This is a genomic window from Streptomyces sp. NPDC020996, from assembly GCF_040641355.1.
GTDB lineage: Bacteria > Actinomycetota > Actinomycetes > Streptomycetales > Streptomycetaceae > Streptomyces.
Genome location: NZ_JBFADM010000005.1, coordinates 1 through 55544, shown reverse-complemented (window position 1 = coordinate 55544; position 55544 = coordinate 1). Strand labels below are relative to the sequence as shown.

Here is a 55544-nt window from a genome sequence, read left to right as displayed (position 1 = left end):
GCCGCCGTGCTTCACCGTCCGCCCGGCCGTCCCGCGCCACCGCCCGGCCGTCCCGAGCCACCGCCCGGCCGTCCCGCGCCACCGCCCGGCCGTCCCGCGCCACCGCCCATCAGGCCGCGCAGGCGTTCCAGCTCACGGCGGTCCCGCTTGGTGGGGCGGCCCGCGCCGCGGTCGCGGATGCCGGCGGGCGCGATCGCCTCGCGCGGCGGCGGGGGCGGCGAGTTGTCGACGTAGCACTGGACCGCCACGGGGGCGCCGACGCGCTTGCGGATCAGGCGCTTGACGACGACGACCCGCTCCCGGCCGTCGTGCCGCAGCCGTACCTCGTCGCCGACCCGCACGGAGTGCGAGGGCTTCACGTTCTGTCCGTTCACGCGCACGTGACCGCCCTTGCAGGCGGTGGCGCCCATCGAACGGGTCTTGATCAGGCGCACGGCCCAGATCCAGCTGTCGATGCGCACGGTCTCGCCGGGCGCCGGCCCGGCCGCCTCGGCCGCGGCGATCGCGTCGGCGACCTTGGGGTCGACGGCCTGCGCGCCGTCACTGGGGGCGGCCTGCACCTTGTCGGCGGCTTGCGCGTCGCCTGCGGGGCGCGTGTCGCCGGTGGCGCGCGCGTCGCTGCCCGCGGCCTGCGTGCCGCCCGCGGGCCGGCTGTCGGCCGCGGCCCGCGCGTCGCCCGTGTCGGGGCCCGCGGCCTGCGGGCCCCTCTCCTCGTCACCTTCCAGAGCCATGTTCCCGACCTTAGTCCTCCGCGCCGGGAGTCCCCGAAGGATTTCCGGTCCTGCCGGGCCGCGGCCCGGCCAGGAACACGGCACTGGTGAGGACGCCGAGGAGCACGACGGCGGCGTTCAGCGCGACCGCCGCCTTCAGGCCGCCGAGCACCGCCGCGGCGCCCGAGCCGGTCATCGCCGCCGTGGCGACGGCGCTCATGACCGGTGTGCCCATGGTGATGCCGATCTGCTGGGTCATCGTCGCCAGCCCGGTCGCCAAGCCCTGCTCGCGGTCGGCGAGCCCGGAGGTGGCGGTCACCATGAAGCCGACGATGACCAGCATGTTGCCGACCCCGCCGGCGAACGTACCCGCCAGCAGCAGCCACAGCCACGACCGGTCGGCGCCGAGACCGAGCAGCGCTGCCGTGGCGACGGCCTGCAGGAGACCGCCCGCGATCAGCGTCCGCCTGCTGCCGGTCCGCCCGATGAACCTCGGGGCCACCGAGCCGCCGACGACCGTGCCCAGGCCGAGCACACCGAAGCACAGCCCCGCGGACAGGGCCGAGAAGCCGAGCACCTCCTGGAGGTAGAGGGTCATCAGGAAGACGAGCGACGTCTCCGTCAGGAACGCGATCAGGCCGGCGACGTTGCCCCAGGCCACGGACCGCCGCCCGAGCACGCTCAACGGCACCAGCGGTGCGGCGACCCGGCGCTCGACGGCGAGGAACACCAGCAGCAGCACCGCCCCGGCCGCCAGGGACAGCAGCGCGCCGGGCGAGCCCCAGCCCTTCTCGCCGGCCCGGCTCAGACCGAACACCACCGCCAGCAGCCCGAGTGTGACGCTGACGGCGCCGGGCAGGTCCAGCTTCGGGCGCTCGGCCGGCCGGGACTCCCGCACCACCGCGGGCGCCACGACCAGGACGGCCACGGCGACCGGCACGTTGATGAGGAACGACCACCGCCAGGACAGCAGGTCCGTCAGCACCCCGCCGAGGATCGCTCCCGTGGTGAACCCGGCGGACATCAGCGCCCCGTTGAGGCCGAGCGCCTTCTCCCGCAGCGGGCCCTCCGGGAACGACGTGGTCAGCAGCGACAGGCCCGCCGGGGTCACCGCGGCCGTCGCCAGGCCCTGCAGGACCCTCGCCGTGATCAGTGTCTCCGGGCTGTGCGCCAGGCCGCCCAGCAGTGAGGCGGCGGCGAGGAGAGCCAGCCCGCCGAGGAACAGCCGGCGCCGCCCGAACAGGTCCGCCACCCGCCCGAACAGCAGCGTGAAGCCTGCCGCGCACAGGGCGAACGCGGTACCGATCCACTGCAGGTGCGCCAGCGAGAAGCCCAGGCCCTCACCGATCACCGGCAGGGCCACGTTCAGGATGGAGAAGTCCACGGCCAGCATGAACTGGGCCGCTAGCAGCAGCACCAGCACCAGCCGCAGGCGGGGGGTCAGGGCGGCCGGGGCGCGCCCGGCCGTCTCCCGGTCGATGACGGGCATGACGTCGTGTTCCTTCCTCTCACCGGCCTCGTGAACACGGCCCTCGTGAACACCGGCCTTCTGAACACCGGCCTTCGGGCCTTGTGGAAACCGGCCTCGTGAACGGTCGTGGAGGCAACGCTCGTCGGCGCCCGCCGGCCCAGCCAGAACCCTGTCCCGGGCAGCCGGCCCGAGGGTGGTCATGACATGACCACCCTCGGGCGTCCCGCTCGCACGGCCGGGCGGGCATGATGGCAGTGGTGTCCCCGAGCTGAGCGGAGGATGTGATGGACGCCTGGTCCGAGCTGGGTGACTTCCTCAAGTCCCGCCGGGCCGCGCTGCGCCCCGAGGACGTCGGCATCACCCCGCACCCCACCCGCCGCCGCGTCCCCGGCCTGCGCCGCGAGGAGCTGGCCATGCTCGCGGGCGTCAGCATCACCCACTACACGCGCCTGGAACAGGGCCGCGGGACGGGCGTCTCCGAGTCCGTGCTGGACGCCCTCGCGCGGACGCTGCGCCTCAGCGAGGACGAGACCGCGCACCTGAAGGACCTCGCCCGCCCCGGCACGGCGTCCCGGCCCGCCCCGCCCCGCGCGGAACACGTCAGCGCGTCGGCGCGGCAACTGATCGCGGCCATGACCGAGATACCGGCACTCGTCCTGGACCGCCGCGGCGACGTCCTCGCCTGGAACCGGCTGGGTCACGCGCTGCTGGCCGGGCATCTGCCGCCGGACGCCACCGCCGCGCCCGCCGCCCGCCCGAACCTGGTGCGGATGCTCTTCCTCGACGAGCGCTACCGGGAGCTGTACCCGGAGCGCGACGAGGAGGCCCGCCTCGCCGTCGCCTCGCTGCGACTGGCGGCCGGACGCCGGCCGGGCGACCGCGGCCTGGCCGAACTGATCGGCGAACTGTCCATGAAGTCGCCGGAGTTCGCGTCCCTGTGGGCCCGTCACCCAGTGCGCACCTGCACCTCGGGCGTCAAGCACCTGCGCCATCCGCTGGTCGGCGCGATGAGCCTCGCCTTCGAGAACCTGTGCGTGCCCGGCACCGCGGGGCAGCGGCTCATCGCCTACACCGCCGAGCCCGGTTCCCCGTCTGAGGCGGCACTGCGCCTGCTCGGCGGCGGCGTCACCGACGTACCGTTGGCGCATGGACAGCCTGGCCGAGCTTGACACCCGTGTCGCCGGGTGCGCCGCGTGTCCCCGGCTCGTGGAGTGGCGTCAGGAGGTCGGCCGGACCCGGCGTGCGGCCTTCCGGGACTGGACGTACTGGGCCCGGCCCGTGCCCGGCTTCGGACCCGCCGACGCCCCCCTGCTGATCGTCGGCCTCGCCCCGGCCGCCCACGGCGGCAACCGCACCGGCCGCATGTTCACCGGCGACCGCTCCGGCGACGTGCTCTACCAGGCGCTGTACGACGTGGGGCTCGCCTCGCAGCCGACCGCCGTGTCCGCCGACGACGGGCTGACGCTGCACGGCGTCCGCGTCACGGCGCCCGTGCACTGCGCCCCGCCCGGGAACAAGCCGACCCCGGCCGAGCGGGACACCTGCCGCCCCTGGCTGGTACGGGAACTACGGCTGCTGCGGCCGACACTGCGCGCGGTCGTCGTGCTCGGCGCCTTCGGCTGGCAGGCCGCGTTGCCCGCGTTCGCCGAGGCGGGCTGGGCGGTGCCCCGGCCGCGGCCGGCCTTCGCCCACGGTGCCCGCGTCCCGCTCGACGGCCTCGACCTCTTCGGCTGCTTCCACGTCAGCCAGCGCAACACCTTCACCGGCAGGCTCACGCCCGCGATGCTGCGGGAGGTGCTGCGCACGGCGGCGCGGGCGGCGGGGCTGCCGGTGACCGGCTGAGCCGCCGGCCCTCCGGACAACGGGCCTGCGTGTCGCCGGACTTGCCGTGCCAGGCGGGCGTACCTTCACGACAATGACCGGCATGAACCTTCCTGACGGACTCACCCCCCTGGCCGACGGGCTCCACCTGTGGACCCCCGGGCACACCGGCACCTGGGGCTACGCGAACTGCCTGCTCATCAGCTCCGGCCGACAGGCCGCCCTGGTCGACACCCCCTACGACCGGCCGATGACCGAGGCGCTGATCGCGGCGGCCGGGCGGGTGCTGCCGGACGGCGCGGCCGTGGAGACGATCGTCAACACGCACGTCAACGGCGACCACACCTTCGGCAACGGCTGCTTCCCCGGCGCCGAGATCATCGCCACCCGGGCCGCCGCCGAACACGTCTGCCGCGAACCGTCGCCGGCGCAGATGCACTTCCTCACCCACGGCACACCGGCCGACGAGCCCCTCGGCTGGTACGCCCGCGAGCACTTCGGCCGCTACCGGTACGAGGACGTCGAGGCGGTCCCGCCCACCCGCACCTTCAGCGGCCGGCACGAGCTGCGCGTGGGCGGCGTCGACGCCGAGCTGATCGAGGTCGGCCCGGCGCACTCGGCCGGCGACCTGGTCGTCCACCTGCCCGCGCAGCGCACCGTCTGCGCCGGGGACGTCCTCTTCCACGGCGACCACCCGGTCCACTGGAACGGCCCCCTCGCCGGGGTCGCCGCCGCCTGCGAGACGATCCTCGGCCTGGACCCCGAGACCGTGGTCCCCGGACACGGCCCGGTCATGACCCCGCAGGACGTACGCGACCAACTCGCCTATCTGCGCGGGCTCGAGGAACTCGTCCACGCCCGTCACAGGGCCGGCCTCACCGCGGCCGAGGCCGCCGCCGACATCATCGCCACCGGCTACCACGACCACCTCGGCCTGCCGGAACGGATCGTGATCCTGACCGCCGTCGAGTACCGGCACCTCGACGGCGACACCGGCGAACCGGACCTCGTCCAGCTCGCCGCGCGGGCCGCGGACTGGGCCTACCGCCACCGGGGCCCGGGAGGCCCGGGAGCGTCCCGCCCCTTCGTGCCGAACCCGGCGGAGGGTACGGCGACGGCAGCGGCCGGGGACTGACGTTCCGGCCGGCGGTGCGCTCAGGGACGCCAGACGTAGCGCACGTCCGGCTCGCGTTCCTCGTTGCCGCTGCCGTCCGTGTACTCGACGGCGACGAAGCCGTGCCGTTCGTAGAACCGGTGGGCGGGCTTGTTCACCTGGAAGGCCCACAGGCTGAGCCCGCCGGGACTGCGTTCCTTGGCGAGTGCGACGAACCGGTCCCCGAGACCCCGCCCGCGCCAGTCGGGGCGGAGGTAGAGCTGCGACAACTCGTCGTCGGCGAGCACCATCACACCGACGATCCCCGCTTCGGCGTCCGCCGCCACCCACGTCTCCCGCAGCGGCACGACCACCTCCCGGACGTGGTCGCGCACCTCGTCGTCGGAGCGCGGGCTGACGACCGTCGGCAGCGCGGCGCGGAAGGACCGCAGCCAGACGTCTGCGACGGCCGAGGCGTCGGCGGGCACGGCCCGGCGCAGAGTGACGGCGGACGATACGGAGGTCAAGAGCGGATCCCTTCGGCTGATGCCAGTTGCCAGTTGCCGGTAGCCGGTAGCCGGTGGCCAGTTGCCGGTTATAAGTGGTCAGTTGTCAGTTGTCAGTCGTCGAGGAGACGGTCGTCGGAGTGGGCGCCGTAGAACTCGCTCTGGCGCGCCATGAGGTCCCGCATGGAGGTGCCGCGCGGCACGCCGTACACCGTGCCGGGGAAGTCCAGCTCCTTCTGCACGGCCCACAGTTCGTCGTGCTGTCCGGGAGCGAAGAGCCGGGCCGTCGGCGCCCCGGCCGCGATCCATCCGATGGGGACGACGGTGCCGGGCGGCAGCACGGAGTTGACCTGGAGCACGCTGTTGATCCGCAACTCGCAGCCGGCGCCGGCCACCGCCCCCGGGAACACCGAGGCACCGGTGGCCACGAAGACCTCGTCCTCGATGGTCGCTCCGTTGACGTGTGCGTGCGGTCCGACGAGCACGGCATCGCCGATGACGGCGGGGTGCCCGGCCCGCCCGCGCACCAGGGCGTTCTCCATGACCACGACGTCCGAGCCGATGCGGACCTCCCCGTCCTCGGCGCTGAGCACGGCCCCGTGGAGCACTCTTGCCCGCTCACCGAGGACGACGGCGCCGCACAGGACGGCCGTCGGGGCGACGTACGCGGAGTCGGGGACGACAGGGCGCTGCCCACGGTGCTCGATCAACATACGGCTCTCCTGCGCTGCTCACGAGGGTTCGGACGGCGGACGTCCTGCCGATCGTCCGCCGTGCACGCCGGGCGCGCACCCGAATATCCGGCGGGGTGCCGGCGGGGCCCGCGGTCCGGCCACGACGGCCGACGGAAATCCATTCGACGTGCCGTACCCGCGGACGCTACCAATCCGACAGATCCGCGTAGCCGGGCGCCGCCCGAGCCGCGTTATCGCGCCGCTCCACCCAGCCGCGTCCCCGCGCCACCCCCGCCCTTCAGGAGCCGCACCCATGCCGTCCTCGCCGCCCTCCCTCGCCGACTCCGCGTTCCTCGACTCCACCGCCGACCGCCTCGCCGCCCTCCCCGCGGTCCGCGCCGTCGCCCTCGGCGGCTCCCGGGCCCAGGGCACACACCGCCCCGACAGCGACTGGGACCTGGCCGTCTACTACCGCGGCTCCTTCGACCCCGACGACCTCCGCGCCCTCGGCTGGGAGGGCGAGGTCTGCGACATCGGCGCCTGGGGCGGCGGAGTCTTCAACGGCGGCGCCTGGCTCACGATCGACGGGCGGCGCGTCGACGTGCACTACCGCGATCTCGACGTGGTGGAACACGAACTGACGCGGGCACGGGAAGGACGCTTCCGGGTGGAGCCGCTGCTGTTCCACCTCGCAGGCATTCCGACCTACCTCGTCGTCGCCGAACTCGCCGTCAACCAGGTGCTGCGCGGTGAACTGCCGCGCCCCGCGGTGTACCCGCCGGCGCTGCGCCGGACCGCCCCCGAACACTGGTACGGCATGGCCCGTGCGGCCCTGGACTACGCGAAGGCCGCTCACGTCCCCAGAGGAGCCGTCACTCAGGTCGCCGGCGCGGTCGCCCTGGCCGCGGCCCAGACGGCGCACGCGGTCCTCGCCGCGCGAGGGGAGTGGATCACCAACGAGAAGGGGCTGCTGGAACGGGCGGGCCTGCGCGAGGTCGACGCGCTCATGACCAACCTGACGCCGCGACAGGACGAACTCCTGCGGTCGGTGACCGAGGCCGAGGCGGTCCTGGACCGGGCCGTGACCGAATCCCGCAGGCCGTAGACCTGTAGGCCCGTAGGCCCGTAGGCCCGTAGGCCCGTAGGCCCGTAGGCCCGTAGGCCCGTAGACCCGTAGACCCGTAGACCCGTAGACCCGTAGAGCTGTAGGCCCGTAGAGCGGTAGAGCCGCAAAACCGTAGAACCGCAAAACCGTAGAACCGTAGAGCTGTAGAACCGCCCGTGGAGCCGCTGCCGCTGTGGGGAAAACGTCACATCACCGAAATGCCCGCGTTCCGTCTTTCCCGCGTATCCGATCTATCGTGGGCACCACACCTCTTCCGCCCGGCCACCGTCGCCCGAAGGCACACCCCGCCCTCGTCCGGACAGGAGCCCTGTGTCGCGCCCCGTCGCCGTTCCGCCCTGGCTCGCCCACGCCCTCCGTGCCCAGCGCGGCCCCGTCCCCTGGAACGCGGTCACACGGGGCGCCCTGTCCGCCGGGCCCCTCCTCGCCGGCGCCGTGCTCCTCGGCCGTACCTCGCTCGGCGTCGTCGCCGCCATCGCCGCCATGCTCGCCGGGATCAACGACCGGCCGGGCAGCCGCCGGGCGGCCGTGCACAGGATCGGGGGGCCGGCGCTCGCCGGGGCGGGCGGGCTGCTCGTCGGGACGTATGCCGGGAACCACGCCGGGGCCGTGGCGCTGACCTTCCTGCTCGCCGGTCTCGGGCTGCTGGCCGGCGGGGTGAGCGCCGTGGGTCCCGTCGCCTCCGGGGCCGGTACCCAACTGCTCGTCGCCTCCGCCGTCGGGGCCGGGATGCCGCTGCCCGACAGCGGACCGGCCAGGGCGCTGGCCTTCCTCGCCGGCGCCGGGTGGCTGCTCGGCCTGCGGCTGCTCCTGCCCACGCCCGGCTCGCTCGCGGGCGACTTCCGGTTCGACGGCGAGCGGGCCGCCGTGGCCGCCGTGTACGACGCCGTCGCCGACCTGCTCGACGCCGTCGGCGGTGACGACGCCCTCGTCCGGCGCGCCGCGCTCACCGCCGCCCTCGATCACGCGCAGGACGCGCTCTCCGGGCCCCGGCTGCGGCGGTACGCGTCCTCCTCCGCCGAGCGGCGGCTGCACGCGCAGTACGCCGCGGCGCTGCCGCTCGCCGAGGCGGCGACCGCGCTCGCGTGGGCCGGGGACGCCGTCGCCGGGCGGGCCTCCGAAGGGCCCCGGCGGCTCGCCGCCGCCGTACGCGGCAACGCCCCCACCGGGCCGCTGCCCGCGCCCCACCGGTCCGCGCCCGCCCTGCGCGCCCTCGACGACGCCCTGCTGCACGCCGCCGACGCCTTCGACCGGGGCCGGCCGAGCGACCTGCACACCCGGCGCCGCACCGCCGGGGAACTCCTGCGTGTGGCCTGCGGCGCCGGCGGCCGGGAGTACGGCCTGCGTGTCGCCCTGTGCTTCGGGGCCGGCGCCGCCGTCGCCCAGGCGCTGCACCACGCCCGCTGGCACGGGCAGCACCAGCACTGGTACTGGCTGCCCGCCACCGCCGTCTTCCTCGTCAAGCCCGATCTCGGGCCGCTCGTGTCGAGGGTGCTGTGCCGGGCGGCCGGGACCGTGCTGGGTGCCGTCGTCTTCGCCGGGTTCGCCGCCGTGCTGCCACGGCCGGAGGGGCTCATCGCGCTGGTCGCCGTCAGCGGGGCCCTCATTCCCGTCGCCACGCGTCACTTCGCCGCGCAGACCGCCGTCGTGACCGTCCTCGTCCTGGCCCTGGTGATGGTCGGCGGCGAGCCGCAGGCCTCCGTCAGCCGGATCGGGGAGACCCTGCTGGCGTGCGCGATCGTGCTCGTCGTCGGGCACCTGCCGATGCCGGGGCAGCGGGGCGGAGCGGTACGGGCCCGCCTGGCGGCGGCGAGCGCGGCCGCGCAGGCCTACCTCACCCAGGTGCTCGGCGAGTCCGCCGACCGCGCGGAGCGCTGGACGCTCCGCCGCGAGGCCTACCGCACGCTCGCCGAGGCCCGTGCCGCCATCGCCCTCGCCGCCGCCGAACTGCCCCCTCTCGCCCGGCACTCGGCGGGCGCGGACCAGGTCGTCGCCACCCTGGAACGGCTCGTGGACACGACCACCGCCTGCGCCGTCCACCTCGACGACTCGGGACGCCTCTCACCCCGTCATGCGCGGCAGCTCGCCGAACTGGTGGAGGAGTTCGGGCAGGGGCGCGGACCGGCGGGCCTGTCACTGCCCGAGCTGCCCGTCGCCGGCCTTCCAGGGCACGCCCGGTCCTAGTCAGGTCCTCGCGGGCGCCGTGCGTCACGGACCACCGAGGGTCACAGCGAGTGGGGAATCGGAACAGAAAGTGACAATGATCGTCGTAGAGTGATCAAGCCCTCACACTCCGCGCGGAACAAGTGTCAAGTACGTCTCAGTCCCGCAACCGGACGGGGCTTTCCGGCTGTCCAGGGCGTTAACTCCTACAAGCTACGACGCTTTACTGGAGGTGCAGGGTGGTGAACGGGCGAACAGTGCTCGAACGCTTTCCCGCGGGCGGGCCGCGAGGATCGTGGCCCGCGGAGGAGTTCGCACACGCGCGGCGTCAGGAAGGTCTGCCCGCCGAGGTTGTCATGGACCTCGCGACCGACACGTTCCTGGTGATCGTCCGCACCGGCGAGGCCGCCGACGCGACGGCCTGAGGGTCGGCCCGCCTCCGGGCGGGCACCCGGCCGCGAACTGCTCCGCCCGCACGCCGCTGCAGCTCCGCCTGGGTGCGGCCGCCTCGGACATGGCCACCTGGGAAGCGGTCACCTCGGGTGCGGCCACCCGTCGGCCGCGTCCTCGGTCTCACGGGTCAGTACAGCTAGGCGGTCACCGAACGGGACCACGTCGGGGTCGTGCCCGTCACCCGGCACAGCGCCAGGTACAGCGGGATCGGCGGGGTGTACGGCAGCGTGCCGTCCGGCTTGTGGATGAGGCCGGGTACCGCCGGGGCGTCCGGAACGACCGCCCCGGCGGCGTACTCGGCGGGCGCGGGCCACTCCAGCGCGTAGTCCGAATCGGAGGGCACGATCCACCACCAGTGCGTCTCGTCGGCGTAGACGCACCCCACCCGGGGCAGCCGGGGCAGCACCAGGGGGCCGAGGCGGGCGGGCACCGACACCGCGTCGCAGCCCAGCGGAGCCGTCATGCCCTCCGGCACGGGCAGCCGCCGGGGCGTCCCCGGCGAGTGCAGCCCGCGCCGCAGGCGGACCAGCGTGTCCAGGCTCAGCACCTGACCGCCGGACGCAGCCCTCACGCCCATGCGCCCCCCGTCCCGTACCGCGATTCCGTTTCGTCCTCGTCGCCCGGCCCGTCGGCCGGACCGGGCTTGGGCCGGGCTCCCCAGCCCAGGTCGTTGCACGGCCCGCAGTCGTGCCGGGGCTCGTCGGCCTTGCGCGGCAGTTCTGCCCAGACCAGCAACCCCGGGCCGTGCTCCTGGGCGCCCCAGGCGCGACAGAGCGAGTCGATGAGGAGCAGTCCCCTCCCGTGCTCCTCTTCGGGCCGCGCCCGCGCCGGATGGGGCTCACCAGGCGTGCAGCCCTGGTCGCGCACGGCTATGCGCACCAGGTCGTCGCCGTCGTGCAGCTCGCAGACTATGTGCCTGCTCGCGGTGTGCACGACGGCGTTGGTGACCAGCTCGGAGATCACCAGGGCCGCCGTGTCGCAGACGTCCTCGCACACCGACCAGCCGTTCAGCCAGGCCCTGGCCAGGCGTCTGGCCTGCGCGGGAGAGCCTGGATGTGCGGCCAGCTCGAAGCGGAACCGGCGCTCGGCGGCGGCCCGGTCAGGGGTCACCCCCGTGGTGGCGCCGAGACCGACCGGGCGGTCTGCGGCAGCGTCTGTTCCTAAGGGCGCGGACGGAATCACGCTTGCCACTATCTCCCCGGCGTGAACACTTGGCAAGTGTCACTCTGAAAAATGCAGAGTGCGGTGTGACGTTGTGGACGGTCATGGCACACTGCTCGCAACAGCACCTCGAACGGCGCCAGTTGGGATCAACGGGGATCCGCACAGATCTTCGAATGGGTCTTCGAATGGCGCCGTCGGGCTGTCAGGATTCATTCGTGGAGGTGGAGCGTGAGCGAGCCGCGGTCCGCGCCGACGGTCGGTCAGGTCGTCCTCGGTCGCCGTCTGCTGGACCTGCGGGAACGTGCCGGACTCAAGCGCGAGGAGGCCGCCCGTGTCCTGCGTGTCGCGCCGGCCACCGTCCGCCGCATGGAGATGGCCGAGGTCGGGCTCAAGATCCCGTACCTCCAGCTGCTGCTCAAGTCCTACGGCGTCGCCGACGAGGAGGCCGAAGCCTTCGTCCAGCTCGCCGAGGAGGCCAACAAGCCCGGCTGGTGGCAACGTTTCCACGACATCCTGCCCGGCTGGTTCTCGATGTACGTCAGCCTGGAGGGCGCGGCGAGCCTCATCCGCTCCTACGACCCGCACTTCGTCCCCGGCCTGCTGCAGACCGAGGACTACGCCCGCGCCGTCATGCGCTCGGGTGCCCTCGGCCAGACCCAGCCCGAGGACATCGAGCGCCACGTCGCGCTGCGCATACAACGCCAGGAACTGCTCACCCGTCAGGACGCGCCCCACTTCTGGGCGGTGTTCGATGAGACCGCACTGCGCCGCCCCGTCGGCGGCCCGGAGGTGATGCGTGCTCAGATCGACAAACTGCTCGAGGCCACGAAGCTGCCCAACGTGACCCTGCAGGTCGCGCCGTTTGCGAACGGGCCGCATCCCGGCACGTTCGGGCCCTTCGTGCTGTTCCGATTTGCCATGTCAGAACTGCCGGACATGGTCTACAGCGAGTACCTGACCGGCGCCGTCTACCTCGACGCGCGCGCCGAGGTGGCGACCCACCTCGAGGTCATGGACCGCATGGCGGCGCAGGCCGCTACGGCACATCGCACGAAGGAGATCCTCCGGGATATCCGCAAGGAGCTGTGAATGGAACGCATCAAGCCACGCAAACACGTCTATAACGGCATGCCCGCACGGGAGCTGGGCAGCGAGGGCTGGCACAAACCGTGGAGCGGCGGCAACGGCGGCAACTGCCTGGAGGCGATGAAGCTCGCCGACGGCCGGATCGCCGTCCGCCAGTCGACCGACCCGGACGGGCCCGCGTTGATCTACACCACCGACGAGATGACCGCCTTCATCGAGGGCGCCAAGGCGGGTGAGGCCGACTTCCTGCTGTCCTGAGCCATGTTTTCAGCCGATTGTGTTCATCGACCCCTCTCCCACCGGCACTGAGTTGATCATTAATCACGTCAATTGCGGCATAAATCAACGGAGTTCCTCATGACCGGGCACCAGCAGCCTTTCGTCCGGATCGACACGAGCAGACCCCATCCCGCGCGGATGTACGACTGGTATCTCGGTGGAAAGGACAACTACCCCGTCGACGAGGCCATGGGCCGCCAGATGTTCGCCCTCGACCCGCGCGTGCCGGTGATGGCGCGGGTCAACCGGGCGTTCATGCACCGGGCCACACGCTGGCTCGCCCGGAACGGGGTACGGCAGTTCCTGGACATCGGCACCGGCATCCCGACCGAGCCGAACCTCCACCAGATCGCCCAGGAGACCGCCCCCGACGCCCGCGTCGTCTACTGCGACAACGACCCGATCGTCCTCGCCCACGCCGCCGCCCTGCTGCGCGGCACGGACGAGGGCGTGACGGAGTACCTCCAGGCCGACGCACGCGATCCGGACGCCATCCTGGACGGCGCGCGGAAGATCCTCGACCTCACCCGGCCCGTCGCCCTCTCGCTCATCGCGCTGCTGCACTTCGTCCCCGACGAGGACGGCGCCTACGAGCTGGTCGGCCGGCTGCTGTCCGAACTGCCCTCCGGCAGCTACCTGGTCGTCAGTCACGCCACGGCCGACTTCACCCCCGAGGAGTCCAAGGCGGCCACCGAGAAGCTCAAGGCGGCCGGCGTCACCCTGGCGCTGCGCTCCCGCGAGGAGTTCACCCGTTTCTTCGACGGCCTCGAACTCGTCGAGCCCGGCGTCGAGGTGCCCCAGAACTGGCACCCCGAACTGGGCGACCCGGTCCCCGGCCAGGAGGACGGAGTGATCCCCGGGTACGGGGCGGTGGCCCGCAAGCCTTAGCCGCGGTAGTCAGCGGCCGGCCCGGGCCGCTGATCTCGGCAGCAGACCCTGGCCGCCGCTCTCGGCAGCGAGCCTTGGCCGGCCGGACGGCCACGCGGGCGGGAGCACCCCGCGGGGCCGTCGGGTGGCCGCCGCGCGGGCGTCACACGGCCATCGGCCGGTCGTACGGGGAGATCGGCGCCGGCAGCCGCGAACTGCCCGTGAGATACCGGTCGACGGCCGCCGCCACCGCCCGACCCTCCGCGATAGCCCAGACGATCAGCGACTGCCCGCGCGCCGCGTCCCCGGCCGCGAACACCCCCGGCCGGTTCGTCGCGAACCCGGCGTCCCGCGCGATCGTCCCGCGCGGCTCCGTCGCGAGCCCCAGCTGGTCGATGAGCCCGTCACCCCGGTCGGGCCCGGAGAAACCGAGGGCCAGCAGCACGAGATCGGCGGGAAGGGAACGCCCGGTGCCCGGCAGCGGGCGTCGCGTCGCGTCCACCTCGACCAGGTGCAGCGACCGGACGTGCCCGCCCGCGTCCCCGGTGAACCGGAGCGTGGACGCCGCGAACAGCCGCGCGTCCGCGTCCGCCGCGGGCGCCGTGCGAAGATCACGGGCCTCCTCGTGCGCGGGCGACAGCCGGTACACCTTCGGATACGTCGGCCACGGCTCGGTGTCTTCGTCGCGCTCGGTCCCCGGCTGGCCGTAGATGTCCAACTGCGTCACCGACGCGGCCCCCTCGCGCACCGCGGTCCCCAGACAGTCTGCCCCCGTGTCGCCGCCGCCGACGATGACGACGTGCTTTCCGGCGGCGGACATCGGGGAGACCTCCAGATCCCCCTCGCACACCCGGTTGGCCAGCGGCAGGTACTGCATCGCCTGGTGGACGCCGGCCAGCTCCCGTCCCGGCACGGGAAGTTCACGCCACGCCGTCGCCCCGGTGGCGATCACGACCGCGTCGTACCGAGCGCGCAGTTCCGCGGCCGCCACGTCCCGCCCGACCGCCGTGGACGTGCGGAATCCGGTCCCCTCGGCCCGCATCTGCTCGATGCGCCGGTCCACACGGTGCTTCTCCATCTTGAACGCCGGTATGCCGTACCGCATCAGCCCGCCGAGCCGGTCGTCCTTCTCGTACACCGCGACCGTGTGCCCCGCGCGGGTCAGCTGCTGCGCCGCGGCCAGCCCCGTGGGCCCCGACCCGATCACCGCGACCGTCCGCCCCGACAGCCGCTCCGGCGGGCTCGGCGGAGCGAGTCCGTCCGCCCAGGCCCGGTCGGCGATGGCGCACTCGACGTTCTTGATGGTGACCGCGGGCTGGTTGATCGCGAGCACGCATCCCGCCTCGCACGGTGCGGGACACAGCCGCCCGGTGAACTCGGGGAAGTTGTTGGTGGCGTGCAGCCGTTCGGCGGCCACGCGCCAGTCGTCGCGGCTGACCAGGTCGTTCCATTCGGGGATCAGGTTGCCGAGCGGGCAGGCGTCGTGGCAGAACGGCACCCCGCAGTCCATGCAGCGGTCGGCCTGCCGGTTGATGATGGGCAGCAGAGCACCGGGGACGTAGACCTCGTTCCAGTCCCGGACCCGCTCCGCGACGGGCCGGCGGGGCCAGTCCCGGCGAGGCGTGGTGAGGAAACCCTTGGGATCGGCCATGGCCGTCTTCCTTGCGTCCGCGTACGACAGGGCGTGCGTCATCGGGCGGCGCTCTCTGTGGCCACGATACGACCCCCGGCCGGGCGCGCAGAAGGCGTGACGGTACTTTCCGAGGCGCTCCTCCGTGTTCCTCACCGAGGCGCTCCTGCCGAGGCCGGGCGGGGCCGGACAAGGCTTCAGGCGAGCGCCAGCACGTACGCCACCGCCGTGCCGGCCGAGGCGATCATCCGCACGTGGTTCCACCTCGTCCACTCGCGCACGTACGACGGCCAGTACGCGGCCGCCTCCGGCGTCTCCGGGTCCAGCCCGAACAGTGTGTCGTTGCGCGGCACGTTCGCGACCATGGTCACCCCGAACGAGCCGAGCAGATACAGCGCGCTGCCCACCAGCAGCTCCACCGTCCCGTCGTCCGGCCACAGCACGAACGTCACCACGGCGATCACCGAGCACAGCACCGCCGATCCGAGGAACACGACCATGAACGCCGGTGTCACCGCCGTCACGTTGATCGCGTTCATCGCGGCGACGCCCTGCGCCGGCGGCAGCGCGGCGAGACCTCGCATCACGAAGGTCGAGAAGGCGCAGAAGACCCCGGCCACCAGAGCGGTCCCGAGCACCCCCAACACCGTCAGCAGGTAATACGGACCATCGATCATCAACGTCAACTCCCCTGTCCGGCCGGGGCCTCTCCCGGCGCGTCGCCTCACCACAAGTGCATTCCCACGCGGGACCCGCGACCATGGAAGGACCGGAGAAGACGGCCCGCGGTGTGACATGGCGGCCGCATGCGGCCGTTCCCCGTGCGGCCGGACAGTCCGCGGCCCGCCACCCGTTCCGCTCCGCGTCTGACGCATCATGGCCGGTGTGCGACTCGAAGCGATCACCTGGGACCGGCTCGGCGACCTCCTGGCCGAGCGCCTGCTCGATCTGGAACCGGCCGACGGCAGCCCCTGGCCGCGCATCGCCTTCGACGGCGCCCCCGCGGCCCGCCCGGGAGACCTCGCCGAGCGCGTCGCCGAGGCGCTGCGCACGCTCGGCCGCCCCTCGCTGGTCGTCGGCACGGAGGGCTTCCTGCGTCCGGCCTCGCTCCGCCTCGAACACGGCCGGCAGGACGTGGACGCCTACTACGACGGCTGGTTCGACACCGGCGCCCTGTGGCGTGAGGTGTTCGGCCCCCTGGAACCCGGCGGCGACGGGCGTGTCCTGCCCGATCTGCGGGACCCGGCCACCGACCGTGCCACCCGCAGCCCGTACGTCCGACTCCGGCCCGGCTCTTGCCTGTTGCTGCATGGTCCGCTCCTGCTGCGTCACTGGTTCCCCTTCGACCTGACCGTGCACCTGCGCCTCTCGCCCGGCGCCCTGCGCCGCCGCACCCCCGAGACCGACCACTGGACGCTTCCCGCCTACGAGCGCTACGAGGCCGAGACCGACCCGGCCGGCACCGCCGATGTGCTGGTACGCGCCGACGACCCACGCCACCCGGCCTGGAGCGGGTGACGTCCGGCCCCGGTCCCCGCCCGGCTCCGGTCCCCGCCCGGCTCCGGATGCGCCCGTTCCGTTCCGCGGCGAGAATGAATGTCGCCGGGACAAGCGGTGCGTCCCGTGCCGCGCCGGCCGTCCGGTACCAGGAGGTACTCCATGACCACCGCCGGAGACATCATGCACCGGGGAGCCCAGTGGATCCCCGCACACGAGACGCTGGACCGGGCGGCCCAGCTCATGCGCGAGCTGAACGTCGGCGCCCTGCCCATCAGCGACGAGAACGAACGGCTCTGCGGCATCCTCACCGACCGTGACATCGTCGTCGGCTGCGTGGCCATGGGGCACGACCCGGCCAGGACCACCGCCGGCGAGATGGCCCACGGCACTCCGCGCTGGATCGACGCGAGGGCCGACATCTCCGACGTCCTGCGTGAGATGAAGGACCACCAGATCCGCAGGCTTCCCGTCATCGAGAACAAGCGGCTGGTCGGCATGATCAGCGAAGCGGACCTCGCCAGGCACCTGCCGGAGAACCAGATCGCCGACTGGGCCGAGAGCGTCTACGCCCGGAGCGGGGCGCGCTGACCCCGCCGGATCACAGCCAGCCGTTGCGCCGGAAACCGCGGTACAGCACCAGGCACGCGACGGATATCACCGCTATGACCAGCGGATATCCGAACCTCCAGTGCAACTCCGGCATGTGGTCGAAGTTCATGCCGTAGAGCCCGCAGACCATCGTCGGCACGGCGATCACCGCGGCCCATGCCGTGATCTTGCGCATGTCCTCGTTCTGCGCGACCGTGACCTGGGCCAGATGCGCCTGCAGGATCGAGTTCAGCAGCTCGTCGAAGGAGGCGATCTGTTCCTTGGCCCGTATGAGATGGTCGAGGACGTCCCGGAAGTAGGCCTGGATCTCCGGGTCCACCACCCGTATCGGCCGGGTCGCGAGGTCCTCGATCGGCCGCCCGAGCGGAACCACGGCCCGCTTCAGCTCCAGCAGTTCCCGCTTCAACTGGTAGATGCGTCCGGGATCGGCCCGTGCGCCGTTCTCCGCGAACACGTCCGTCTCGACCTGGTCGATGTCCTCGTGGACCGCGGCGGTGACGCTCAGGTAGTCGTCGACCACGTGGTCCGCGACCGCGTGCAGCACCGCCGCCGGCCCCTTGGCGAGCTTCTCGGGGTCGGCCTCCAGTTCCTCGCGCAGCGGGCCCAGCGAGCCGTGGCGTCCGTGCCGCACCGTGATCACGAAGTCCTCGCCGACGAACAGCATGATCTCGCCGGTGTCCACCACCTCGCTCGTCGCCGTCAGTTCCTCGTGCTCGACGTAGCAGACCGTCTTCAGCACCGCGAACAGCGTCTCACCGTAGCGCTCCAGCTTCGGGCGCTGATGGGCCTCGACCGCGTCCTCCACGGCCAGGGGGTGCAGGTCGAACAGCTCGGCGATGCCCGCGAACTCCTGGTCCGTCGGCTCGTGCAGGCCCAGCCACACGAAGCCGTGACGGCTTCTGCGTACCCGCTCCACCGCCTCGACGACGTCCTCGCCCCCGGAGGTCCGGGTGCCGTCCCGGTACGTCACGCAGTTCACCACCGAGGACCCCAGTGGGGACCGGGCCGGGTGGCTCAGGTCGACGCGGGGGCGCCGCCGGGCGAGCCGTGCCACCTTGCGGAGGCCGCCGACCTTGCTGAGACGCGTGACCTTCCGCAGGTTCCCCGCCATCGACATCTCGATCTCCTCGCGTGCAACTCCTCGGGCTTGACGCTCTGTTCGTGCGGTGCGTCGTGGCCGTGCTCCGGTGACGCGTCGCGTTCCTGCCCCGTGGCGCGCCAGTCTGCCAGTTTCCGGCGAACCGTGGGTGAGCCTGTGGGAACTCGGCGTTCCGCTTTGTTCCCTCCTGTGGACGAAGGGGGCCGGGTGGCACGGACGCCGGTCGTCCGCGCTCGACGCGGTGTCGCACCGCCCGGCGGGACATCGCCTCACCCCGGCGGGACATCGCCCCGACGGCGCATCGCCTCGCACCGGTGGGGCCGTGCCTCGCACCGGCAAGGCCGTGCCTCGCGCCGAGGGGGCAGCGCCTCGACCTGCCGGACAAGCGGGACAACTGGGATGATCGCACCATGATGCGATCCGACGGATACCTCCTCGACAACCGGCAGTCCGAGGCGGGCGAGCGCTTCGACGCCTTCGCTTCCCTCTTCGATCCCACGACCTTCCGGCACCTCGCCGAGTGCGGTGTCGGACCCGGATGGCGCTGCTGGGAGGTCGGGGCCGGCGGCACGTCCGTGGTTTCCTGGCTGGCGAAGAAGGTCGGGCCGACCGGCAAGGTCGTCGCCACCGACATCGACACCTCGCGCGTTGCCTCCGCCGCCCGGCCCCCGGTGGACGTCCGGGTCCACGACGTCGGTGCCGAGGAGCCGCCGGGGGAGGGGTTCGACCTGGTGCACGCCAGACTCGTCCTCGTCCATGTCCCCGACCGCGAACGGGCACTGCGTTCGATGGTCAGGGCCCTGCGCCCCGGCGGCCGCCTCCTCGTCGAGGACGCCGACCCCACCCTCCAGCCACTGCTCTGCCCCGACGAGCACGGTCCCGAACAGCACCTCGCCAACCGGCTGCGGCACGGATTCCGCCGGCTGCTGGCCGACAGCGGAGCCGACCTCTCCTACGGCCGCAAGCTGCCGCGACTGCTGCGCGAGGCCGGTCTGCGACAGGTCGAGGCCGACGCGTACTTCCCGGTGTCCTCGCCCGCCTGCGCCGCCCTGGAATCGGCCACGATCCGGCAGGTCCGCGACCGCCTCGTCGCCGCGGGCCTCGCCACGGACGAGGACATCGACCGCCATCTGGCGAACGTCGCGTCCGGAGCCATGGACCTGGCGACCGCCCCGATGATCTCGGCGTGGGGACGCAAGCCATAGCCGGGCCGGGGCGTCGCCGGTTCATTTCCCGGGTCTCCGGTCTCTTCCCGGGTCTCCGGTCTCCTCCCGGGTCTCCGGTCTCCTCCCGGGTCTCCGGTCTCCGGCCTTCCGTCTGCGGGCCCGCGCCCCGCGCTCACTCCCCGGCCGTCGGCCTCCCGCCCACCCGTTCCACGGCGCGCGCCCCCGCCCGGCAGCCCTCCCGCGCCGCGTGCTCCGGGTCGGCGCCCGTGAGCAGGGCCGCGAGGAACGCGCCGGTGAAGGCGTCACCGGCTCCCGTCGTGTCCCTGGGCGTCGCCGGGACGGCCGGCACCCGGGCGCGCAGTTCGCCGGACCGGGCTACCAGCGCGCCGTCCGCGCCCTGCTTGGCGACCACGAGCGGGACGTGCCGACTCAGCTTCACCGCAGCGTCCTCCGGATCGGGCAGCCCGGTGAGCAGGCAGGCCTCGTCCCGGCTCGGCAGCAGGACGTCCACCCCCTCGACGAGCCGCAGGAAACGGTCGACGCCCAACCGGGTGAGAAAGCCCGCCGACGCCGGGTCCAGGCTCACCGGCACACCACGCGCGCGTGCCGACCGCAGGGCCGCCGCCACCAGGGCCCGGCTCGGTTCGGAGAACAGCAGGTAGCCCGACAGGTGCAGTCGCGCGACCCCGTCGAGCAGCGCGTCGGACCAGTCACCGGGATCGAGCCGCAACGAGGCGCCGCTGTCGGTGAGGAAGGTCCGCTCGGCCGCGTCACCGGTGTCCACCAGACAGATCACCGTCCCCGTCGGTGCCCGAGGGTCGACGACGAGGCGGGGGCGCACCCCGCAGGCGACCAGTTCACGCTCGTGCCACGCGGCCGACTCCGCACCCACCCGGCCCAGCAGCCGTACCTCCGGGCAGTCCCAATGCGCCGCCCAGCAGGCCACGTTGGCGCCCGCGCCACCCGGCACCGTCCGGATCGCCGCGGCCGTGTCCGTTCCCGGCGCGAGCGGCCCCCGATGCCGGGCGACGACGTCCGTGATCACATCCCCGACCACCAGCAGCGCACCGGATCCCGGGCCCTGGACGCCGGCCGCGCCGCCATCGCCGCCGGCCTCCGAACCGCCCGGCTCCGCCGTCACGCTCCGGCCCAGGCCGCCGCGATCCGCGATGCCAGCCGTACGTTGCCGCGCACCGCCGCCAGATTGGCGCTCAGCGAGGCGCCGTCGGTGTGCCGCACCAGGTAGTCCAGCAGGAACGGCGTGACCGCCTGACCGGTGACGCCCTCGGCCTCGCACGCGTGCAGCGCGTCGGCGAGCACGCGCGCGTGCAGCCCCGGGTCCAGCTGCTCCGCCTCCGGCACGGGGTTGGCGACGATCAGCGCCGACTCGGGCCCGCCGAGCGCGTCCTGCGCCCTCATCACGTCGGCGACCTGATCGGGCGACTCCAGCGTCCAGTCCACCGGATGGCCCGAGTCCGACAGGTAGAAGCCGGGGAAGCGGCCCGTGCCGTATCCCGCCACGGCGACGCCCAGCGTCTCCAGCCGCTGCAGGGTCGCCGGCACGTCCAGGATCGACTTCACGCCCGCGCACACCACCGTGATCCGGGTGCGCGCCAGCAACCCCAGGTCGGCCGACTCGTCCTGCGTCACCGTCCACTCCCGGTGCACCCCGCCGAGCCCGCCCGTCGCGAACACCCGCACACCCGCCAAGGCCGCGAGCAGCGCGGTCGCCGACACCGTGGTCGCCCCGCTCGCACCGGAGGCCACCGCGAGCGGAAGGTCACGGTGGCCCAGCTTGCGGATGCCGTCCTCGTTCGCGACCCGCTCCAACTGATCCTTGTCGAGGCCGACATGGGGCCGTCCGTCCAGCACCGCGATCGTCGCCGGCACGGCACCCTCGCTCCGTACGACCTCCTCCAGCTCCCGTGCCACCTGAAGGTTGCGCGGGCGCGGCAGGCCGTGCGCGATGATCGTGGATTCCAGGGCCACCACGGGTCGACGCGCGTCGACCGCCTCCCGCACTTCTTCCGACACCACCAGCACCACGTGCCCGCCTCCTGTCAGTCGGTCCTCCCTCATCTCTGGCGGGCGGCACCCCCTGCCAAACCCTTGCGGCCCGTCACCGAGGGCCCCAGCCTGGGATGCATGACGGACAACACGGCACGTCTGGACCACGTCGTCCTGTGGGTGCGCGACCCGGTCGCCTCGGCCGGTTTCTACGACAAGGCGGTCGGACTCGAGCCCCTCAGGGTCACCGAGTTCGCCGCCGGTACGACGTCCTTTCCCTCCGTACGGCTCAACGACGAGACCATCTTCGACCTCGCACCGCTCACCATGGCGGAGGAGATGAACATGGTCCCCGGGGCCGCCGACAGCGCCGGTCACCCGGTCAACCACGTCTGCGTGTCCCTCCCCGGCCCCGACTTCGAGGCGCTCCGTACCCGCCTGGAGGAAAACGGCGTCCCCATGTCCGACATCTCGCACGGCGCCTACGGCGCCCGCGGGAGGGCCAGGCGCAGCTTCTACTTCCGCGACCCGGACGGCAACGTCTTCGAGGCCCGGCACTACGACTAGAGGGCCTGTCCGGCGGCCGCGTGTGCGCGGCCCCCGTCCGGCTCGGTCCGCTGGACGGCGCAGGTACCGTCGCCAGGCCTCCCGTCAGAACAGCGGCTCGGGGAGCACCCCTTCCAGCGCGAGCAGCTTCCGCTTGGCCTCCAGGCCGCCGCCGAAGCCGCCGATGCCTCCGTCGCTCTCGACGACCCGGTGGCAGGGCACCACGACCGGCAGCGGATTGGACCCCATCGCCGCCCCCACCGCCTGGCTCGCGCCGGGCTGGCCGACCCGCCGGGCCAGATCCCCGTAGCCGACGACCTGGCCGAACGGCACGCCGGTCGCCAGCTCACGCAGCACCTGCCGGTTGAAGCCGGAGACCAGCGACCAGTCCAGCGGCAGCTCGAAAGCGCGCCGCTCGCCCGCGAAGTACGCCTCGACCTGCCGTATCGCCTCGGCCAGCAGCGGCGAGCCGGGAGCCTCGACGGGCTCGCCGCCCAACCGGGACGCGAGCCGGCCCAGCGCCCTGTCCCGCACCGCGTCCGTGGCGTGGAACACGACGTTGACCAGGCCCTCGGGGGTCGCGGCCAGCAGCAGCGGACCGATCCCGGTGTCGACGACGGCCCATACGATCCGCTGCTCGTACTGCTGCCCATGGCTGTCCATGCGTCCCACCGTACGGCCCGCCACTGACAACGCCGTGCGAGCAGCGTCCGGGCGGCTTCCCGCGGAGGCATCAAGGGGCTTGGAGCGCGGCCCGCACCAGATCGGGCTTGTCGGTGATGACGCCGTCGACGCCGTACCCGGCGGCCCGGCGGGCGGTGTTCACGTCGTCGACGGTCCAGGTGAACACGGACAGCGGGCTGCCGTGCGGTCCGGCGAGCGCGTGGACGGCGGAGACGTAGCCCGCCGAGATCGAGGCGTACGAGGGATTGATCCCGTCGGTGAAGGCCGCGTACACGGGCAGGTCGGACACGGCGGGCTTGCCGAGGAGGGCGGTCCGGACGCCCGGTTTCAGGTCGTGGACGATCCGCAGACTGCCGGCGCTGAAGCTCTGCACCACCAGCCGGCCGGCCAGGTGCCGGTGGTCGAGCCAGCCCTCGTTGCCGAGGACCTTCAGCGTCTGGCGCTCGATGCCGGGGTACAGCTCGGGGCTCTTGATCTCCAGAAGCAGGTTCTGCCGGTGCAGTCCGACACGGCGCAGGTACTGCTCCAACGTCGGCACGCGCGTGCCCGCGTACGCGGGACCGAACCAGCTCCCCGCGTCCAGCCGAGCGATCTCGGCCGCGGTGAAGTCCTTCACCTTCCAGGGCGCCCGCCCGGGAAAGACCTGCTCGGCGTCGGTCGTGCGCCGCAGGCTGTCGTCGTGGATCACGACGAGTTCCCCGTCCTTGGTGCGCTGGACGTCGTTCTCGACCCAGGAAACGCCCAGCAGGGCCGCCGCGTCGACGGCGGGCAGCGTGTTCTCGGGCGCGTAGGCGGAGGCGCCCCGGTGGGCGACGACCAGGGGCGCCGCGCCGACGTCGCCGGCCCGGGCGTCGGACGTGGGAAACAGGAGGGCGACGGCCCCCAGGAGCGCGGTGGTCAGGGCGGCTACGGCGCGCACGTGCATGCGTACTCCTCGCGTCGAGCGGTCGGCGGGATCACGGACAGCTCAACTGTGACAGCATCGCGTAACCGGCGACGGGGCGCAGAACGGCCACACGGCGAAGGGAACCGCCCAACTCCGCTCACCGGTGGCGCACAACTGGGTCAGGCGCGTGTTTCTTTGCCGGAAAATCGTTCGACCATTCAGGTGGGGGTCATACTCTCTGCGTCAGCCCTGCACCGCTCGGGCGGTACTGGGAGGGGGGCGCTTTCCACGGATTCCGGACGCAATAAGGGCGGAAGGGCAGCCGCGCATGCAGGGCACGGTCGACGGATTCAGCTACGGGCTCGTCACACCACTGGTGGGCTATCTCATGGCCTGCCTGGGCGGTGCGCTCGGCCTGCGCTGCACGACCCGGTCCATGCTCGTGGCGCGCTCCTGGCGCGCCGGCTGGCTCGCCCTCGGCTCCGCCGCGATCGGCTCCGGCATCTGGACGATGCACTTCGTCGCGATGATGGGGTTCACGGTGAAAGGGGCGCCCATCCACTACGACAGACCCCTGACCTACGCCAGTCTGGGCGTCGCCGTCCTCATGGTGGGCATCGGGATCTTCATCGTCGGCTACCGGGGCGCGAAGGGCGCGGCCCTGTTCACCGGGGGCACCGTCACCGGCCTCGGCATCGCCTCGATGCACTACCTTGGCATGGCCGGCATGCAGCTGAACGGCAAGTTCGAGTACAACACCCTCACGGTCGCCGTCTCCGTCGTCATAGCGATGGCCGCCGCCACCGCCGCCCTGTGGGCCGCCGCACAGGTCAGGGGGTTCCTGTGGAGCGTCGGCGCGAGTCTCGTCATGGGGCTGGCCGTCAGCGGCATGCACTACACCGGCATGGCGGCCCTCAGCGTCCACCTCCACGGCCCCGCCGACTCCTCCACGGGCGACTCGCCGGCCGGACTGCTCGCGCCCATGCTGATCGGCCCGCTCGTCTTTTTGCTGCTCGCCGCCGTGATCGTGGTGTTCGACCCACTGATGGTCATGGGCAAACCGGCCTGGTCCCCGGCCGAGCGCAAGCCGGGCGTCCCGGCCCGTCCGGCCGCACAGCACCCGGCCCGCCGTCCGCCGCACCGCCCCGGCCGGCGGCAGCCGGGCCGCCGCGGCTCCCGAACTCCGCAAAGCCGCTGATCCCGCCGCATTGTCAGTGGCGGGTCGTACGGTGGACAGCATGCGGCCCGTTTCCCAGATCGAACGCACGGTGGCGCCCTTCGAGGTCGTCAGCCCCTACCAGCCGAGCGGCGACCAGCCGCAGGCCATCGCCGAGCTCGCCCGGCGCATCGAAGCGGGCGAGAGGAACGTCGTCCTGCTCGGCGCTACCGGCACCGGCAAGTCCGCGACCACCGCGTGGATGATAGAGAAGCTCCAGCGCCCCACCCTGGTGATGGCGCCGAACAAGACGCTGGCCGCCCAGCTGGCGAACGAGTTCCGCGAGCTCCTGCCCAACAACGCCGTCGAGTACTTCGTCTCGTACTACGACTACTACCAGCCCGAGGCCTACGTCCCGCAGTCGGACACCTACATCGAGAAGGACTCCTCGATCAACGAGGAGGTCGAGCGCCTGCGCCACTCCGCGACCAACTCGTTGCTCACCCGCCGCGACGTCGTCGTGGTCGCCTCGGTGTCCTGCATCTACGGCCTCGGCACGCCGCAGGAGTACGTCGACCGCATGGTCCCGCTCAGGGTCGGCGACGAGATCGACCGTGACCAGCTGCTGCGCCGCTTCGTGGACATCCAGTACACGCGCAACGACATGGCGTTCACCCGTGGCACCTTCCGGGTGCGCGGCGACACCATCGAGATCTTCCCGGTCTACGAGGAGCTCGCCGTCCGCATCGAGATGTTCGGCGACGAGATCGAGGCACTCTCCACCCTCCACCCCATCACCGGCGAGATCATCAGCGACGACCGGCAGCTGTACGTCTTCCCGGCCTCCCACTACGTCGCGGGCCCCGAGCGCATGGAGCGGGCCGTCAACGACATCGAGAAGGAGCTGGGGGAGCGGCTGGCCGACCTGGAGAAGCAGGGCAAGCTCCTGGAGGCCCAGCGGCTGCGGATGCGGACGACCTACGACCTCGAGATGCTCCGCCAGATCGGCACCTGCTCCGGCGTGGAGAACTACTCGATGCACTTCGACGGCCGCTCGCCCGGGTCCCCGCCCAACACCCTGCTGGACTACTTCCCGGACGACTTCCTGCTGGTCATCGACGAGTCGCACAACACGGTCCCGCAGATCGGCGCCATGTACGAAGGCGACGCATCCCGCAAGCGCACCCTCGTCGACCACGGCTTCCGCCTGCCGTCCGCCCTCGACAACCGCCCCCTGAAGTGGGAGGAGTTCCAGGAGCGGGTCGGGCAGACCGTCTACCTGTCGGCCACGCCCGGCACCTACGAGCTCTCCCGCGCGGACGGCGTCGTCGAGCAGATCATCCGTCCCACCGGCCTCGTCGACCCGGAAGTCGTCGTCAAGCCCACCGAGGGCCAGATCGACGACCTGGTGCACGAGATCCGTACGCGGGCCGAGAAGGACGAGCGCGTCCTGGTCACCACGCTCACCAAGAAGATGGCCGAGGACCTCACGGACTACTTCCTCGAACTCGGCATCCAGGTGCGCTACCTGCACAGCGACGTCGACACGCTGCGCCGCGTGGAACTGCTGCGCGAACTGCGCTCCGGCGAGTTCGACGTCCTGGTCGGCATCAACCTCCTGCGCGAGGGCCTCGACCTGCCCGAGGTCTCCCTGGTGGCGATCCTCGACGCCGACAAGGAGGGGTTCCTGCGCTCCGGTACCTCCCTCATCCAGACCATCGGCCGCGCCGCGCGCAATGTCTCCGGCCAGGTCCACATGTACGCCGACAAGATCACACCGGCGATGGAGCGGGCCATCGAGGAGACCAACCGCCGGCGCGAGAAGCAGATCGCGTACAACAAGGAGCGGGGCATCGACCCCCAGCCGCTCCGCAAGAAGATCAACGACATCGTGGCGCAGATCGCCCGCGAGGACGTCGACACCGAGCAGCTGCTCGGCTCGGGGTACCGCAAGACCAAGGACGGCAAGGGCGCCAAGGCCCCCGTGCCCTCCCTCGGCAAGGCGGCCGGCACCGGCGCGGCCGGCGCCAAGGCGGTCAAGGGCAAGGCCAGGCAGACGGTGCCGACCGACCGTCCCGCGGCCGATCTCGCCGAACAGATCGAGGAGCTGACGGAGCGTATGCGCGCCGCCGCCGCGGACCTTCAGTTCGAGATCGCCGCCCGGCTGCGCGACGAAGTCTCCGAGATGAAGAAGGAACTGCGTCAGATGAAGGAGGCGGGACTGGCCTGACCGTCCGTCGGCACGCGTCTTCCGGGCCCCGTCCGCACGCGCTGTGTTGCAAGACCGACACAAAGTACGGGCCGGGGTACGGCACTGTCAGTGGCCCTGCGTAGGGTGCTCATCAACCGCGGATTCCGCGGCAACAGGGGAAAGTACGAGAGGGGAATCAGCGCGTGACCGTCAACATGACCAAGGGTCAGGCCATCAGTCTGCAGAAGAACGACGGAGGCAGCCTGTCCGCGGTCCGTATGGGTCTCGGCTGGCAGGCGGCTCCCCGGCGCGGCCTGTTCGGTTCGCGCACCCGGGAGATCGACCTGGACGCCTCCGCCGTCCTGTTCGCGGACAAGCAGCCGGTCGACGTCGTCTTCTTCCGCCACCTGGTGAGCGACGACGGCTCCGTCCGTCACACCGGCGACAACCTCGTCGGCGGCGCCGGCCAGGGCGGCGACGACGAGTCCATCCTCGTCGACCTGCAGCGCGTCCCGGTCCACATCGACCAGATCGTCTTCACCGTGAACTCCTTCACGGGGCAGACCTTCCAGGAGGTGCAGAACGCGTTCTGCCGCCTGGTCGACGAGACCAACGGCCAGGAGCTCGCCCGCTACACGCTCGCGGGCGGCGGCGCCTACACCGCCCAGGTCATGGCGAAGGTGCACCGCGCGGGCGCGGGCTGGACCATGACGGCCCTCGGCAACCCGGCCAACGGCCGCACGTTCCAGGACCTGATGCCGGCGATCCTGCCGCTTCTCTAGCGGGACCGGCGAGCGGCACACGACACGACACACCAGCGACACAGGGGGACGAAGGCGATGACGGCCGAGCTGGTGCGGGGGCAGAACCACCCGCTTACCCGGGTCCGTCTCGAGGTCCGGGTCTCGGCCGGCAAGCCGATCGTGGCGGCGGCCACGCTCAGCGACGAGAACGGCAAGATCCGCGGCGTCGAATGGGTGGCCCATCCGGGCGCACCCACCCTGCCCGGTCTGGAGGTCTCCCGGCAGGCGGCCGCCGACCACCGTCTCGCGGTCGACCTGGACGCCATGCCGGAGGCCGTGCATCGCGTCAGTGTGCTGCTCGCCCTGCCCATGGGAGTCGGCGGCCCGGTCCGGTTCGGCGCCGTCGCCGCCCCCTTCGTCGCGGTCACCGGCCTCGACGGCACCGAGGTCGCCAGCTATACGATCACCGGCCTGGAGGCCGAGTCGGCGGTCGTCGCCCTGGAGCTCTACCGCAGGCAGGGCGCCTGGAAGGTGCGCGCCGTCGGCCAGGGGTACGCCGACGGCCTCGCCGAGCTCTTCACCGACCAGGGTCTGACCGAGGCCCAGCAGCTGGCGACCGGCATCAACGAGGCGGTGGCCCAGGGCCTGGCCCGCTCTGTGCAGGCGCCGCAGGCGCGTACCGCGGACGGCGGCCGCAGCCGACAGGCGACCGCACCGGCGCACGGTCCCGACCACGGCCCCGCGGCCCGGACAACCCCGGGTCACGCGGCCCCCGACGCCGCGTCCCCGTACGCGGCGCAGGGTGCGCAGTCCGGCCCTTCGGCGGGTCCGGCGGATCCCTCCGCCGGACCCCAGCCGTCCGCGCCCACCGCAGGCGGCCCGATCGACTACAGCCACCCGGCCCGGCACACCGGCGCCCCGCCGCCGCCCCCGCCGACCGCACCCCCGGCCCAGCCGGGCTGGCCCGCGCGGCCCGTGGCGGGCGACGCGACCGGCTGGTCCATGGACGAGCGGCTCTACAACCAGGTCTGGGGCATGTTCGAGGACCTGGCCCGCTCCACGGCGGCCTACCGCAGCGCGGTCGACTTCGCCGACTCCCGCATGGAGAAGGAACTCGACCAGGTCCTGTCCGACCCCCGCAGCAGGATCGGCGGGCAGGGCGACGCCGCGCGGGAGGCGGCCCGCACGAAGCACACCCAGCTCGTCGACCAGGCCCGGCAGGCCCTCGACCGGGACCTCGCCCAGCTCGGCGCCGAGGCCGACGTCGTGGAGCCGGCGCTGCCGCCGGCGTACGCGCGCTGGGACAACCCCGTCTGGCACGCCTACCGGGTGCCGATGGAGATCCCGATGGCCGTGCGCCTGGGCGACCTCTACCTGCCCGAGAGCGACCCGCTGCGCATCCCGATGCTGGTCCGCCTGCCGCTCGAACGCGGACTGTGGATCGACAGCGGGCGGGTCGGAATGCTCGACGAAACCTTCGCCGACGCCCACGACCTGCGGCGCCTCGGGATGGAGACCGCGGTGGCGCTCGCCGCGCGGCTGCTCGCCGTCTACCCGGCGGGCGAGTTCACCGTGCACGTCATCGACCCGGCGGGGTCGGCGGCACAGCAGCTCGTACCGCTGGTGCAGAACGGCGTGCTCGCGGGCCCGCCCGCCCTGGGCGCCGCAGGGGTCTCGGACGTCCTGGCGCGGCTCACACAGCGCGTCGACCTGGTGCAGATGGCCATGCGCGGCGGCGCGGCCGACTCGCTGCCGCACGACCTGGACACGGCCGAGCAACTGCTGATCGTCAACGACTTCCCGCACGGCTTCGACGACCGGGCCGTGAACCAGCTGCGCTACCTGGCGGACGAGGGACCGGCCGTCGGCGTCCATCTGATGATGATCGCCGACCGCGAGGAGGCCGCCGGATACGGCCCCTTGCTCGACCCGCTGTGGCGTTCGCTGCTGCGACTCACCCCGGTGCCCGACGACCACCTCGCCGACCCGTGGGTGGGCCACGCCTGGACCTACGAGCCGACCCTCGTTCCGCCCCACAGCCAGGTGCTGAACCAGGTTCTCACGCAGGTCGCGCAGGCCCGCCGTGAGTGGAAGCGCTGACCGTCGAAGTGAGTGTCAAGCACGAGTAAAGCCCCCTGAGCTGCGTCTTTGGAATTTCCTTTACCGATCTCTTTACCTTTCCTTGGTGATTGGGGTACTGTCTTCCGTACGGAGGGGAGTACTCCCTGCCTGCTGCGGCGTTCCCGTCAATACGGATCCGGCCAGATCCCGGGGCGTCGGCCCAGAGTCGTGTCACTGGGTGGAAGAGACCTCCGGCAGCGACGACGCTGACATTTGCCGTTACGTACTGCCGGAGGCGCAGTGGATGTTTCGACGACCCTGTGGGTCCTGACCATCGTGGGCCTCGCCGCCCTGATCGCGGTCGACTTCTTCATCGGCCGCAAACCGCACGACGTGTCCCTCAAGGAAGCCGGGATCTGGACGGCCGTCTGGATCACTCTCGCCGTGCTCTTCGGCCTCGGCCTGCTCGTCTTCGGCGGCGGCCGGCCCGCCGGCGAGTTCTTCGCGGGCTTCATCACCGAGAAGTCGCTGAGCGTCGACAACCTCTTCGTCTTCGTCCTGATCATGACGAAGTTCGCCGTGCCCTCGCAGTACCAGCAGCGGGTGCTGTTCATCGGCGTGCTCATAGCCCTGGCCCTGCGGGCGGTCTTCATCGCCGCGGGAGCCGCGATCATCGCCAGCTTCTCGTGGGTGTTCTACCTCTTCGGCGCCTTCCTGATCTGGACCGCATGGAAGCTGGTCCAGGAGGCCCGGGCCGAGGAGGAGAACGAGGAGTACGAGGAGAACAAGCTGCTCAAGGCAGTCGAGCGCCGATTCGGCGTCGCCGACCGCTACCACGGCACCAAGCTGTGGATCCGGCAGAACGGCAAGCGGGTCATGACCCCGATGCTGGTCGTGATGCTGGCGATCGGCACCACCGACATCCTGTTCGCGCTCGACTCCATCCCCGCGATCTTCGGCCTGACCCAGGACCCGTACATCGTGTTCACCGCCAACGCCTTCGCGCTGATGGGTCTGCGGCAGCTGTACTTCCTCATCGGCGGCCTGCTGAGGAAGCTGGTCCACCTCAGCTACGGCCTGTCGGTCATCCTCGGCTTCATCGGAGTGAAGCTGGTCCTGCACGCGCTGCACGAGTCCGGCGTCCACGTCCCGGAGATCTCCATACCGGTCTCCCTCGGCGTGATCTGCTCGGTCCTCCTGGTCACCACGCTCACCAGCCTCAGGGCGTCCAGGAAGCAGGCGGAGGCCGAGGCGGCGCAGTCCGGGACCGAAGGCGCCGCGAAGGACAGCGTCCAGGCCTGACCACGGCGGACACCGGAACGACGACCACCGGGAGCACCATGAGAAACCTTGCCGACCCCCGCTCCCGGTGCTTCGCCGGACCCACCGGATCGGGGACGATCGCCGCATGATCACCAAGCTCCGGTCGATCGCGACCCGGTGGACGTCGCTCGTGCCGGTGCTCGCGGTCGTGCTGCTGGCCCTCACCTGGGGGCGCGAACTGCCCGGCGCGCTCGTCGCGCTCGTGACGCTCGTCCTCGCGGGCGCCGTGCTGGCCGCGGTGCACCACGCCGAGGTGGTCGCCCACCGGGTCGGCGAGCCCTTCGGCTCCCTCGTCCTGGCCGTCGCCGTCACCGTCATCGAGGTGGCCCTGATCGTCACCCTGATGGCGGACGGCGGCGACAAGGGCGCCACCCTGGCGCGGGACACGGTCTTCGCCGCCGTGATGATCACCTGCAACGGCATCGTCGGCGTCTGCCTCCTCGTCGCCTCGCTGCGCCACGGCACCGCGGTCTTCAACCCCGAAGGCACCGGCGCCGCCCTCGCGACCGTCGCCACCCTGGCCACCCTCAGCCTGGTACTGCCGACCTTCACCACGAGCAAGCCGGGCCCGGAGTTCTCCGCCGTGCAGCTCACGTTCGCCGCGCTGTCCTCGCTCGTCCTGTACGGCCTGTTCGTCGCGACCCAGACCGTGCGACACCGCGACTACTTCCTTCCCATCACTCGTCAGGGCGAGGTGATCACCGCCGACGACCACGCCGAACTGCCGTCCGCCCGCACCGCCCTGATCAGCCTGGGACTGCTGGGCCTGGCCCTGATCGGCGTGGTCGGGCTCGCCAAGGGCGTCTCGCCCACCATCGAGTCCGGAGTCGAGGCCGCCGGACTGCCCCACGCGGCCGTCGGCGTGATCATCGCGATGCTGGTGCTGCTTCCCGAGACGATCGCCGCCCTGCGCTCCGCCCGCCGCGACCGCGTGCAGACCAGCCTCAACCTCGCCCTCGGCTCGGCCATGGCCAGCATCGGCCTGACCATTCCCGCGGTCGCGCTGGCGTCCGTGTGGCTTTCCGGGCCGCTGGTGCTCGGCCTCGGCGCCACGCACATGGTGCTGCTCACCCTCACCGTGGTGGTGAGCTCGCTGACGGTGGTGCCGGGCCGGGCGACACCCCTGCAGGGCGGAGTCCACCTGGTGCTGTTCGCGGCCTACCTGGAGCTCGCGGTCAATCCATGACGGATGCGGGTCGCACAGCGCCGGGCGCACCGTGATAGACCGGGGCCGATCAGCCTGCCCGCCCCGGACCGGAGGAACCGTGCCCCGCACCCTGGCCAACGCCCCGATCATGATTCTCAACGGACCCAACCTGAACCTTCTCGGCCAGCGGCAGCCGGAGATCTACGGCAAGGACACACTGGCCGACGTCGAGGCGCTGTGCGCCAGTACGGCGGCCGCGCACGGCGGCACCGTGGACTTCCGGCAGTCCAATCACGAGGGCGAACTGGTGGACTGGATCCATGAGGCGCGCCTCAACCACTGCGGCATCGTGATCAACCCCGGCGCCTACTCGCACACGTCGGTCGCGATCCTGGACGCGCTCAACACCTGTGACGGGCTGCCGGTGCTGGAGGTGCACATCTCCAACATCCACCAGCGCGAGTCCTTCCGGCACCACTCCTACGTCTCGCTGCGGGCCGACGGGGTCATCGCGGGATGCGGCGTGCAGGGATACGTCTTCGGCGTGGAGCGCGTCGCGGCGCTGGCGGGGGCGGCGCAGGCCCAGGCGTGAGCGCCGCCCCCAGGCCGCTCACAGCCGGCCCGCCTCCACGATCCGCCGCAGGAAGCGCCGGGTGCGTTCCCGCTGCGGGTCGCCGAAGACCTCCTCGGCCGTACCGCGCTCCAGGACCACGCCTCCGTCCAGAAAACAGACCTGGTCGGCGACGTCCCGGGCGAAGCCCATCTCATGGGTGGCCAGCACCATGGTCATGCCGTCTTCCTTAAGGTCGCGCACGACCGTCAGGACCTCGCCCACGAGTTCCGGGTCGAGGGCGGCGGTGATCTCGTCGAGCAGCAGCAGGCGCGGGCGTACGGCGAGGGCGCGGACGATCGCCACACGCTGCTGCTGGCCGCCGCTGAGCCGGTCCGGGTAGGCGTCCGCCCGGTCGCCGAGCCCGAGCCGCTCCAGCAGCTCCCTGGCCCGCTGCTCGGCCTCCTCGCGGGAAGCGCCGTGCACCCGGCGCGGGGCGAGCGTGATGTTCTCCAGCACGGTCATGTGCGGGAACAGGTTGTACGCCTGGAAGACGACGCCGATACGGCGGCGTACCGCGTCCTGGTCGGCGCGCGGGTCGGTGATCTCCTCGCCGTCCAGCCAGATCGCGCCGTCGTCGATCTCCTCCAGGAGGTTGGCGCAGCGCAGCAGCGTCGACTTGCCGGAGCCGGAGGCGCCGATCAGCGCGGTCACCGTGTGCGGGGCCACCTCCAGGTCGACGTCGCGCAGGACGACCGAGTCGCCGAAGGTCTTCCGGACGGACTCCATGCGCAGCACGGGCGCGTCGCTCACAGTGCTCCTCCCTGGGCCCGGCGGCGGTCCATCCGGGCCGTGACCCAGTCCGTGAACCGCGTCATCGGAATGGTCAGCGCCACGAAGACCAGGCCCGCGACGATGTACGGCGTGTAGTTGAGGCTGCGGCCCACGATGATGTCCGCGGCCCGGACGGCGTCGATCGCGCCGCCGATGGAGACGAGTCCGGTGTCCTTCTGCAGCGACACCAGGTCGTTCAGCAGCGGCGGCACCTGACGGCGCACGGCCTGGGGGAGCACGACGTACCGCAGCGCCTGCCGGTTGGTCAGGCCGAGCGAGCGGGCCGCGGCACGCTGCGAGGGGTGCACGGACTCGATGCCGGCGCGGAACACCTCGGCCACGTACGCCGAGTACGTCAGCGTGAGCGCCGTACCGCCGAGCAGCACGGGATCCACGGTGACGCCCTGCAGACGCAGCGCGGGGACGCCGAGGACCACGATCATCAGGTTGATGATCAGCGGCAGCCCGCGGAAGAAGTCCGTGTACGCGGCGGCCAGCACCCGCAGCGGGAAGAACACCGGGCCGCGCAGGGTGCGGGCGACGGCGATCAGCATGCCGAGGACCAGCACCGCCGCCCCGCAGACCAGCAGCAGCCGGACGTTGAGCCACAGCCCTTCGAGGACCTTGGGAAACGCCTCGCGCGCGTACCGCGCGTCGAAGAACGTCTCCTTGGTGCGCGGCCAGCCGGGCGCCTCGACGACGATCAGGTAGAGGACGAACCCGGTGACGAGGGTCGACAGCGCGGCGATCGCCGTCGCCCGGCGGGCACGTGCGCGCTTGTGGCGCTCGCGCTCCAGCCGCCGCGGCGACGGGACGTACCCGTCGCGCATGCCGTCCTCGACGTCCTTGCCGGAGCCCTGGCCCGACTCCGCCCCCGACTCCTCCTCCGCCACCGTCACTTGAGCACCGGGGCGTCGACGGCCTCGGACAGCCACTGCTTCTCGATCCTGGCCAGCGTGCCGTCCTCGCGCAGCGCGTCGACGGCGCCGGTCACGCACGAGGTGAGCGCGCTGCCCTTGTCGAGGACGAGGCCGAACTGCTCCGGCGTGCCGCCCTGGTTCTCGAACTGGCCCACGATCTTCGCGTCGGTGACCTCCGCGGCCGTGATGTAGAAGGCGGTCGGCAGGTCGGTGACGATGGCGTCCACCTGGCCGTTCTTCAGGGCGGACTTGGCCTGGTCGTTCTTGGCGAAGACGGCGGGCTGCTGCTTCGGCTTCACCACGTCGGTGATGTAGTCGAGGCTGGTGGTGCCGACCTGCGCGCCGAGCTTGAGACCCCTGAGGTCCGCGATGCCGGTCGCCTTCGCGGCCTTGGTGCCCTTCAGCGCGATGACGGCCTGGCGCACGTCGTAGTAGCCGGAGGAGAAGTCCACGGCCTTCTTGCGCTCCGTGCTGATCGACACCTGGTTGATGTCGAAGTCGAAGGTCTTCACGCCGGGCGCGAAGGCCTTGTTGAACGGCACGCTCTGCCAGACGACGGCGCTCTTGCCGTAGCCCAGCTGCTTCGCCACGGCGTAGGCGACCGCCGACTCGAAGCCCTGGCCGTTGGCGGGCTCGTCGTCCTTGAACCACGGCTCGTACGCGGGCTTGTCGGTGGCGATCGTCAGCTTGCCGGATGTCTTGGTGGCCAGCTCGCCCTTGGCGCAGGTGCTCCCGGCCGACCCGGACGGCTTGGCGGCGGCCTTGTCCTCCGGCTGCGGAGCGCAGCCGACGGCGGTGGCGAGCAGGGCGATGGTGGCGGCGGCGACGGCGCGGTGCAGCGCGCGAGGGGCAAGATGCATGGCGGGAGATTGGCAGCCCGCCGTCCTGTTTGTCGAGGTCATGGCGGCAACTGTCCGCATGATGGGAATGCGTGTTTCATTACTGTGAACAGCGCCGGGTGGAACGCCCGGGCCGCCGGCCGAGGGCGGGATCGGGAAGGCCGGCGGCCCATGTCGCGCAGGAGCCGTCATCCTGTGCGGGGCGGCTTCCAGTTGACTGCGCGACAGGGCGGACCGCGAGCGCGCGTACGGTGCCGGTGTGTGCGAAGGGTTCACACGGGGCGCGCACGCTGGGCGTCGGGCGGGCGGGAGTGTGCGCGGGGCGTGCAGCCTCGTACCGCACACCCCCGTGGTGTGACGCATCCGCCGCTCCGCACGCTGTAGGGCATGACTCCCCATGGGTCACCGGCCCGTCCTCACCGAGGCGGCAAGCGGGCCGACGCGGCAGGGGCGGCAGGTCGCAGGACCCGACCGCCCCTGTGTGCTGTCCGGGTGGGCTGCCGGGACCGCCGTGAGACGCGGGCGGCCCGGCGCGGTCACCATCCGCGCGCGTGCCACTCCGGCAGGTGCGGGCGCTCGTCGCCCAGCGTCGTGTCGTTGCCGTGTCCCGGGTAGACCCAGGTCTCGTCCGGCAGCACGTCGAAGATCTTGGTCTGCACGTCGTGGATCAGACTGGCGAACGCCTTCGGGTCCTTGCGGGTGTTGCCCACGCCGCCGGGGAAGAGGCAGTCGCCCGTGAACACGTGCGGGTGCCCGTGCGGGTCGTCGTAGACCAGGGCGATCGAGCCAGGCGTGTGGCCGACCAGGTGGCGTGCGGTCAGCTCCACCTGCCCCACCCGGATGACGTCGCCGTCGTCGACGAGGACGTCGGTCGGCACGGGGATGCCGTCGGCGTCGTCCCGGCCCGCGTACGTGCGGGCGCCGGTGGCCTCGACGACCTCGGCCAGCGCCTGCCAGTGATCGCCGTGCTGGTGGGTGGTGACGACGGAGGCGATGCCGTCGTCACCGATCATGCCGAGCAGCGTGTCGGCGTCGTTGGCCGCGTCGATCAGCAACTGCTCGTCGGTGGCCCGGCAGCGCAGCAGATAGGCGTTGTTGTCCATCGGGCCGACCGCGATCTTGGTGATCATCAGGTCCTTCAGCTCGTGCACGTCCGCCGGGCCGCCGACCGTCACCTGTCCGCTGTACGTCATGCCGGTCAGCCTATAGCGGGGGACCGGTGAAGAGTCCCCCGCCATGGGCCGGTGGCCCCGGGGCGTCGGCCTCATAGCGGGGGCAGCGCCGGCAGCGGACCGCCTTCCACGGTGAGCGTGGAGCCGTCGCGGCGCCCGGAGAGCCACCCGAGCAGGTCGGGCGCCGGGCCGGTGACGGTGATCTCCGGCTTCTCCGCCTCCCGGCCCGTGCTCCACGCGCGCGTGCCGTCGGTCAGGCGCGTGCGGGGCACGTCCGGACGGCCCGCGAACCGTTCGGCGAGGAAGGCGATCTCGCGCTCCAGGAACTCCGCCGGCAGGTCCTCCAGTTCGTAGCCGATCCCGAGGTCCACGTGGTGCAGTTCCACCTCGACCCACCGCCGGAACGGCACCCGGGCCGCCGAGTCGGTGACGCCGTTGCGCAGCTCCACCGTCCGCGACCAGTCCGCCGGCACGGCGCTCGCCGCCCGGAGGCGGGCCGCGCTCTCGCGCACGTCGGAGAGGTGCACGTCCAGCGGGCGCGGTGCGTCCCGCTCGATGTCGGCGTCCCGGGCGTCGTCGGAGGCGTACATGGGGCGGCCCTCCAGGACGTTCACGAGGGCGTCCGCGTTGCGGGCGAGGTGGGCCAGGAGGTGGCCGAGGGTCCAGCCGGGCAGCCGTGACGGCCGGGCCACCGCGGCGTCGTCCAGCTCGGCGGCTGCGCTGAGCAGCCGTTCGGTCGCGTCGTGCAGAGACGCCAGGTCATGACCGTGATCAATCATGGTGCTGACCCTAGCTCCGTCACACCTTCGGGTGAAGCTGGTGAAGTAATGCCGGAAATCGAATGCACGTGCTATAGGGTCGGGTGTGGCGTCGGGCATCCTGGAGGTGCGGGGATTGTTATGCATCCCGAGAATCCGACCCGGCGTTGTCAGTGGCTCCCCCTAGTCTGAGAAGGACGGGGGCCCCGCCCCTGTCACTTCTCTCAAGAAAGGTGCGGACCGGCGTGGCCGACCGTCTCATCGTCCGTGGCGCGCGCGAGCACAACCTGAAGAACGTGTCGCTCGACCTGCCCCGGGACTCGCTCATCGTCTTCACGGGCCTGTCCGGGTCTGGCAAGTCCTCCCTCGCCTTCGACACCATCTTCGCCGAGGGCCAGCGGCGCTACGTGGAGTCGCTCTCCTCGTACGCCCGCCAGTTCCTCGGCCAGATGGACAAGCCGGACGTCGACTTCATCGAGGGCCTGTCCCCGGCGGTCTCCATCGACCAGAAGTCGACCTCGCGCAACCCGCGCTCGACGGTCGGCACGATCACCGAGGTCTACGACTACCTGCGCCTGCTCTTCGCGCGCATCGGCAAGCCGCACTGTCCCGAGTGCGGCCGCCCGATCTCGCGCCAGTCGCCGCAGGCCATCGTCGACAAGGTGCTGGAACTGCCGGAGGGGAGCCGCTTCCAGGTGCTCTCGCCGCTGGTGCGCGAGCGCAAGGGCGAGTTCGTCGACCTCTTCGCCGACCTCCAGACCAAGGGCTACAGCCGCGCGCGCGTGGACGGCGAAACCGTCCAGCTGTCCAGCCCGCCCACGCTGAAGAAGCAGGAGAAGCACACCATCGAGGTGGTCATCGACCGCCTCACGGTGAAGGCGAGCGCCAAGCGCCGCCTCACCGACTCCGTGGAGACCGCGCTCAGCCTGTCCGGCGGCATGGTCGTGCTGGACTTCGTCGACCTTCCCGAGGACGACCCCGAGCGCGAGCGCATGTACTCGGAGCACCTGTACTGCGCCTACGACGACCTGTCCTTCGAGGAGCTGGAGCCGCGGTCCTTCTCCTTCAACTCGCCCTTCGGCGCCTGCCCCGAGTGCACCGGCATCGGCACGCGCATGGAGGTCGACCCCGAGCTGATCGTCCCGGACGAGGACAAGTCCCTCGACGAGGGAGCCATCCACCCCTGGTCGCACGGCCACACCAAGGACTACTTCGACCGCCTGATCGGAGCCCTCGCGGACGCGCTCGGCTTCCGGACGGACATCCCCTTCGCGGGGCTGCCGCAGCGCGCGAGGAAGGCCCTGCTGTACGGCCACAAGACGCAGATCGAGGTCCGCTACCGCAACCGGTACGGGCGCGAGCGCGTGTACACGACGCCCTTCGAGGGCGCGGTCCCCTTCGTCAAGCGCCGGCACGGCGAGGCCGAGAGCGACGCCAGCCGGGAGCGCTTCGAGGGCTACATGCGCGAGGTGCCCTGCCCGACCTGTGAGGGCACGCGCCTGAAGCCGGTCGTCCTCGCGGTCACGATCATGGGCAAGTCGATCGCGGAGGTCTCCGCGATGTCGATCAGCGACTGCGCGGACTTCCTGGGCGAGCTGAAGCTCAACGCGCGCGACAAGAAGATCGCCGAGCGCGTCCTGAAGGAGGTCAACGAACGGCTGCGGTTCCTGGTCGACGTCGGCCTGGACTACCTCTCCCTAAACCGCGCGGCCGGCACGCTCTCCGGCGGCGAGGCCCAGCGCATCCGCCTGGCCACCCAGATCGGCTCCGGCCTCGTCGGCGTGCTGTACGTGCTCGACGAGCCGTCCATCGGCCTGCACCAGCGCGACAACCACCGGCTCATCGAGACCCTGGTCCGGCTGCGCGACATGGGCAACACCCTCATCGTCGTCGAGCACGACGAGGACACCATCAAGGTCGCCGACTGGATCGTCGACATCGGCCCCGGCGCGGGCGAGCACGGCGGCAAGGTCGTGCACAGCGGCTCCCTGAAGGAACTGCTGGCCAACGACGAGTCGCAGACCGGCCAGTACCTGGCGGGCCGGAAGTCCATCCCGCTGCCGGACATCCGCCGCCCGCACGACCCGTCCCGCCGGCTCACGGTGCACGGCGCCCGCGAGAACAACCTCCAGGACATCGACGTGTCCTTCCCGCTGGGCGTGTTCACCGCGGTCACCGGCGTCTCCGGCTCCGGCAAGTCGACGCTGGTCAACGACATCCTGTACACGCACCTGGCGCGCGAGCTGAACGGCGCGCGGAGCGTCCCCGGACGGCACACGCGCGTGGACGGAGACGACCTCGTCGACAAGGTCGTACACGTCGACCAGTCGCCCATCGGCCGCACCCCGCGGTCCAACCCGGCGACGTACACCGGTGTCTTCGACCACATCCGCAGGCTGTTCGCCGAGACCACCGAGGCCAAGGTCCGCGGGTACCAGCCCGGCCGTTTCTCCTTCAACGTCAAGGGCGGCCGCTGCGAGAACTGCGCGGGCGACGGCACGATCAAGATCGAGATGAACTTCCTCCCGGACGTGTACGTCCCGTGCGAGGTCTGCCACGGCGCCCGCTACAACCGGGAGACCCTGGAGGTCCACTACAAGGGCAAGTCCATCGCCGAGGTCCTGAACATGCCGATCGAAGAGGCGATGCACTTCTTCGAGGCCGTCCCGGCGATCAACCGCCACCTCAAGACGCTCAACGACGTCGGTCTCGGCTACGTCCGGCTCGGGCAGGCCGCGACCACCCTGTCCGGCGGTGAGGCGCAGCGCGTGAAGCTCGCCAGCGAGCTGCAGAAGCGCTCCACCGGACGCACCGTCTACGTCCTGGACGAGCCGACCACCGGTCTGCACTTCGAGGACATCAGCAAGCTGCTGAAGGTGCTCTCCGGCCTGGTCGACAAGGGCAACACGGTCATCGTCATCGAGCACAACCTCGACGTGATCAAGACCGCCGACTGGGTCGTCGACATGGGCCCCGAGGGCGGCGCCGGCGGCGGACTCGTCGTCGCCGAGGGCACGCCCGAGGAGGTCGCCGGGGTCCCGGCCAGTCACACCGGCAAGTTCCTCCGGGAGATCCTCGGCGCCGACCGGATCAGCGACGCGGCCTCGGTGAAGGCACCCCGCAGGGCGACGGCGAAGAAGGCGGTCGCGGCCAGGACCGCGGCGAAGAAGACGGCGGCGACCAGCACCGCCGACAGCCCGGCCACCACGGCCGGCAAGACCGCCAAGAGCACGGCAGGCAAGAAGGCGGCGCCCGCGAAGAAGACCACGCGGGCCCGGAAGGCCTGAGGCCGTCCGCCGGCAGGACCGGCTGACGCCAGAACCGAACAGCACGGCGCCCCGCGGACAGAGCAACCCGTCCGCGGGGCGCCGCGCGTCGTCTGCGACCCGGCCCCTGCGCGTCGCCTGCCCCTGCGTGTCCCCGGCTCCTGCGCGTCCCCGGCTCCTGCGCGTCGTCCGTGCCCCGGGTGTCGCCCGCGCCCTACGCCTCGTTCACTTCTTCCGCGTACGGCGGCTCGGCGCCCGCTCGGGAGCAGGTGACCGCCGCCGCGCGCGCCGCGAACCGCAGCAGCCGCTTCCAGCCGTCAGACCCCAGACCCGCCAGAGCCGGGCCGGACAGGGCGTCCCGGGCGGCCAGCCCGTGCAGCAGCGCCGCGTTCACCGTGTCGCCGGCGCCGATCGTGTCCACGACGTCGACCTTCTCACCCGGCACCGCGTACTCGCCGCCGTCCCGGACGAAGGCGGTCAGGCCGTCGCCGCCATGGGTCATCACGACGGCCGCCGGACCCGCGGCCAGCCACTCGCGCGGGGAACCGCCGAGCCACCGGGCGTCCTCCTCGGACAGCTTGAGCAGCGACACCGAGGGCAGCCAGCTCAGGAAACGGGCGCGGTAGGCGTCCGCGTCCGCGATCAGCCCCGCCCGGATGTTGGGGTCGAGCGTGGTGAACACCCCCTGGGCGGCCGCGCTCCGCATCAACTCCTCGTAGGCGCTCGCGCCCGGCTCCAGGACCAGCGAGCAGGTGCCGAAGGACACGGCCCGCGTCCCGGCGGGGAGCGCCGGGGGCGTCGCGAACAGCCGGTCCGCGGTGCCCTCGACGTAGAAGGAGTAGGCGGCGGAGCCGTGTTCGTCGATCGTGGCGACCGCGAGGGTGGTGGGTTCCGGGCCGCGCTGCACGCCGGAGACGTCCACGCCCGCCGCCCGCAGCCCGTTCAGCAGCGCCTCCCCGAAGGAGTCGTAGGAGGTGCGGGAGCAGAAGGCGGTGGGGGAGCCGAGACGGCCGAGGGCCACGGCGGTGTTGTACGGGCCGCCGCCGAGCGCCGGCCTCAGGGCGGCCAGGGCACCCGTGCCCTGCGGGACCAGATCGATCAGAGCCTCACCGGCGACGACGATCACGAGAAGGTTCCTTCCTCAGACTGCGTGGGCTGCATGGGCTGCGTGGGCTGCGTGGACTGCGTGGGCTGTCTGGACTGCCTGCACTGCGTGGAGCGGACTCGTGCACCGCGTGGCCGGTCCCGCGTCCGAGCCCGGCACATCGCCCCGGTATCGTGCGGTCTGTACAGCCCCTCACCAGTGGAGATCCTCATGCCCGGCCGTCCCTCCCCGAGCCGTCGTACCGTCCTGCGCGGAGCCGCCGTCGCTCCGGTGGCGGGGCTCGGCCTGACCGCGTGCTCCCTGGCCGGCGGCACCACCACCTCCGCCGTGCCGACCGCGCCCGTCGACCTCGGCGCCGAGAGCGAGATCGCCGAGGGGAGCGCCAAGCTGTACCAGGACCACAACGTCGTGGTCAGCCGGGCCGCGGACGGCTCGCTGAAGGCGTACAGCACGATCTGCACGCACGCCCGGTGCGCGATCAACACGCTGCAGGGCACGAAGCTGATCTGCCCGTGCCACGGCAGCGAGTTCGACGCCACCACCGGCAAGGTGCTGCGCTCCCCGGCCGGCGCGCCGCTCGACGAACTGCCGGTGCGGGCTGAGAAGGGCAGGATCGTCGCCGGTCCGCAGGCCTGAGCCGCGGCGGGCGTCACCGGACGTCTCGGGCGTCACCGGGCATCATCGGGCATCACCGGGCCCGGGGCGGCTCACTCCCACTCCCAGCCGATCCCCACGAGTCCCGTCCGCACCCGCGCCTCCACGAGGTGGACCGAGTGGTGCCGCCCGCTGAGAGCGAGTTCCTGGCGGCCGCTGCGGGGAGCCGCCGCCGAATGCTGCGCGAAGCGGTGACAGCGCACCGGCAGCGCCCGCTCGTCGAAACCCACCTGGAGCGCGTACTGCCCGCCGGCCGGCCCGAAGGCGCGGACGTACTCGCGTGACACCCCCGCGGTGCCGTCCTCGACGCCGTACCGGAAGAGGAACGTGTCCCCGGCCCGCAGCCGCGTGTCGAAGAGCAGCTCCGCCACGAGCACCCCGGTCTCCGCGTCCGTGCGCACCCGTCCGGTGCGGCAGTTCTCCAGCGCCCGCACGCCCATGCGCTCCGGCACGCACCCCGGATCGCCGTGGTGCACGGCCACGAACCGGTCGACGCCGTCCCGGTGGGCGCGCACGATGTGGTGCGACTCGCGTCCCGCCAGTTCACGGCGCGCTCCGATCCGTATCCGCTCGTGGTGGCCGAGGGTGTGCAGACCGCCGTCGGAGGGCAGGCCCAGCTCGGCCAGCAGCCGGTCCAGGATGCCCGACGCCTCCACCAGGGAACGGTAGGAGCGGCCGCCGGGCCGCTGCTCGGAAGGCCCGTCCCCCTCGGAGAGCAGCCTGATCAGGGACTCCTCCGGCAGTTGCAGGATCTCCTCCAGCGCCCGTACCGCGCGCAGGGACTCCGGCCGCTGCGGGCGCCGGGCGCCCTGCTGCCAGTAACTCAGGCTCGTCACGCCGACCTTGACCCCGTACCGCGACAGATGGTGCTGCACTCGTTGCAGCGGCAGTCCGCGGGCGGCGATCGCGGCGCGCAGCGCGACGTGGAACGGGCCGCCCCGCAGGGCCGTGGCCAGTTCAGCGGTGGCGACGGCGGCGACGTCCGCGTGCTGTGGGGCGTGCGGCATGCAGGGGCCTTTCTGTGAAAGCTCGCTTCGGCTGGTCAGACCGGTTCGCGTGGCCGTGGGGCATCCGTCGGCGTCCGGGCGTCTTCACATCCGTAGGCCCTGGTTCACGGCCCCGGATGCCTCCGCATTGAAGCGTGTCGGCCAAGTCCCGACAACACCTGAAGCCCGACGGCGTCGTACTCCTGGCCGAGACGCGATCGGACGCCGGGGGACCGGGGCCCGTCCTGGTCCCGGGACCTCCGGGAACGAGTCCGTTGCCCGGGCCGGGCAGGCCGGAACGACCGGAAAACGGCCTTCCCGCGACAGCGCGGCGAGCCTGTGGACGACGGTCCCCCGGCGTTGTCCACAGGCTCGCCGCGCTGTCACCCCTCGCCAGTAGGGTGTGAGACATGGCCGACCCCTCCAGCTACCGCCCCCGTCCGGGACAGATCCCGGACTCTCCCGGGGTGTACAGGTTCCGCGACGAGCACCGCCGGGTGATCTACGTCGGAAAGGCGAAGAGCCTGCGCCAGCGCCTGGCGAACTACTTCCAGGACCTGGCGAACCTGCACCCGCGCACCCGGTCGATGGTCACCACGGCCGCGTCGGTGGAGTGGACGGTGGTCTCCACCGAGGTCGAGGCGCTGCAGCTGGAGTACTCCTGGATCAAGGAGTTCGACCCCCGGTTCAACGTCAAGTACCGCGACGACAAGAGCTACCCCTACCTCGCGGTGACGATGAACGAGGAGTACCCGCGCGTGCAGGTGATGCGCGGTCACAAGAAGAAGGGCGTGCGGTACTTCGGCCCGTACGCGCACGCGTGGGCGATCCGCGACACCGTCGACCTCCTGCTGCGCGTCTTCCCGGTCCGCACCTGCTCGGCGGGCGTCTTCAAGAACGCCGCCCGCACCGGCAGGCCCTGCCTGCTCGGCTACATCGGCAAGTGCTCCGCGCCCTGCGTGGGCCGTGTCTCCGCCGAGGAGCACCGCGAACTGGCGGAGGAGTTCAGCGACTTCATGGCCGGCCGCACCGGCACGTACCTCCGCCGCCTGGAGCAGCGGATGCGGGAGGCGGCCGAGGAGATGGAGTACGAGCGGGCGGCCCGTCTGCGCGACGACATCGAGGCCCTGAAGAAGGCCATGGAGAAGAACGCCGTCGTGCTCGCCGACGCGACCGACGCCGACCTGATCGCCGTCGCTGAGGACGAGCTGGAGGCGGCCGTCCAGATCTTCCACGTGCGCGGCGGACGCGTGCGCGGCCAGCGCGGCTGGGTGACCGACAAGGTCGAGGAGATCACCACCGGCGCCCTCGTCGAGCACGCCCTGCAGCAGCTCTACGGCGAGGAGAGCGGCGACGCCGTCCCCAAGGAGGTCCTGGTCCCCGCCCTGCCCGACCCGGTGGAACCCGTCCAGGAGTGGCTCGCCGGGCGGCGCGGCTCGGGCGTCTCGCTGCGCATCCCGCAGCGCGGCGACAAGCGGGCCCTGATGGAGACCGTGGAGCGCAACGCCCAGCAGGCCCTCGTGCTGCACAAGACCAAGCGCGCCTCCGACCTCACCACCCGCTCGCGCGCCCTGGAGGAGATCGCCGAAGCCCTCGACCTGGACAGCGCCCCCCTGAGGATCGAGTGCTACGACATCTCGCACCTCCAGGGCGACGACGTGGTGGCCTCCATGGTCGTCTTCGAGGACGGCCTGCAGCGCAAGAGCGAGTACCGCCGCTTCCAGATCAAGGGCTTCGAGGGGCAGGACGACGTCCGCTCCATGCACGAGGTGATCAGCCGCCGCTTCCGGCGCTACCTCGCCGAGAAGGAGCGGACGGGGGAGTGGGCGGACGGCGAGACCCCGGACGCCGACGGCCCCGGCAACAGCACCGGCCCCGGCAACGGCCCCGGCAACGGCCTCACCGAGGACGACGGCCGCCCCAGGAAGTTCGCCTACCCGCCCCAGCTGGTCGTGGTCGACGGCGGTCAGCCGCAGGTCGCCGCGGCCAGGAAGGCCCTCGACGAGCTCGGCATCGACGACATCGCCGTGTGCGGGCTCGCCAAGCGCCTGGAGGAGGTCTGGCTGCCGGACCAGGACGACCCGGTGGTCCTGCCCCGTACCAGCGAGGGCCTCTACCTGCTGCAGCGCGTCCGCGACGAGGCCCACCGGTTCGCCATCACCTACCAGCGCACCAAGCGTGCCAGGCGATTCCGCGCGAGCCCCCTGGACGACGTGCCGGGCCTCGGAGACACCCGCAAGCAGGCGCTGCTGAAGCACTTCGGTTCGCTGAAGAAGCTGCGCTCGGCCACCATCGACCAGATCTGCGAGGTGCCGGGCATAGGCCGCAAGACGGCCGAGACCATCGCCGTGGCCCTCGCCCAGGCCGCTCCGGCCGTACCCGCCGTGAACACGGCGACCGGAGAGATCATGGAGGAGGAACCCGGCACCATGGGTTCCGGCGGGGAACCCGTGACGACGGGGGCACCGGACCAGCGACGGGGGCAGGAGACATGAACGACACCGAACACGGACGACAAGACCACAGCGGAGACGGAGCACAGGTGAGTACGGGCCCGACCAACGAGGCGGCCGGGGTGCCCGACGCCGCGATCCCCGAACTGGTGATCATCTCCGGCATGTCCGGAGCCGGGCGGTCGACGGCGGCCAAATGCCTGGAGGACCTCGGCTGGTTCGTCGTGGACAACCTGCCGCCCGCGCTGATCCCCACCATGGTGGAACTCGGCGCCCGCTCCCAGGGCAACGTGGCACGCATCGCGGTCGTCGTCGACGTCCGCGGCCGCCGTTTCTTCGACAACCTCCGCGAGTCACTCGCGGACCTGGAGGCCAGACACGTCACCCGGCGGATCGTCTTCCTGGAGTCCTCCGACGAGGCCCTGGTGCGCCGCTTCGAGTCGGTGCGCCGCCCGCACCCCCTCCAGGGCGACGGACGCATCGTCGACGGCATCGCCGCCGAACGCGAACTGCTGCGCGAACTGCGCGGCGACGCCGACCTGGTCATCGACACCTCCAGCCTCAACGTGCACGAGCTGCGCGCCAAGATGGACGCCCAGTTCGCCGGCGAGGAGGAGCCCGAGCTGCGGGCCACCGTCATGTCCTTCGGCTTCAAGTACGGCCTCCCGGTCGACGCCGACCTGGTCGCGGACATGCGCTTCCTGCCCAACCCGCACTGGGTCCCGGAGCTGCGCCCCTTCACCGGCCTCAACGAGGAGGTCGCCGCGTACGTCTTCAACCAGCCCGGCGCGAAGGAGTTCCTCGACCGCTACGCCGAGCTGCTGCGGCTGATCGCCGCCGGATACCGCCGCGAGGGCAAGCGCTACGTGACCATCGCCATCGGCTGCACCGGCGGCAAGCACCGCTCGGTCGCCATGTCGGAGAAGCTCGCCGCACGTCTCGCGGCCGAGGGTGTGGAGACGGTGGTCGTGCACCGGGACATGGGACGGGAATGACGCAACGCTCTCTGCGGCTGAGCAGGCTGCGCCGGGCCGTGCCCGAAGGTCGCGGCGGCCGACTCGTCGAGGGCCGCGGCGGGCGGCTCGTCGAGGCCCGCGGTGCCCGGCCCCGCCGCCGCGGCGCACAGCCCAAGGTGGTCGCCCTCGGCGGTGGCATGGGCCTGTCCGCCTCGCTCGCCGCGCTGCGCCGGATCACCGGCGACCTCACCGCCGTCGTCACCGTGGCCGACGACGGCGGCTCCAGCGGGCGCCTGCGCGACGAGCTGGGCGTACTGCCGCCCGGCGACCTGCGCAAGGCACTGGCCGCCCTGTGCGGCGACGACGACTGGGGCCAGACCTGGGCCCGGGTCATCCAGCACCGCTTCCACTCCCAGGGCGACCTGCACGACCACGCGGTCGGCAACCTGCTGATCGTCGCCCTGTGGGAGCAGCTCGGCGACCACGTCCAGGCCCTGGACCTGGTCGGCAGACTGCTGGGCGCGCACGGGCGCGTACTGCCCATGTCCGCCGTACCGCTGGAGCTGCAGGCGCTGGTCAAGGGCCACGACCCGGACCGGCCGGACCAGGTCGAGACCGTCCGCGGTCAGGCGACCGTCGCCCTCACCCGCGGCGAGGTGCAGTCCGTGCACCTCGTACCGCACGACCCGCCCGCCGTCCCGGAGGCGCTGGAGGCGGTGCTGGACGCGGACTGGGTGGTGCTCGGCCCCGGTTCCTGGTTCTCGTCCGTCATCCCGCACCTGCTCGTCCCCGAGCTGCTGGACGCGCTCACGCAGACCAAGGCACGCCGGGTACTCTCACTGAACCTGGTGCCGCAGCCCGGAGAAACCGAAGGCTTCTCCCCGCAGCGTCATTTGGAGGTTTTGGGACGACACGCCCCTAAACTCGCCCTGGACGTGGTGCTGGCCGACGAGGCCGCCGTGCCCGACCGCGACGTACTCGTCGAGGCCGCCAAGCGGCTGGGGGCCGCGGTCGAGCTGGCGCCGGTGGCCCGGACGGACGGGACTCCAAGACATGACCCGGAGCTCCTCGCCGCCGCGTACGACCGTATTTTTCGGATGCATGGAAGGATCGGCCCATGGCGATGACGGCAGCGGTGAAGGATGAGATCTCCCGGCTCCCCGTCACCCGGACCTGCTGCAGGAAGGCGGAGGTCTCGGCCGTCCTGCGGTTCGCCGGCGGCCTCCACCTGGTGAGCGGGCGCATCGTGATCGAAGCGGAGCTGGACACCGGGATGGCGGCCCGCCGCCTCAAGCGGGACATCCTGGAGATCTTCGGCCACAGCTCCGAGCTGATCGTGATGGCGCCGGGCGGACTGCGCCGCGGTTCGCGCTACGTCGTCCGGGTCGTCGCCGGCGGCGACCAGCTGGCCCGGCAGACCGGCCTGGTGGACGGCCGCGGCCGCCCGATCCGCGGCCTGCCCCCGCAGGTGGTGTCCGGCGCCACCTGCGACGCCGAGGCCGCCTGGCGCGGGGCCTTCCTGGCGCACGGCTCGCTCACCGAGCCCGGCCGATCCTCCTCCCTCGAAGTGACCTGCCCGGGCCCCGAGGCCGCGCTCGCCCTGGTGGGCGCCGCCCGCCGCCTGTCGATCGCCGCGAAGGCCCGCGAGGTGCGCGGCGTCGACCGGGTCGTCGTCCGTGACGGTGATGCCATCGGCGCCCTGTTGACCCGGCTCGGCGCCCACGAGTCGGTGCTGGCCTGGGAAGAGCGCCGGATGCGCCGCGAGGTGCGCGCCACCGCCAACCGGCTCGCCAACTTCGACGACGCGAACCTGCGCCGCTCCGCCCGCGCTGCCGTCGCCGCCGGCGCGCGTGTGGCCCGCGCCCTGGAGATCCTCGGCGACGACGTCCCCGAGCACCTCGCCGCCGCCGGCCGGCTGCGCATGGAGCACAAGCAGGCTTCCCTGGAGGAACTGGGCGCCCTCGCCGACCCGCCGCTGACCAAGGACGCCGTGGCCGGCCGCATCCGCCGCCTGCTGGCGATGGCCGACAAGCGCGCCTCCGACCTCGGCATCCCGGGCACGGAGTCGAGCCTCACCGAGGAGATGGCGGAAAACCTCGTGGGCTGACCACGCACACGCCCGGCCTGCCGGTGCCCGTTGCCTGAGGGTCCGGCACCGGATCCCCTCCTCCCGAGCGGTCCCGTTCCCCGGAGAGACCCGCCCGCCGTCCGCGTTGGACCGTCCGCATCGGACCTTCCGTGCCGGACTGTCCGCATCGGACCTTCTGTGCCGGACCGCCCGCGCCGGGATGCGCTCCACCGGTTCCCCACCGTCCCGTGGGGTCACCGCATCGCCTTGGGTTCCTGCGTCTTCGGTGCCGCGGAGGCGGCGGCCACGACCCGGTCGACGGTGAGGATCGGCAGCACCGTCGCCACGCTGCCCACGACGCCGACCCACAGCGCGCAGACCACGCCGATCGCCGAGCCGCTCCGAGCCGATCCGAGCCACCCGGCCACCAGTGCCGCCGCAGGCACGCTGCCCCAGACGACAAGCGGACGGAGGCGTTCATCCGGCCCAGGAGATGCTTCGGGCACAGTGCCTGCCGCAGGCTGACCCGGGTCACGTCGAACAGCAGCGCGCCCACCGTCAGACCGAACTCCCCGACCAGCAGGACCGCCCCGGCGAGGACTTTGCCGTGCGGTGAGACGGCTGCGGCCAGGGGGTTGGCGACGGTGAAGAGGGCCGCCACGATCAGGCCGCACGACATCAGGGCGCCGGCGCTGAAACGCCGCCGGGCCCTCGGCGCGAGCAGGGCGCCCACCACGCCCCCGCGGCCCCGCGGCCCCGCAGGTCATGATGAGCCCGAGCACGAACGAGTCGAAGCCGATGGTGCGCATCACCAGCACCGGGACCAGGGTGGACACGAGGGTGGCGAAGAAGTCGGACACCCCCATGGAGCCGGCCGCCGCCGGATGACGGGCTGGTCCCGGACGAACCGCAGGCCCTCCCCGATGTCGGCCATCAGGCGCCTGCGGGCCCCGGCCTCCTCCGGTGCCGGCCCGCGCTCACCGTCCCTGGTCACGCCGAGGGACAGGAAACTGACCAGGTAGGCGAGGGCGTCGACGAGCATCACGACCGGTGCGCTGACGACCCGCATGAGCAGCCCGGCCACCGCGGGCCCGCCCAGCGCGGACACCTGCGCCGTGGCCTCGAGCCGCGTTGGCGGCCCCTATGTCCTCCTCCGGCACCAGGACCGCAGCGTGTCAGGGCCGCCCCCATCATCGTCCGGCGCTTCAGCATCCGGTCCACCCGGGCGCCCGCGGGCAGGCCGGTGACGAGGTAGCAGACGGTGGACGCCGCGGCGAGCACACCCACCTGCCGGGTGTTCGCGTCGAGCGGTCCGACGGCCGTCACGGACAGCCCGAGCGTGCCGATCCGGGTCCCGAACCGGGAGAGCGTCTGCCCGAACCAGAAGCGTCTGAAATTCGCCGACCCCACGGAGTACGTGCTCACGACATCACCATGACGACCGCCGTCATGACGACCTCCGCCATGAGGACCCCGACGGCCTCCTTCCCCCTCGCCTTCCCCCTCGGTATTCGAGCCGGACCTTGCGTTCATGGCTGACCATCCGTGATCGGGCCCGGCTTGCGACCGATGGAGATCGTCGACGACCGGCCGGCGAAAGTCGTCAGGGTCCCGGCAGGTTGACCGGAAAACACCCGTGGCACCGCCGCGGAAGGCCGGTTCGCGAGCCGGTCGCCGGCCGCTCCGGCACCGGCCGGACCGCCCGGCCGGGCGGTCCGTACCTCTACTGACGGGTACGTCGCGACGTGTCGGGTATGGGGCAACTCGATGTCACCCGGAAGCCCCCGGGGAGGTAGGGTCGGGGGTGGTCGGGGACATCCCATACAGCTCGCCGGCACGTGCCGGCGTACCAACGAGGAGATCGGTTCGTGACGATCCGCGTAGGCATCAACGGCTTTGGCCGCATCGGTCGTAACTACTTCCGCGCGCTGCTGGAGCAGGGTGCAGACATCGAGATCGTGGCTGTCAACGACCTGGGTGACACCGCGACCACCGCACACCTCCTGAAGTACGACACCATCCTGGGCCGCCTCAAGCAGGAGGTCTCCCACACCGCCGACACCATCACCGTGGACGGCAAGACCATCAAGGTGCTCTCCGAGCGCGACCCCGCCGACATCCCGTGGGGCGAGCTGGGCGTCGACATCGTCATCGAGTCGACCGGCATCTTCACGAAGAAGGCCGACGCCGAGAAGCACATCGCCGGCGGCGCGAAGAAGGTCCTCATCTCGGCTCCGGCCAAGGAGGAGGACATCACCATCGTGATGGGCGTCAACCAGGACAAGTACGACCCGGCGAACCACCACGTCATCTCCAACGCCTCCTGCACCACCAACTGTGTGGCGCCGATGGCGAAGGTCCTCGACGAGAACTTCGGCATCGTCAAGGGTCTGATGACGACGGTGCACGCGTACACCAACGACCAGCGCATCCTGGACTTCCCGCACCGCGACCTGCGCCGCGCCCGCGCCGCCGCGGAGAACATCATCCCGACCACCACCGGTGCCGCCAAGGCCACCGCCCTGGTGCTGCCGCAGCTCAAGGGCAAGCTGGACGGCATGGCCATGCGCGTCCCGGTCCCCACCGGCTCCGTCACCGACCTCGTCATCGAGCTCAGCCGCGAGGTCACCAAGGAAGAGGTCAACGCCGCCTTCCTCAAGGCCTCCGAGGGCGAACTGAAGGGCATCCTCGAGTACACCGAGGACCCGATCGTCTCCTCCGACATCGTCAACGCCCCCGCGTCCTGCACCTTCGACTCCTCCCTGACGATGGTTCAGGAGGGCAAGAACGTGAAGGTCATCGGCTGGTACGACAACGAGTGGGGCTACTCCAACCGCCTCGTCGACCTCACGGTCTTCGTCGGCGACCAGCTCTGATCACCCCAGCAGGCACCTCGATGTGAGAACAGGGCTCGGGCAGCGCACCGCCGCGCTGTCCGAGCCCTGTGTCGCGTGGCTGTGGCCCGGTCGGCCCTCGCGGCCGCGCCGCGCGGACAGCAGCCTCACGGACATGAGCCGCCCTCTCGGGCGTCCGAGCTTCCCGAGCCCCCCTTTAGGAGTCCTCACATGAAGACGATCGACGAACTTCTCTCCGAAGGCGTCGGCGGCAAGCGGGTCTTCGTCCGCGCCGACCTCAACGTGCCGCTGGACGGCACCACGATCACCGACGACGGCCGCATCCGCGCCGTCCTGCCCACCGTCAAGGCCCTCGCCGAGGCCGGCGCCCGCGTGGTCGTCGCCTCGCACCTCGGCCGTCCCAAGGGCGCCCCGGACCCGGCCTTCTCGCTCGGTCCGGCCGCCGCGCGTCTCGGCGAACTCCTCGGCGCCACGGTCGAGTTCGCGACCGACACGGTCGGCGAGTCCGCCCGGTCGACGGTCGCGGGCCTCGCCGACGGCCAGGTCGCCGTCATCGAGAACCTCCGCTTCAACGCCGGCGAGACCTCCAAGGACGACGCCGAGCGCGGCGCCTTCGCCGACCAGCTCGCCGAACTCGCCGACCTCTACGTCGGCGACGGCTTCGGCGCGGTGCACCGCAGGCACGCCTCGGTCTTCGACCTCCCGGCCCGCCTGCCGCACGCCGCCGGCTACCTCATCGCGAACGAGGTCGCCGTGCTGAAGAAGCTGACCGAGGACGTCCACCGTCCCTACGTCGTCGCGCTCGGCGGCGCCAAGGTCTCCGACAAGCTCGCCGTCATCGACCAGCTGCTCGGCAAGGCCGACCGTCTCCTCATCGGCGGCGGCATGGCCTACACCTTCCTCAAGGCCAAGGGCTACGAGATCGGCAACTCCCTCCTGCAGGAGGACCAGGTCCCGGCCGTGCGCGAGTACATCGAGCGGGCCGAGAAGACCGGCGTCGAGCTGGTCCTCCCCGTCGACGCGCTGGTCTCCACCGAGTTCCCGGACCTGAAGACCAAGGCGCCCGCCAACCCCACCACCGTCGCCGCGGACGCCATCCCGGCCGACCAGCAGGGTCTGGACATCGGTCCCGAGACCCGCAAGCTGTACGCCTCGAAGCTCGCCGACGCCGCCACCGTCTTCTGGAACGGTCCCATGGGCGTCTTCGAGCACCCCGACTACGCCGAGGGCACCAAGGCGGTCGCCCAGGCCCTCCTCGACTCCCCGGCCTTCACGGTCGTCGGCGGCGGCGACTCCGCCGCGGCCGTGCGCCTGCTGGGCTTCGACGAGAGCGCATTCGGCCACATCTCGACCGGCGGCGGCGCCTCCCTCGAATACCTCGAGGGCAAGACGCTCCCCGGCCTCGCCGCACTGGAGGACTGACCCACAATGAGCACGCGCACGCCGCTGATGGCGGGCAACTGGAAGATGAACCTCAACCACCTCGAGGCCATCGCGCACGTCCAGAAGCTCGCCTTCGCCCTGGCCGACAAGGACTACGAGGCCGTCGAGGTCGCCGTCCTGCCGCCCTTCACCGACCTGCGCTCCGTGCAGACGCTGGTCGACGGCGACAAGCTCAAGATCAAGTACGGCGCCCAGGACCTCTCGGCGCACGACTCCGGCGCCTACACCGGCGAGATCTCGGGCCCGATGCTGGCCAAGCTGAAGTGCACGTACGTGGCCGTCGGCCACTCCGAGCGCCGCCAGTACCACAACGAGACCGACGAGCTGGTGAACGCCAAGGTCAAGGCGGCGTTCAAGCACGGCCTGACCCCGATCCTGTGCGTCGGCGAGGAACTGGAGGTCCGCGAGGCGGGCGACCACGTCACGCACACGCTCGCGCAGGTCGAGGGCGGCCTGAAGGACGTGCCGGCCGAGCAGGCGGAGACCGTCGTGATCGCCTACGAGCCCGTCTGGGCCATCGGCACCGGCAAGGTCTGCGGCGCCGAGGACGCCCAGGAGGTCTGCGCCGCCATCCGCGGGAAGATCGCCGAGCTGTACACGCGGGAGCTGGCCGACAAGGTCCGCATCCAGTACGGCGGCTCCGTCAAGGCCGGCAACGTCGCCGAGATCATGGCGCAGGCCGACATCGACGGCGCCCTGGTCGGAGGCGCCTCGCTGGACGCCGACGAGTTCGTCAAGATCGTGCGCTTCCGCGACCAGTGAGCGACCGGTGAGCGACCGGTGAGCGACGAGTGAGCGACCGGTGACACGACCTGTGAGTATGCGGTAGCGGCGATCCGTCGTACCCTTGCGGGGGCACAGCCATGGCGCTGTGCCCCCGTCGTCCATCCGAATCCGAGGAAGTTGGTCCAGCCGTGGTTTTGGGGTTCTCGATCGCCCTGATCGTCTTCAGCCTGCTGCTGATGCTGCTGGTGCTGATGCACAAGGGAAAGGGCGGCGGCCTCTCCGACATGTTCGGTGGCGGCATGCAGTCGTCCGTCGGCGGCTCCTCGGTCGCCGAGCGCAACCTCGACCGCATCACCCTGGTGGTCGGTCTGCTGTGGTTCGCGTGCATCGTCGTGCTGGGCATCCTGATGAAGACCAACAGCTGATCAAGGCTGACGCGGTTCACCACGCAGGCACATACCGCAGCACATTTCGCACGCAAGGCCCCATGTTCGGTACGCGCACCTGAGCGCGGCCTATCATGGGGCTTGCGTCTGGGTGTGGGGCGGTAACTCCAGTCACTGGACGCGCGTTGGGCCTTACGTAGACTGAGGCGCTCGCAGCGAAGCGGAACGCCGACTCGCTTCGCGGCACCATCACGCAGGGAGTTACGACCGTGGCAAGTGGCAACGCGATCCGAGGTAGCCGGGTCGGGGCGGGGCCGATGGGCGAGGCCGAGCGTGGCGAGTCCGCGCCGCGGCTGCGCGTCTCCTTCTGGTGCTCCAACGGGCACGAGACGCAGCCGAGCTTCGCCAGCGACGCGCAGGTACCCGAAACCTGGGACTGCCCGCGCTGCGGCTTTCCGGCCGGACAGGACCAGGACAACCCGCCGGACCCGCCGCGCACCGAACCCTACAAGACGCACCTCGCCTACGTCCGGGAGCGGCGCAGCGACGCGGACGGCGAGGCTATCCTCGCCGAGGCGCTCGCCAAACTGCGCGGCGAGATCTGACAGTTGAGAGCCGGCCGGGCGCCCAGGGGTGCCTGGCCGCTTGTGCCCGCCGTGCCCGTATGCGCGCGTGCGCACCCGGCCCGCGGAGCGCCGCCGTGTCCCGGCTCCGCCGCCGCCACACCGGGCCGTGCCCTGCCGCCGCCCGCCGGGCGGCCGTCTTCTTCGCCCTGTCCGTCATTTCGCTGACACCTGCGCTCAAGCCGGACGTACCTGTTGTTGCGCCGTACGACGACGCGACGACGGCTCACGTCATCGGCTGATCAACTAGGTTGGAACAGCCCAGAGCAGGCAGGAAAGAAGGCTGAAGTCGGACATGAACGCACACGGCCGTACCAGGCTCAACCAGACGCCCGAGTGGACCGCCCTGACCAGGCACCGCCAGGAACTCGGCGAGACGCGGTTGCGCGACCTGTTCGCCGCCGACCCCGGCCGCGGCACCGGCTACGCGCTCGAGGTCGGTGACCTGTACGTCGACTACTCCAAGCACCTCGTCACCGACGAGACGCTGCGGCTGCTGCGCGAGCTGGCCGCCGCCACCGACGTGTTCGGCCTGCGCGACGCGATGTTCCGCGGGGAGAAGATCAACACGACCGAGGACCGGGCGGTGCTGCACACCGCGCTGCGCGCCCCACGTGACGCGGTGATCGAGGTCGACGGCGAGAACGTCGTGCCCAAGGTCCACGAAGTCCTCGACAAGATGGCCGGCTTCGCCGATCGCGTCCGCTCCGGCGAGTGGACCGGCCACACCGGCCGGCGCATCAAGAACGTCGTCAACATCGGCATCGGCGGCTCCGACCTGGGCCCGGCGAT

Annotated in this window: 53 protein-coding genes and 1 pseudogene; 33 read left to right on the top strand and 21 right to left on the bottom strand. The window is 71.8% G+C overall.

The window, feature by feature from the left end:
- Nucleotides 1-11: 11 nt before the first annotated feature.
- Together AB0G63_RS05505 and AB0G63_RS05500 are read right to left on the bottom strand one after the other, a co-directional pair.
- Nucleotides 12-731, bottom strand: a complete 720-nt coding sequence (locus tag AB0G63_RS05505; protein WP_360744663.1) for an RNA-binding S4 domain-containing protein — start codon at nt 729-731, stop codon at nt 12-14.
- Nucleotides 732-741: 10 nt separating this feature from the next.
- On the bottom strand, nt 742-2199 hold the full coding sequence (locus AB0G63_RS05500) for an MFS transporter (protein WP_360744660.1): 1458 nt from the start codon (nt 2197-2199) through the stop codon (nt 742-744).
- A gap of 266 nt (nt 2200-2465) precedes the next feature.
- Here AB0G63_RS05500 and AB0G63_RS05495 point away from each other — a divergent pair, with 266 nt between their 5' ends.
- The 3 genes from AB0G63_RS05495 to AB0G63_RS05485 all read left to right on the top strand — a co-directional run bounded on the left by AB0G63_RS05495 (nt 2466) and on the right by AB0G63_RS05485 (nt 5137).
- Nucleotides 2466-3350, top strand: a complete 885-nt coding sequence (locus tag AB0G63_RS05495; protein WP_360744657.1) for a helix-turn-helix transcriptional regulator — start codon at nt 2466-2468, stop codon at nt 3348-3350.
- Nucleotides 3328-4023 (top strand): uracil-DNA glycosylase, encoded by a 696-nt coding sequence (locus AB0G63_RS05490; RefSeq protein WP_360744655.1) that lies wholly within the window; start codon nt 3328-3330, stop codon nt 4021-4023. Before AB0G63_RS05495 ends, AB0G63_RS05490 begins: the two co-directional genes overlap by 23 nt.
- 82 nt (nt 4024-4105) lie before the next feature.
- The gene (locus AB0G63_RS05485; RefSeq protein ID WP_360744652.1) at nt 4106-5137 is read left to right on the top strand and encodes an MBL fold metallo-hydrolase; all 1032 of its coding nucleotides are present in this window, start codon (nt 4106-4108) and stop codon (nt 5135-5137) included.
- 20 nt (nt 5138-5157) lie between these two features.
- On the opposite strand, the gene AB0G63_RS05480 is transcribed toward AB0G63_RS05485, so the two are convergent.
- The gene (locus AB0G63_RS05480; protein WP_360744649.1) at nt 5158-5622 is read right to left on the bottom strand and encodes a GNAT family N-acetyltransferase; all 465 of its coding nucleotides are present in this window, start codon (nt 5620-5622) and stop codon (nt 5158-5160) included.
- A 92-nt stretch (nt 5623-5714) separates the two neighbouring features.
- A complete protein-coding gene (locus tag AB0G63_RS05475) occupies nt 5715-6314 on the bottom strand; it encodes a gamma carbonic anhydrase family protein (RefSeq protein WP_360744646.1) in 600 nt (199 codons plus the stop codon).
- Nucleotides 6315-6588: 274 nt separating this feature from the next.
- Between AB0G63_RS05475 and AB0G63_RS05470 the strand changes: the two genes are divergently transcribed.
- From AB0G63_RS05470 to AB0G63_RS05460, 3 genes are all read left to right on the top strand, one after another.
- Nucleotides 6589-7380 carry a nucleotidyltransferase domain-containing protein gene (locus tag AB0G63_RS05470; RefSeq protein WP_360744643.1) on the top strand — a complete coding sequence of 264 codons (792 nt, stop codon included), beginning with the start codon at nt 6589-6591 and terminating at the stop codon, nt 7378-7380.
- A gap of 330 nt (nt 7381-7710) precedes the next feature.
- Entirely contained in the window at nt 7711-9582 is a 1872-nt protein-coding gene (locus tag AB0G63_RS05465) for an FUSC family protein (protein WP_360744641.1), read from the top strand.
- A gap of 218 nt (nt 9583-9800) precedes the next feature.
- Nucleotides 9801-9986, top strand: coding sequence for a hypothetical protein (locus AB0G63_RS05460; protein ID WP_324783632.1), 186 nt, complete (start codon nt 9801-9803; stop codon nt 9984-9986).
- Nucleotides 9987-10150: 164 nt separating this feature from the next.
- On the opposite strand, the gene AB0G63_RS05455 is transcribed toward AB0G63_RS05460, so the two are convergent.
- Together AB0G63_RS05455 and AB0G63_RS05450 are read right to left on the bottom strand one after the other, a co-directional pair.
- Nucleotides 10151-10591: a hypothetical protein gene (locus AB0G63_RS05455; RefSeq protein WP_360744636.1), complete on the bottom strand. Its 441-nt coding sequence runs from the start codon at nt 10589-10591 to the stop codon at nt 10151-10153.
- On the bottom strand, nt 10582-11205 hold the full coding sequence (locus tag AB0G63_RS05450) for an ATP-binding protein (protein WP_360744633.1): 624 nt from the start codon (nt 11203-11205) through the stop codon (nt 10582-10584). The genes AB0G63_RS05455 and AB0G63_RS05450 overlap by 10 nt, the downstream gene beginning before the upstream one ends.
- A 201-nt stretch (nt 11206-11406) precedes the next feature.
- Between AB0G63_RS05450 and AB0G63_RS05445 the strand changes: the two genes are divergently transcribed.
- The 3 genes from AB0G63_RS05445 (at nt 11407) to AB0G63_RS05435 (ending at nt 13431) form a co-directional block, all read left to right on the top strand.
- Nucleotides 11407-12267 carry a helix-turn-helix transcriptional regulator gene (locus AB0G63_RS05445; protein WP_360744630.1) on the top strand — a complete coding sequence of 287 codons (861 nt, stop codon included), beginning with the start codon at nt 11407-11409 and terminating at the stop codon, nt 12265-12267.
- Complete coding sequence (locus AB0G63_RS05440; protein WP_324783627.1) at nt 12268-12522, top strand: DUF397 domain-containing protein; 255 nt, start codon at nt 12268-12270, stop codon at nt 12520-12522.
- Between the two features lie 99 nt (nt 12523-12621).
- Nucleotides 12622-13431: an SAM-dependent methyltransferase gene (locus AB0G63_RS05435; RefSeq protein ID WP_360744627.1), complete on the top strand. Its 810-nt coding sequence runs from the start codon at nt 12622-12624 to the stop codon at nt 13429-13431.
- A 142-nt stretch (nt 13432-13573) separates the two neighbouring features.
- Here AB0G63_RS05435 and AB0G63_RS05430 read toward each other — a convergent pair whose 3' ends face one another.
- Both AB0G63_RS05430 and AB0G63_RS05425 read right to left on the bottom strand, forming a co-directional pair.
- Nucleotides 13574-15061, bottom strand: coding sequence for a glutamate synthase subunit beta (locus AB0G63_RS05430; RefSeq protein WP_360744624.1), 1488 nt, complete (start codon nt 15059-15061; stop codon nt 13574-13576).
- Nucleotides 15062-15237: 176 nt separating this feature from the next.
- Nucleotides 15238-15717 (bottom strand): anthrone oxygenase family protein, encoded by a 480-nt coding sequence (locus AB0G63_RS05425; RefSeq protein ID WP_360744621.1) that lies wholly within the window; start codon nt 15715-15717, stop codon nt 15238-15240.
- 199 nt (nt 15718-15916) lie between these two features.
- Between AB0G63_RS05425 and AB0G63_RS05420 the strand changes: the two genes are divergently transcribed.
- Nucleotides 15917-16558, top strand: a complete 642-nt coding sequence (locus AB0G63_RS05420) for a uridine kinase (RefSeq protein WP_360744618.1) — start codon at nt 15917-15919, stop codon at nt 16556-16558.
- A gap of 141 nt (nt 16559-16699) precedes the next feature.
- A complete protein-coding gene (locus AB0G63_RS05415) occupies nt 16700-17128 on the top strand; it encodes a CBS domain-containing protein (RefSeq protein ID WP_360744615.1) in 429 nt (142 codons plus the stop codon).
- Between the two features lie 10 nt (nt 17129-17138).
- Here the strand turns inward: AB0G63_RS05415 and AB0G63_RS05410 are convergent, their stop codons facing one another.
- Nucleotides 17139-18266 (bottom strand): magnesium and cobalt transport protein CorA, encoded by a 1128-nt coding sequence (locus AB0G63_RS05410; protein WP_360744612.1) that lies wholly within the window; start codon nt 18264-18266, stop codon nt 17139-17141.
- 392 nt (nt 18267-18658) lie between these two features.
- On the opposite strand from AB0G63_RS05410, the gene AB0G63_RS05405 reads away from it, so the two are divergent.
- Nucleotides 18659-19453: a methyltransferase domain-containing protein gene (locus tag AB0G63_RS05405; RefSeq protein ID WP_360744609.1), complete on the top strand. Its 795-nt coding sequence runs from the start codon at nt 18659-18661 to the stop codon at nt 19451-19453.
- Nucleotides 19454-19586: 133 nt separating this feature from the next.
- Here the strand turns inward: AB0G63_RS05405 and AB0G63_RS05400 are convergent, their stop codons facing one another.
- Together AB0G63_RS05400 and AB0G63_RS05395 are read right to left on the bottom strand one after the other, a co-directional pair.
- Nucleotides 19587-20477 (bottom strand): sugar kinase, encoded by an 891-nt coding sequence (locus AB0G63_RS05400; protein ID WP_360745128.1) that lies wholly within the window; start codon nt 20475-20477, stop codon nt 19587-19589.
- A 74-nt stretch (nt 20478-20551) separates the two neighbouring features.
- The gene (locus AB0G63_RS05395) at nt 20552-21457 is read right to left on the bottom strand and encodes a pseudouridine-5'-phosphate glycosidase (protein ID WP_360745125.1); all 906 of its coding nucleotides are present in this window, start codon (nt 21455-21457) and stop codon (nt 20552-20554) included.
- Nucleotides 21458-21559: 102 nt separating this feature from the next.
- Here AB0G63_RS05395 and AB0G63_RS05390 point away from each other — a divergent pair, with 102 nt between their 5' ends.
- Nucleotides 21560-21988, top strand: coding sequence for a VOC family protein (locus AB0G63_RS05390; RefSeq protein WP_360744606.1), 429 nt, complete (start codon nt 21560-21562; stop codon nt 21986-21988).
- An 84-nt stretch (nt 21989-22072) separates the two neighbouring features.
- On the opposite strand, the gene AB0G63_RS05385 is transcribed toward AB0G63_RS05390, so the two are convergent.
- Both AB0G63_RS05385 and AB0G63_RS05380 read right to left on the bottom strand, forming a co-directional pair.
- Nucleotides 22073-22630 (bottom strand): methylated-DNA--[protein]-cysteine S-methyltransferase, encoded by a 558-nt coding sequence (locus AB0G63_RS05385; protein WP_360744603.1) that lies wholly within the window; start codon nt 22628-22630, stop codon nt 22073-22075.
- Nucleotides 22631-22700: 70 nt separating this feature from the next.
- Nucleotides 22701-23576, bottom strand: a complete 876-nt coding sequence (locus tag AB0G63_RS05380) for a glycerophosphodiester phosphodiesterase family protein (RefSeq protein ID WP_360744600.1) — start codon at nt 23574-23576, stop codon at nt 22701-22703.
- Between the two features lie 289 nt (nt 23577-23865).
- Here AB0G63_RS05380 and AB0G63_RS05375 point away from each other — a divergent pair, with 289 nt between their 5' ends.
- From AB0G63_RS05375 to aroQ, 7 genes are all read left to right on the top strand, one after another.
- The gene (locus AB0G63_RS05375; protein WP_360744597.1) at nt 23866-24735 is read left to right on the top strand and encodes an MHYT domain-containing protein; all 870 of its coding nucleotides are present in this window, start codon (nt 23866-23868) and stop codon (nt 24733-24735) included.
- Between the two features lie 40 nt (nt 24736-24775).
- Complete coding sequence (gene uvrB, locus AB0G63_RS05370) at nt 24776-26923, top strand: excinuclease ABC subunit UvrB (RefSeq protein ID WP_360744594.1); 2148 nt, start codon at nt 24776-24778, stop codon at nt 26921-26923.
- A gap of 164 nt (nt 26924-27087) precedes the next feature.
- On the top strand, nt 27088-27666 hold the full coding sequence (locus tag AB0G63_RS05365) for a TerD family protein (RefSeq protein WP_360744591.1): 579 nt from the start codon (nt 27088-27090) through the stop codon (nt 27664-27666).
- Between the two features lie 57 nt (nt 27667-27723).
- Nucleotides 27724-29727, top strand: coding sequence for a TerD family protein (locus AB0G63_RS05360; RefSeq protein ID WP_360744588.1), 2004 nt, complete (start codon nt 27724-27726; stop codon nt 29725-29727).
- A 261-nt stretch (nt 29728-29988) separates the two neighbouring features.
- A complete protein-coding gene (locus AB0G63_RS05355; RefSeq protein ID WP_360744585.1) occupies nt 29989-30990 on the top strand; it encodes a TerC/Alx family metal homeostasis membrane protein in 1002 nt (333 codons plus the stop codon).
- Nucleotides 30991-31096: 106 nt separating this feature from the next.
- Entirely contained in the window at nt 31097-32197 is a 1101-nt protein-coding gene (locus tag AB0G63_RS05350) for an ionic transporter y4hA (protein WP_360744582.1), read from the top strand.
- Nucleotides 32198-32276: 79 nt separating this feature from the next.
- Nucleotides 32277-32750 (top strand): type II 3-dehydroquinate dehydratase, encoded by a 474-nt coding sequence (gene aroQ, locus AB0G63_RS05345; RefSeq protein ID WP_360744579.1) that lies wholly within the window; start codon nt 32277-32279, stop codon nt 32748-32750.
- Nucleotides 32751-32768: 18 nt separating this feature from the next.
- On the opposite strand, the gene AB0G63_RS05340 is transcribed toward aroQ, so the two are convergent.
- From AB0G63_RS05340 to AB0G63_RS05320, 5 genes are all read right to left on the bottom strand, one after another.
- A complete protein-coding gene (locus tag AB0G63_RS05340; protein WP_360745122.1) occupies nt 32769-33497 on the bottom strand; it encodes an amino acid ABC transporter ATP-binding protein in 729 nt (242 codons plus the stop codon).
- A 20-nt stretch (nt 33498-33517) separates the two neighbouring features.
- Entirely contained in the window at nt 33518-34441 is a 924-nt protein-coding gene (locus tag AB0G63_RS05335; protein ID WP_360744576.1) for an amino acid ABC transporter permease, read from the bottom strand.
- Nucleotides 34438-35322 (bottom strand): ABC transporter substrate-binding protein, encoded by an 885-nt coding sequence (locus AB0G63_RS05330; RefSeq protein ID WP_360744573.1) that lies wholly within the window; start codon nt 35320-35322, stop codon nt 34438-34440. Before AB0G63_RS05330 ends, AB0G63_RS05335 begins: the two co-directional genes overlap by 4 nt.
- Nucleotides 35323-35837: 515 nt before the next feature.
- Nucleotides 35838-36494 (bottom strand): MBL fold metallo-hydrolase, encoded by a 657-nt coding sequence (locus AB0G63_RS05325; protein WP_360744570.1) that lies wholly within the window; start codon nt 36492-36494, stop codon nt 35838-35840.
- 71 nt (nt 36495-36565) lie between these two features.
- Nucleotides 36566-37252: a maleylpyruvate isomerase family mycothiol-dependent enzyme gene (locus tag AB0G63_RS05320; RefSeq protein WP_360744567.1), complete on the bottom strand. Its 687-nt coding sequence runs from the start codon at nt 37250-37252 to the stop codon at nt 36566-36568.
- A 224-nt stretch (nt 37253-37476) separates the two neighbouring features.
- On the opposite strand from AB0G63_RS05320, the gene uvrA reads away from it, so the two are divergent.
- Nucleotides 37477-40518: an excinuclease ABC subunit UvrA gene (gene uvrA / locus AB0G63_RS05315; protein WP_360744564.1), complete on the top strand. Its 3042-nt coding sequence runs from the start codon at nt 37477-37479 to the stop codon at nt 40516-40518.
- 193 nt (nt 40519-40711) lie between these two features.
- On the opposite strand, the gene AB0G63_RS05310 is transcribed toward uvrA, so the two are convergent.
- A complete protein-coding gene (locus tag AB0G63_RS05310) occupies nt 40712-41623 on the bottom strand; it encodes a carbohydrate kinase (RefSeq protein WP_360744561.1) in 912 nt (303 codons plus the stop codon).
- A gap of 189 nt (nt 41624-41812) precedes the next feature.
- Here AB0G63_RS05310 and AB0G63_RS05305 point away from each other — a divergent pair, with 189 nt between their 5' ends.
- Nucleotides 41813-42238, top strand: coding sequence for a Rieske 2Fe-2S domain-containing protein (locus AB0G63_RS05305; RefSeq protein WP_360744558.1), 426 nt, complete (start codon nt 41813-41815; stop codon nt 42236-42238).
- 71 nt (nt 42239-42309) lie between these two features.
- Here the strand turns inward: AB0G63_RS05305 and AB0G63_RS05300 are convergent, their stop codons facing one another.
- Complete coding sequence (locus AB0G63_RS05300) at nt 42310-43263, bottom strand: hypothetical protein (RefSeq protein WP_360744555.1); 954 nt, start codon at nt 43261-43263, stop codon at nt 42310-42312.
- A 389-nt stretch (nt 43264-43652) separates the two neighbouring features.
- Here AB0G63_RS05300 and uvrC point away from each other — a divergent pair, with 389 nt between their 5' ends.
- The 4 genes from uvrC to whiA are packed head-to-tail and all read left to right on the top strand — an operon-like array spanning nt 43653 to nt 48758.
- On the top strand, nt 43653-45737 hold the full coding sequence (gene uvrC, locus AB0G63_RS05295) for an excinuclease ABC subunit UvrC (protein WP_360744552.1): 2085 nt from the start codon (nt 43653-43655) through the stop codon (nt 45735-45737).
- On the top strand, nt 45734-46690 hold the full coding sequence (gene rapZ, locus AB0G63_RS05290; RefSeq protein ID WP_360744549.1) for an RNase adapter RapZ: 957 nt from the start codon (nt 45734-45736) through the stop codon (nt 46688-46690). The genes uvrC and rapZ overlap by 4 nt, the downstream gene beginning before the upstream one ends.
- Entirely contained in the window at nt 46687-47778 is a 1092-nt protein-coding gene (gene yvcK / locus AB0G63_RS05285) for a uridine diphosphate-N-acetylglucosamine-binding protein YvcK (RefSeq protein ID WP_360744546.1), read from the top strand. Before rapZ ends, yvcK begins: the two co-directional genes overlap by 4 nt.
- Nucleotides 47769-48758, top strand: coding sequence for a DNA-binding protein WhiA (whiA, locus tag AB0G63_RS05280; RefSeq protein ID WP_360744543.1), 990 nt, complete (start codon nt 47769-47771; stop codon nt 48756-48758). The genes yvcK and whiA overlap by 10 nt, the downstream gene beginning before the upstream one ends.
- A gap of 215 nt (nt 48759-48973) precedes the next feature.
- On the opposite strand, the gene AB0G63_RS05275 is transcribed toward whiA, so the two are convergent.
- On the bottom strand, nt 48974-49165 hold the full coding sequence (locus AB0G63_RS05275; protein WP_360744540.1) for a hypothetical protein: 192 nt from the start codon (nt 49163-49165) through the stop codon (nt 48974-48976).
- Nucleotides 49166-49212: 47 nt separating this feature from the next.
- On the opposite strand from AB0G63_RS05275, the gene AB0G63_RS05270 reads away from it, so the two are divergent.
- The 7 genes and pseudogenes from AB0G63_RS05270 to AB0G63_RS05240 all read left to right on the top strand — a co-directional run.
- The gene (locus AB0G63_RS05270; RefSeq protein ID WP_360744537.1) at nt 49213-49335 is read left to right on the top strand and encodes a hypothetical protein; all 123 of its coding nucleotides are present in this window, start codon (nt 49213-49215) and stop codon (nt 49333-49335) included.
- A gap of 1252 nt (nt 49336-50587) precedes the next feature.
- Nucleotides 50588-51595: a type I glyceraldehyde-3-phosphate dehydrogenase gene (gene gap / locus AB0G63_RS05265; RefSeq protein ID WP_360744534.1), complete on the top strand. Its 1008-nt coding sequence runs from the start codon at nt 50588-50590 to the stop codon at nt 51593-51595.
- A 189-nt stretch (nt 51596-51784) separates the two neighbouring features.
- Nucleotides 51785-52996 carry a phosphoglycerate kinase gene (locus AB0G63_RS05260; protein WP_360744531.1) on the top strand — a complete coding sequence of 404 codons (1212 nt, stop codon included), beginning with the start codon at nt 51785-51787 and terminating at the stop codon, nt 52994-52996.
- Between the two features lie 6 nt (nt 52997-53002).
- Nucleotides 53003-53779, top strand: a complete 777-nt coding sequence (gene tpiA, locus AB0G63_RS05255; RefSeq protein WP_360744528.1) for a triose-phosphate isomerase — start codon at nt 53003-53005, stop codon at nt 53777-53779.
- Nucleotides 53780-53937: 158 nt separating this feature from the next.
- On the top strand, nt 53938-54168 hold the full coding sequence (gene secG, locus AB0G63_RS05250) for a preprotein translocase subunit SecG (RefSeq protein WP_324783870.1): 231 nt from the start codon (nt 53938-53940) through the stop codon (nt 54166-54168).
- Between the two features lie 230 nt (nt 54169-54398).
- A complete protein-coding gene (locus AB0G63_RS05245; RefSeq protein WP_360744526.1) occupies nt 54399-54734 on the top strand; it encodes an RNA polymerase-binding protein RbpA in 336 nt (111 codons plus the stop codon).
- 313 nt (nt 54735-55047) lie between these two features.
- Nucleotides 55048-55544 (top strand): annotated as a pseudogene (locus tag AB0G63_RS05240) (glucose-6-phosphate isomerase); the annotation flags it as partial.

What these genes read in the sequence shown, in the direction of transcription:
- AB0G63_RS05505 (WP_360744663.1), bottom strand. Translation starts at nt 731, where the DNA reads ATGGCTCTGGAAGGTGACGAGGAGAGGGGCCCGCAGGCCGCGGGCCCC.
- AB0G63_RS05500 (WP_360744660.1), bottom strand. Translation starts at nt 2,199, where the DNA reads ATGCCCGTCATCGACCGGGAGACGGCCGGGCGCGCCCCGGCCGCCCTG.
- AB0G63_RS05495 (WP_360744657.1), top strand. Translation starts at nt 2,466, where the DNA reads ATGGACGCCTGGTCCGAGCTGGGTGACTTCCTCAAGTCCCGCCGGGCC.
- AB0G63_RS05490 (WP_360744655.1), top strand. Translation starts at nt 3,328, where the DNA reads ATGGACAGCCTGGCCGAGCTTGACACCCGTGTCGCCGGGTGCGCCGCG.
- AB0G63_RS05485 (WP_360744652.1), top strand. Translation starts at nt 4,106, where the DNA reads ATGAACCTTCCTGACGGACTCACCCCCCTGGCCGACGGGCTCCACCTG.
- AB0G63_RS05475 (WP_360744646.1), bottom strand. Translation starts at nt 6,314, where the DNA reads ATGTTGATCGAGCACCGTGGGCAGCGCCCTGTCGTCCCCGACTCCGCG.
- AB0G63_RS05470 (WP_360744643.1), top strand. Translation starts at nt 6,589, where the DNA reads ATGCCGTCCTCGCCGCCCTCCCTCGCCGACTCCGCGTTCCTCGACTCC.
- AB0G63_RS05455 (WP_360744636.1), bottom strand. Translation starts at nt 10,591, where the DNA reads ATGGGCGTGAGGGCTGCGTCCGGCGGTCAGGTGCTGAGCCTGGACACG.
- AB0G63_RS05440 (WP_324783627.1), top strand. Translation starts at nt 12,268, where the DNA reads ATGGAACGCATCAAGCCACGCAAACACGTCTATAACGGCATGCCCGCA.
- AB0G63_RS05435 (WP_360744627.1), top strand. Translation starts at nt 12,622, where the DNA reads ATGACCGGGCACCAGCAGCCTTTCGTCCGGATCGACACGAGCAGACCC.
- AB0G63_RS05430 (WP_360744624.1), bottom strand. Translation starts at nt 15,061, where the DNA reads ATGGCCGATCCCAAGGGTTTCCTCACCACGCCTCGCCGGGACTGGCCC.
- AB0G63_RS05425 (WP_360744621.1), bottom strand. Translation starts at nt 15,717, where the DNA reads ATGATCGATGGTCCGTATTACCTGCTGACGGTGTTGGGGGTGCTCGGG.
- AB0G63_RS05420 (WP_360744618.1), top strand. Translation starts at nt 15,917, where the DNA reads ATGGCCGGTGTGCGACTCGAAGCGATCACCTGGGACCGGCTCGGCGAC.
- AB0G63_RS05415 (WP_360744615.1), top strand. Translation starts at nt 16,700, where the DNA reads ATGACCACCGCCGGAGACATCATGCACCGGGGAGCCCAGTGGATCCCC.
- AB0G63_RS05410 (WP_360744612.1), bottom strand. Translation starts at nt 18,266, where the DNA reads ATGTCGATGGCGGGGAACCTGCGGAAGGTCACGCGTCTCAGCAAGGTC.
- AB0G63_RS05405 (WP_360744609.1), top strand. Translation starts at nt 18,659, where the DNA reads ATGATGCGATCCGACGGATACCTCCTCGACAACCGGCAGTCCGAGGCG.
- AB0G63_RS05390 (WP_360744606.1), top strand. Translation starts at nt 21,560, where the DNA reads ATGACGGACAACACGGCACGTCTGGACCACGTCGTCCTGTGGGTGCGC.
- AB0G63_RS05385 (WP_360744603.1), bottom strand. Translation starts at nt 22,630, where the DNA reads ATGGACAGCCATGGGCAGCAGTACGAGCAGCGGATCGTATGGGCCGTC.
- AB0G63_RS05380 (WP_360744600.1), bottom strand. Translation starts at nt 23,576, where the DNA reads ATGCACGTGCGCGCCGTAGCCGCCCTGACCACCGCGCTCCTGGGGGCC.
- AB0G63_RS05375 (WP_360744597.1), top strand. Translation starts at nt 23,866, where the DNA reads ATGCAGGGCACGGTCGACGGATTCAGCTACGGGCTCGTCACACCACTG.
- uvrB (WP_360744594.1), top strand. Translation starts at nt 24,776, where the DNA reads ATGCGGCCCGTTTCCCAGATCGAACGCACGGTGGCGCCCTTCGAGGTC.
- AB0G63_RS05360 (WP_360744588.1), top strand. Translation starts at nt 27,724, where the DNA reads ATGACGGCCGAGCTGGTGCGGGGGCAGAACCACCCGCTTACCCGGGTC.
- AB0G63_RS05350 (WP_360744582.1), top strand. Translation starts at nt 31,097, where the DNA reads ATGATCACCAAGCTCCGGTCGATCGCGACCCGGTGGACGTCGCTCGTG.
- AB0G63_RS05340 (WP_360745122.1), bottom strand. Translation starts at nt 33,497, where the DNA reads ATGGAGTCCGTCCGGAAGACCTTCGGCGACTCGGTCGTCCTGCGCGAC.
- AB0G63_RS05330 (WP_360744573.1), bottom strand. Translation starts at nt 35,322, where the DNA reads ATGCATCTTGCCCCTCGCGCGCTGCACCGCGCCGTCGCCGCCGCCACC.
- AB0G63_RS05325 (WP_360744570.1), bottom strand. Translation starts at nt 36,494, where the DNA reads ATGACGTACAGCGGACAGGTGACGGTCGGCGGCCCGGCGGACGTGCAC.
- AB0G63_RS05320 (WP_360744567.1), bottom strand. Translation starts at nt 37,252, where the DNA reads ATGATTGATCACGGTCATGACCTGGCGTCTCTGCACGACGCGACCGAA.
- AB0G63_RS05305 (WP_360744558.1), top strand. Translation starts at nt 41,813, where the DNA reads ATGCCCGGCCGTCCCTCCCCGAGCCGTCGTACCGTCCTGCGCGGAGCC.
- AB0G63_RS05300 (WP_360744555.1), bottom strand. Translation starts at nt 43,263, where the DNA reads ATGCCGCACGCCCCACAGCACGCGGACGTCGCCGCCGTCGCCACCGCT.
- uvrC (WP_360744552.1), top strand. Translation starts at nt 43,653, where the DNA reads ATGGCCGACCCCTCCAGCTACCGCCCCCGTCCGGGACAGATCCCGGAC.
- rapZ (WP_360744549.1), top strand. Translation starts at nt 45,734, where the DNA reads ATGAACGACACCGAACACGGACGACAAGACCACAGCGGAGACGGAGCA.
- yvcK (WP_360744546.1), top strand. Translation starts at nt 46,687, where the DNA reads ATGACGCAACGCTCTCTGCGGCTGAGCAGGCTGCGCCGGGCCGTGCCC.
- whiA (WP_360744543.1), top strand. Translation starts at nt 47,769, where the DNA reads ATGGCGATGACGGCAGCGGTGAAGGATGAGATCTCCCGGCTCCCCGTC.
- AB0G63_RS05270 (WP_360744537.1), top strand. Translation starts at nt 49,213, where the DNA reads ATGCTTCGGGCACAGTGCCTGCCGCAGGCTGACCCGGGTCACGTCGAA.
- AB0G63_RS05260 (WP_360744531.1), top strand. Translation starts at nt 51,785, where the DNA reads ATGAAGACGATCGACGAACTTCTCTCCGAAGGCGTCGGCGGCAAGCGG.
- tpiA (WP_360744528.1), top strand. Translation starts at nt 53,003, where the DNA reads ATGAGCACGCGCACGCCGCTGATGGCGGGCAACTGGAAGATGAACCTC.